Consider the following 55511-nt stretch of genomic DNA (forward strand, 5'->3'; position numbering starts at 1 on the left):
GGTGCTTGAAGGCAACGCGGCGGAACTCGAGGAGCGCGCCCGCCGGTTCGAGGAGCAGGGGGTGCCGTTCGACTGGGGGATCACGGTCTTTATCGTCATTTGGGCGGTCGTCTTCTTCGGCGGCATGGCCGGCGCGATCCTGCCGCCGATCTTCGGCCGGAAAATCGCACCCAACCGCTACCGCTGGCTGGGCATGAATTTCACCTATGGCTCGGGTGGGAGGCGCCGTGGCCGGTCCGCCGGCGGGTGGTCGTCGGGAGGCCGGTCTTCGGGGGGCGGGGGCTTTTCCGGCGGGGGCGGCTCGTCCGGGGGCGGCGGCGCGTCGGGGGGCTGGTGATGGCGAACGGCAATATTCTGACCGGGGAGGAACGGGCGCGGGTGGCAGAGGCGATCCGCCAGGCCGAGGGAAGGACCTCAGGCGAGATCTATTGCGTGCTCGCCCGCGCAAGCGACAGCTATTTCTTCCCCGCCGCCTTCTTTGTCAGCCTGTCGATCCTCCTCTTCAGCCTGCTCGCCAGCTTCTTTCTTCACCATTGGTGGATTTCCGTCAGGCCGGGCAGCCTCGTTATGACGCAGCTTGCTGCGATCGGCGCCGCGCTCCTGCTGCTCGAGGTCTTCCCGCGCCTGCGCATCCATTTCGTCCCGCGCCGCCTGCGCTACCGCCGCGCCCACGACAACGCGCTGCGGCAGTTCCTTTCCCGCAACATCCACGCCACCGGCGGGCGCACGGGCGCGCTGATCTTCGTCTCCCTCGCCGAGCGCTATGCGGAGGTCGTCGCCGATGCGGGTATCGGTGCGCGCGTGCCCCAGGAGCGCTGGAACGAAGCTGTGGCGATTCTCATTCGCCACGCCGCCGGCAGCAGGCTGGCGGACGGGCTAGTGGAGGCCGTGCAAATCGTAGGCACGGAGCTGTCCACCCACTTCCCGCCGGGAACCGTCAACCCGGACGAACTCGACAATCATGTGGCGGAAATCTGACTCTCCGCTGCCATCCAGGATTGCCTTGGAGCCGCTTGCCAGCCGCCGCCCGACGCAGCTATGGTTAATGCCATGAAGACGCTTTCGATCGACATCAGACGGGCGGATCCGCAGGACGCGGAAGCCATCGCTGCTGTCCACGACCGCGCCTGGCGCGGCGCCTATGTGGGCATCATCCCGCATCGCGCGCTGAACGCGATGATCGGCCGGCGGGGCCCGCGCTGGTGGGCGAACGCCATCCGCCGCTCTGCCACGGTCCTGGTGCTGGAGATCGGCGGCGAGATCGCCGGCTATGCCACGCTCGGCCGCAACCGGGCGCGCGAATTGAAGCAGGCGGGGGAGATCTACGAGCTCTATCTCGGCCCCGAATACCAGGGCATCGGCCTTGGCCGGCGCCTCTTCCAGGCGGCGCGCGAGATGCTCGCCGCGCATGGCATGAAGGGTCTCGTCGTCTGGGCGCTCGAGGAGAACACGAGTGCGGTCTCCTTCTATCAAGGCGCGGGCGGCCGCGATGCGGCCGAGGGCGTCGAGGTCTTCGACAGCAAGGCCCTGCGCAAGATCGCCTTCGTCTGGGATTGAGCGCCCCCGCGCCCGTGAGCCCATACGCCGCATTGCCTGGCTTCGCGTAAGCCGCTAGGCACGCGGCCCAATTCACATCGGAGCCATCATGCGCATCGAAGCCATTTCCATCGGCGACAATCCGCCGGAAGACGTGAACGTCATCATCGAAGTGCCCGTTGGCGGGCAGCCGATCAAATACGAGATGGACAAGGAAGCCGGCACCCTCATCGTCGACCGCTTCCTCTATACGCCGATGACATATCCGGGGAATTACGGCTTCGTCCCGCACACGCTCTCCGACGACGGCGACCCGATCGACGTGCTGATCTGCAACACGCGCCAGCTCATACCCGGCTGCGTAATCAATGTGCGGCCGATCGGCGTGCTCGTCATGGAGGACAACAAGGGCCAGGACGAGAAGGTCATCGCCGTCCCCTCGCCGCATCTGACCCGCCGCTATGAGAAGGTGTTCAACTACACCGACCTGCCGGAGATCACGCTGCAGCAGATCCAGCATTTCTTCGAGCACTACAAGGATCTGGAGCCCGGCAAATGGGTGAAGATCGGCGACTGGGGCGACGCCGCCGTCGCCCGCCGCCTCATCTCGGAAGCGATCGAGCGGGCCAAGGGGGCGGCGAAAACCTGACCTTATTCGCTGCGCGTGAAGTCCGGCAGGGGAATGCTGCTGGCGGCGGTCACCGGCTGGTCTGAGCCGCAGGCGAAACTGCGCGCCTTATCGTCGGCAATCCGCCGCGCCTGCGCGTTGGCGTCCCTGTTGCCTGTCGCCACCACATAGCCGACGGCGCAGCCCTGCCATTCCCCGATCCGGCCCACCTTGTGGACGACGAGCACCTCGATCTGCCTGTCCGGTTCCTCCGGATTGGCCGATACGAACCAGCGATGGATCGCGGCAAAGGGTTTTTCGCCGGTCCCGTCCCTCTCGACGCGCCATTCGATCTTCGGTCCGGCATTGTTGAAGGCGGAAAAGGATTCCCATGCGAGATCGCGGCCCTGCGGCGGAAAGCCATAGAACAGGGATTCACGCGCGTCGCTGCAATGGATGAAGACCGGAAAACCCTTGTAGCCGGAGCAGACCAGATTACTCCAATCGCCGTCCCCCTCGGCCGCGCTTGCGTAGACCGTGCAATCCCGCATGGGATTGAGCTCCGTATAGGCGCTGGCGATTTCCTGGGCCCCCGCAGGACCGGCGACGGTGAGAAAGGACGTAATGGCAAGCGGAAGACGCATGATCATGTCTCCTCGTTCAACGTCCTGCCGGAACCGGGCGATCCCGTGCCTCAGCCGAATCCGGCGATGACCGGCACGTGGTCAGACGGGCGGTCCCAGCCGCGCGCGTCGCGCAGCACTTCAATCCGACCCAGCGCCGAGGCCAGATCGGCAGACGACCAGATATGGTCGAGCCTTCGGCCGCGATTGGAAAGGACCCAGTCCCTGGCGCGGTAGCTCCACCAGGTGAAGAGCTTTTCCTCGGGCGGAATATGCTGCCGCATGACATCCACCCAGCCGCCGCCCTCGCGCACGGTTTCCAGACCTTCGGTTTCCACCGGCGTGTGGCTCACCACATTCAGCATCTGCTTGTGCGACCAGACATCCGTCTCCAGCGGCGCGACATTGAGATCGCCCACCAGGATGCTTCCCGTATTCGCCTCGCCGGCGGGGCGCACCTCGCGCATTTCCTGTAGGAAGTCGAGCTTGTGGCGGAATTTCGGATTGATCTCGGGATCGGGTTCGTCGCCGCCGGCCGGCACGTAGAAATTGTGCAGCAGCACCCGCCGTCCATCCACATCGACCAGGGTCGAGAGGTGACGGCAGTCGATGAGGCCGCAGAAGCTGCGCCGCTCCACCACTTCAAGCGGCCGGCGCGAGATGGTGGCCACCCCGTGATAGCCCTTTTGCCCGTGGATCTCGATATGGCCGTAACCAAGCTTGCGGAAGCCTGAATAGGGGAATTGGTCGTCCGGGCATTTGGTCTCCTGGAGGCACAGCACATCCGGCTGATGTTCCTCCAGGAAGCGCTGGACGATCGGCAGGCGCAGGCGGACGGAGTTGATGTTCCAGGTGGCAATTTTGAAGGGCATGTTTCGTTCCGACTTTTCGCAGCCGGAATAGACCGCCGGCAGCGCCCACACAAGCGCTTCCGGCGGCATGGCGCGCGATCAGTTCGCCTGGCGAGCCAGCGCGTTGACGCGGCGGTAGTCGATGTGGAAGACGCTCTGATCGAAGGTGACGCCTGTCTTCACGTTGAAGATCATCACCGTCGTGTCCCGACCCTGGGCGTCGCTGATCGTCCACTGCTTCAGGTCATAGGTCTTTGAATCGAACATCATGGTGATCGTCGAGTTGTTGCCCATCTGCCGGTCGAGGAGCCGCACCGTCGTGAGATCCGGTTCCACCTTGACGTCCTGCACATTTGCGGCGGAGAGGTCGATGCGTTCCCCGAGCAGGACCTGCAGCGGCGTCTGCGACAGCGAATAGATCTGCACCGTGTCCATCTTCTTGTTCTCGAGCACCACAGTCCTCCCGTCGGAGGTGACGCGGAATTGCGCCGGCGGCTCGTAGTCGAAGCGCAGCTTGCCCGGCCTTTCGATGTAGAATTTTCCGCCCGTCTGCTCGCCGCGCGGGCCAAACTGCACGAACTCGCCGGTCATGGTGCGCACGCTGGAAAAATGCTGCGCGATTCGCTGGGCTATGTCCGACTGGGCGGCGGCGGGTCCCGCAAGGCCGAATATCAGCACGGTGAGTGCGAGGATCGAGTACCGCGCCAGGCGCAGCACGCCATTCCGCTCGGCAATTCTGGTCATGGATCGTTGTTCTCCGAAACTGGCCCCATAGCCGGCATATAGAGCGGCAACGGGGCCGAAATTAGGCTTCGGCCAATCGGCCGCAGCGTTTTTGGCCCGACTGCTGGCTGGCCGGCTTTCCGAAGCACCTCTTGTTCGTGGAAAACGGGTGCTTGCAGATGGTTCGGTGTGTCCGCTGGCGGTTTTGATACAGTGGCCGCGACTTGAGCCGGTGTGCAATGCCAAGAATGAGAGCCAATTTCCGACGTCTCGCGCGCGGACTGCAGCACTCATTCATGCACGGGCATTGAGCGAAGACGGCGCTCGTGAGGTTCATCACTAGGCGGCCGCCGACGAAGTGGCCGGACGTCCAGACGGCTCGTTCACCCAGCTGCCATGGAACCTAACCATGTAGAGCAAGTTACACGGTTATTCTGCTGCTAACTCCTATTACGAAGTTAAGCGGTTACACAATTCGGGAAAGCAGCCCAGGAGGGAAGCATGCTCGACCTCGACAAGACCAAGCAGAAAACGGTCAAAGTGGATGGCGTTGATCTTTTCTATCGCGAAGCGGGGCAACGTGGTGCGCCGGGTTTGCTTCTTCTCCACGGCCAGCCTTGCTCCTCGTTTTATTTTCGCAACATCATCACCCCCTTGGCAGAGGTAGCTCATGTGGTCGCGCCGGACTCGCCCGGTTTCGGCTTTACTGAAGCTCCCGACGACTACGAGTACACTTTTGATGCCATGGCTCGAACGATCGATGCTCTGACACGCAGGTTGGGATGGACCAGTTCTTTCTCTACGTCCATGATTTCGGGTCGCCTGTCGCCTATGCCCTGGCGCTGAAATATCCTGAACGCGTGCTCGGACTTATCATTCAGAATGGCAACGCCCATGAAGAGGGCCTCGGGTCGGCCTGGGATCTGGTCAGATCATATTGGGCTGAGCCTACCCCCGAAAACCGTGCGAAACTGCCGGAATGGCTCAACTTCGAGGGAGTGAAGCATACCTACGTGGGTGGCATACCAGATCGCCTCGTGCCCTTTTTTGCACCTGAGGGCTGGCATCTAGACTGGGAGCGAATGAGCCAGCCTGGACGTGTCGAGATTCAGTTCCGCATCTTTTCAGACTATGCTTCCCACGTGGACCGCTTTCCCGAATTTGCGGCCTATCACCGCGATCATCAGCCGCCCGCACTACCTGCTCTGGGGGCGGCACGACCCGTACTACCAGATTGATGAAGTTTTCGCATATGCAAGAGATCTCGATCGGATCGACATGCACATTTACGACGGGGCACATCTTCTACTCAAGACGCATCATCAGGAATGCTCGACGCTGATGCGTAACTTCATCATCAATGTGCAATCAGATAAAACAGAGCTTTAACGGCTACTCTCGGGCTGGTGAGTTGGATAGCCAGCCTATCCGGTTCTATCATGTGTCGCCATTCGCTCGGCGGCCCGCCAGTAGGTCGAGCTAAGCTGTTGTTCCATTCGTAGCAACTGAGCCTCACGCGCTAGTCGCCCCACATTCTAGCTAACCTGGCGCGGGGGTGCCGCTGGGGATCGAGGTTCCGGCCGACCGACCGCAGATAAGCAGCGTCTATCGCACCAAAAAGGGCAATCGGCGGTTTATGGCGGAGAGGGGGGGATTCGAACCCCCGATACCCTTGCGAGTATGCCGCATTTCGAGTGCGGTGCATTCAACCACTCTGCCACCTCTCCAAGCCCTTCAAGGACACCCTCAAAATTCAATTTAGCGACTGTGGTTGAAATCGCCGTTTGCTACCGAATTCCACCGAGCGTCCTTGGCCGCGCGCCTCTTTAGCGCCAACTGCAGGGCATCGTCAACGCGAGAGGCCGCGTCATCCTGCATGCCCGAGCAGCACATGGGAATATGGGGCCAGGGCAAGGCCGGCGCGAGAGCATCCGGGGCGTTCGGACGCTACTTCGGATGGACGTCGTCGTCAGTAGATGCCTGGCCTCGGCAATGGCAGTCGTGAACGAGCGGTGCCCGTCAGGGACTTTCGTCCCTCTTGCATTCGCTCGCTAACCTCTTCTTAGTCTTTCTTAACGGGGCTCCCATCGAGGATTGTTTTGGTGCGCGGCTGCTGTTGAACGAGTGACAGTTGAGTTCAGGGGCCACAATGATTTCCGAGCAAAGTTCTACCGTCGCCGACACTCCCGTCCGCAATCCCTATACAGATCGCACGAGCCTTGAATTCCGCTTTCGCACCCGGCGCTTTGCCAAGGTGCGTGCGCTGATCGAGGACGCCCTCGCAGAAAAGGGAAGCGCGCGAATCCTCGATCTTGGCGGGACCGAAGTCTATTGGCTCATTGGCGAAGATTTCATTCGGCAGAATCGCCACCGCCTGACAATCACACTGGTCAATTTGGAGCGCGAGACCGTCCGGGACTCCGTCTTGTTCACCGCTCTTGTTGGCGACGCCGCCGATCCGGACCTCTTCGCCGGCGAGCAATTCGACCTGGTTCACTCCAATTCCGTCATCGAACACGTTGGCGGTTGGGATCGCATGCAGCAGTTCGCCGCCAATACCAAGCGGCTATCCAAGCGCTACTACGTGCAGACGCCCAACTACTGGTTCCCTTATGAGCCGCATTTCCGGTTCCCGGGATTCCAGTATTTGCCCGCGCGTCTTCGCACCTCGCTCGTCCAACGGTACTCCCTCGGCTTTTTCCCTCGTATTGACGATGCGGAGGAAGCCCGTCACATCGTGGAGCATCACACGCTCATCTCGACGCGCCAAATGCGGGCTTTGTTCGCCGATTCCAAGATCAGTCACGAAAAGATCTTCGGCATCAACAAGTCGATCATTGCTGTTCGCGGGGATCGGCTTGGCTGACCTTCAGGCTGCTTTCCGGGTCCCGGTTGCGAAGCAGTCAAGGACCCCCTTACGGGGTCGGGGCTGCACACTTCAGCGTCCTTCCCACTGGTTTTTGCCAACTCCCCCTGCCTGCTTCCTGCGCGCCTCCCGCACAAATCGGGAGCGCAGCATGTGCAATGCCGCCGCCGCCTCGATCAGTTCGAGCTGTGCTAGGCGCACGCCGCCAAGCGAAGCGACATTGCCGGTCTCGACGTCAATGACCTCCCACGTGCCGTCGGCACGCTGGCGAGCATCGTACTGCATGTGTGGGTCCCTTCTTCGGGGAACAGAACTTTCGTGTCTCGGCGATGTTCCTGGTCCGGAATTCTTGCCTGAGGCGGGAACATCCTATCATTTGTTAAGTTAGACGCTTCGTAGCTTCGGAGCCTTACGCTCCTGCAGCTGCTTCGGCGCCTTGTTCGGCCTTCGACAGGGCGGCACCCGCTTCGAGGCCACGGCGATCGCACCCCGTGGCCTCGTTGCGACGAACCGTCACCGGTAAATGGCAAGGATATGCGCTCGTCCACGGGCTCGCCTTGACCTTTGTCTCCTGCTCCGGTATGGGAACGCGAACCTGCGGCGTGGAGCCTCTCCGCGCCGCTTGTTTCATGGGGCTAAAGTCCCGATCCAACGACTGATAAAAAGACGGCGGGCCGCCCTCGGGGAGGTCCAGACCGGACCGGACACCGAAAGGCAAGAAAGATGTTCGCAGTCCTCAAGACAGGCGGCAAGCAGTACCGCGTCGCCGCCAATGACGTGCTTCAGATTGAAAGACTGGCCGGCGAGATCGGCGAGATCGTGCAGATCGGCAATGTGCTCGCCGTGGGCGAGGGCGAGAATGTCACCATCGGTGCGCCCTTTGTCGAAGGCGCCAGCGTGGCGGCGGAAGTGGTCGAGCAGGGCCGCGGCCCCAAGGTGATCGCCTTCAAGAAGCGCCGCCGGCAGAATTCGCGCCGCAAGCGCGGCCATCGCCAGCTTCTGACGACGGTACGCATCGCCGAAATCCTCCTGGACGGCGCCAAGCCCTCGAAGAAGGCAACGGCCAAGCCGGCCGCCAAGGCCGAGGACAAGAGCGAAGCCAAGGCCGAGCAAAAGCCGGCCAAGCCCAGGAAGGAAGCAGAGCCGAAAGCGCAGACGGGCGAGACCGAGGCCGCGCCCAAGAAGGAGACTGCTTCCGCTAAAAAGGAATCCGCTCCGAAGAAGGGCAAGGCGGCTACCCTCTTCACCGCGCCCGAGGGCGAGCCGGATGATCTTACCGTCATAAAGGGGATCGGTCCGGTGGCCGCCGAGCAGCTCAAGGAGCAGGGCCTCACCACTTTTGCCCAGCTTGCCGCTCTGACGGATGAGGATATCGCCCGGATCGACGCGGCGATGCCCTTCAGCACGGATCAGATCCGCGACTGGCGCGAGCAGGCCACCAAGCTGGCGCAATAAAGCCGGGACTCTGGCCCCAGGGAAGACATTTGCATTTGGACGCACGTGCGTTCATAAGGGAATCGAAGGCGCTCTTCGGGCGCAAAGGAGTTGAGTCATGGCACACAAGAAAGCTGGCGGTTCGTCGCGCAACGGTCGCGATTCTGAATCCAAGCGCCTTGGCGTGAAGAAGTTCGGCGGCGAGACCGTGCTCGCGGGCAATATCATCGTGCGTCAGCGCGGGACCAAGTGGCACCCCGGCACCAATGTCGGCATGGGGAAGGACCACACGCTTTTTGCGCTTCAAACGGGCGCGGTTGCCTTCGCGAAGAAAGCCAACGGCCGAACCTATGTGTCGGTAAACCCGATTACGGAAGCAGCGGAGTAGCCGGTTCCGCGTCAAGACACCGGCGACCCATCTGGGAGCCCGGTGTCCGGCAGAATCCGGAAAAGGTTCAGGGGAGATGGGTCGCCATCTCCCCTTAATTTTTGTCCGGAGGAAGCCATGGTTGCCGAATATGAAGAGGCCGAGGGTGAAAGTCTAAGCATCGAGTGTCCCGTTCTCGTGACCGAGCGCCTGGTCCTGCGCCCGCCCCATGAGGACGACATTCCCGAAATGGCGGAGCTTGCCAACAGCCGCCGCGTGGCGGAGATGCTCTCGCGCATGCCGCATCCCTATTCGGAGGCGGACGCGGCGGCCTTCGTGCGCGGCAGCCGGTCGAGGGACCGCTCCGGCTGCCACTACGCCGTCGCGCTCGCCGACAGCGGGGCCTTCATCGGCTGCGCCGGACTTGACACGCGCGAACATGGCCTGGAGCTCGGCTATTGGATCGGCGAGCCCTATTGGGGGCGGGGCTATGCCACCGAGGTGGCGCATGCGCTGGTCGATCTCGCCTTCCGCGCTACCGACATCGACAAGCTCAACGTCTCCTGCCGCGTCATCAATGATGGCTCGCGCCGCGTTATCCATAAATGCGGCTTCCAGTATGTCGGCCAGGGCATGATGGATTCGGTGGTGGCGGGCAAGGTGCCGGTGGAGCGCTACCAGCTCGACCGCAGGACCTGGGTCAGCCTCAGAAGCTGGGGAACTTGACGCCGGCCGGCGGCGCGGGCGGCGAAAAGGCTGCCCGCCCTCGCCAGCGCCCTCGCGCTTCGCCGCCCGATGCGCTAGAGGGGTCCGGCACAACGAGCAGCTGACGCTATGAAATTTCTCGATCAGGCCAAGGTTTACATCCGTTCCGGCGATGGCGGCGCCGGCGCGGTCTCGTTCAGGCGCGAGAAGTTCATCGAGTTCGGCGGCCCCGACGGGGGCGACGGCGGACGCGGCGGCGATGTCTGGGTGGAGGCGGTGGAAGGTCTCAACACCCTGATCGACTACCGCTACCAGCAGCATTTCAAGGCCAAGCCCGGCGTACACGGCATGGGCCGCAACCGCACGGGCGCCAAGGGCGCCGACGTGGTGCTGAAAGTCCCGGTGGGCACGCAGATCTATGAAGAAGACAATGAGACGCTGATCTGCGATCTCACCCGGGTCGGCCAGCGCTACCGCCTCGCCGAGGGCGGCAATGGCGGCTTCGGCAACCAGCATTTCAAATCCTCCACCAACCAGGCGCCGCGCCGGGCCAATCCCGGCCTCCCGGGTGAAGAGCGCTGGGTGTGGCTGCGCCTCAAGCTGATCGCCGATGCCGGCCTTGTTGGCCTGCCCAATGCAGGCAAGTCCACCTTTCTCGCCGCCGTCACCGCGGCGAAGCCCAAGATCGCCGATTATCCTTTCACCACCTTGCATCCCAATCTGGGCGTGGTGCGCGTCGACGCGCGCGAATTCGTTTTGGCGGACATCCCCGGCCTGATCGAAGGCGCCCATATGGGCGTGGGTATTGGCGACCGGTTTCTCGGCCATGTGGAGCGCACGCGCGTGCTCCTGCACCTCGTCTCGGCGCGCGAGGAGGATGTCGCCGCGACGTATAGGTCCGTGCGCGGCGAGCTGAAAGCCTATGGCCATGGACTTGCCGAAAAGCCGGAAGTGGTGGCGCTGAGCCAGGCCGACCTGCTGGACGAAGAGGCGCGGACGGAAAAGATCGCATCGCTGAAGAAGGCGGCGCGCCGTAAGCCGCTCCTCCTCTCCTCCGCCACAGGCGAAGGCGTGCAGGAGGTTCTGCGCGCGCTCCTGCGGGTCGTGGATGAGGCCCGCGAGGAGGAAAGCGCTGCGGAGGCGACTGATGACCGCTGGAAGAGGTAGGCGGCTTTCATGAACCGCATCTCCCTCACCTCCTATCGCCGCGTCACCGTCAAGATCGGCTCGGCCCTGCTCGTGGATCGGACCACGGGCCTGAAACGCGAGTGGCTCGCCGCGCTCGTCGACGACATTGCGCGGCTCGCCGCGTCAGGAACGGAAGTGCTGGTGGTCTCCTCCGGCGCCATCGCGCTCGGGCGCACCGTGCTCGGCCTTGGCAGGCGGACATTGCGGCTGGAGGAAAGCCAGGCTGCGGCGGCGGTCGGGCAGATCGCCCTTGCCGGCGCCTGGTCGGGCGAGCTCGGCCGCCATGGCCTGATCTCCGGCCAGGTGCTCGTCACGCTCGGCGATACCGAGGAGCGGCGGCGCTACCTCAATGCACGCGCCACGATCTCGACGCTGCTCAGGATGAAGGCCATTCCGGTCATCAATGAGAACGACACGGTCGCCACCAGCGAAATCCGCTATGGCGACAACGACCGGCTCGCCGCGCGCGTGGCCACGATGATGGGCGGCGACCTCCTTGTTCTTCTGTCCGATGTCGACGGGCTTTATACCGCGCCGCCGGAACGCGACCCTCAGGCCCGCTTCATTCCGGTCGTGGATGCGATCACGCCGGAGATCATGGCGCTCGGAGGCGAGGCGGCGTCGGAACTTTCGCGCGGCGGCATGCGCACCAAGCTGGACGCCGGCCGCATCGCCACCGCCGCCGGCACGGCGATGGTCATCGCCTCCGGAAAAGAGCTTAACCCCCTCTCCGCGATCGAGCGGGGGGCACGCGCGACCCTTTTCCGGCCGAGCCCCACGCCCGTGCGCGCCTACAAGACCTGGATCGCCGGCCAGCTTGAGCCGGCAGGCCGGATCACCATAGACGAGGGTGCGCTCCGGGCCTTGCTCGCCGGAAAAAGCCTCCTGCCGGCCGGCGTGAAAAAAGTACAGGGTGCCTTTTCGCGCGGCGACACTGTGGCCATCATCGGCCCCGATGGGCTGGAAGCCGGGCGCGGGCTGATTGCCTATGATGCCGCGGATGCCGTAAAGATCGCCGGACTGAAGACCGAGGCGATCGCTGCCGCGCTCGGCTACGAGGCGCGGGCGGCGATGGTGCACCGGGACGATCTGGTGCTTTCCCGGCATGCTGCGAGGCCGGACGAGCGCAAGGTGGAGGGTAGCGATGCTGCAGGCGCGTGAGCGGACTGGCGAGATTTCCGCCCTTATGGCGGAGCTTGGCCGGCGGGCTCGCGCCGCCGCACGGCCTCTTGCCGTTGCGAGCACGGACCAGAAGAATAAGGCGCTCGCCGCGATGGCCGACGCGCTCGAGGCGAGCGGAGCCAAAATCCTCGCGGCCAATGCCGTCGACATGGAGCGCGGCAGGGCGGCCGGCCTTTCCTCGGCACTGCTCGACCGGCTGAAACTGGAGCAGAATCGCATCGCGGCGATGGCGGAGGGCATTCGCGCCATCGCCGGACTGGAGGACCCCGTCGGGAAGGTGATCGCCGAATGGGATCGGCCGAACGGCCTTCATATCGAGCGGGTGCGCACGCCGCTCGGCGTTATCGGCGTCATCTACGAGAGCCGGCCCAATGTGACGGCGGATGCCGGCGCGCTCTGCCTGAAGGCGAGCAATGCGGTGATCCTGCGGGGCGGATCCGATTCAGCCAGTTCCTCGGCCGCCATCCACGCCTGCCTTGTCGAAGGCCTTCGCGTCGCGGGCCTCCCCGAAGATGCGATCCAGCGCGTGCCGGTGACGGACCGCGAGGCGGTGGGCGAGATGCTGCAGGGGCTTTCCGGCAATCTCGACGTAATCGTGCCGCGCGGCGGGCGCAGCCTCGTCGAGCGGGTGCAGAATGAGGCGCGCGTGCCCGTCTTCGCGCATCTGGAAGGCATCTGCCATCTCTATGTCGACAGATCCGCCAAGCTCGACATGGCCGTCCCGCTCACGGTGAACGCCAAGATGCGGCGCACCGGCATTTGTGGCGCCGCGGAAACGCTGCTCGTCGACCGTGCCGCGGCCGACACCCATCTCGTGCCGATCCTGGAGGCGCTGGCGGCGGCAGGCTGTGAGATCCTCGGCGACGAGGGCGTGCGTGTGCGCTTCCCGTCAGCAGGCCCTGCCACCGAAGAGGACTGGCGCACAGAGTATCTCGACGCCATCATCTCGGTGCGGCTGGTCGACGGCATTTCCGCAGCGATAGAACATATCGAGACCTATTCGTCGCACCACACCGAGGCGATCATCGCCGAGGACAGTGCGGCGGTGGGGCGGTTCTTCAACGAGATCGATTCCGCCATCCTCCTGCACAATGCTTCCACCCAGTTCGCCGATGGCGGCGAGTTCGGCATGGGCGCGGAGATCGGCATCGCCACGGGAAAGATGCATGCACGCGGTCCGGTCGGCGTGGAGCAGCTCACATCCTTCAAGTACCGCGTACGCGGCGCCGGACAGATCCGGCCCTGACGGATGGTCTCGTTCGAGGAGGACGTTCCGCCGCAATATTTCCGCATGCCCCATGTGGAAAAGGGCATGGCCGTCGGGCTTTTCGGCGGCTCCTTCAATCCGCCTCATGCGGGCCACGCGCTTGTCGCTGAAACGGCGCTGCGCCGCCTGAAACTCGATCAGATCTGGTGGATTGTCACCCCCGGCAATCCTCTGAAGGACCATCGCGGCCTTGCTCCACTGCCGCATCGTATCGCACTTTCCGAAGCGCTTGTCGGCGATCCGAGGATCAAGGTGACCGCCTTCGAGGCGAAGCATCGGATCCGTTTCACGGCCGATACCATCGGGCTCGTGCGGGCCCGTAACCCCGGCGTCCATTTCGTCTGGATCATGGGCGCCGACAGTCTGCGCAGCTTCCATCGCTGGGAACGCTGGCGGAAGATTGCGCAGAGCGTGCCTATCGCGGTGGTGGACCGACCCGGCGCCACCCTTTCCTTCCTCTCCTCCACCATGGCCAAGGCGTTCGACCACGCACGGATCGACGAATCGGACGCCGCCAAGCTTGCCCGGACGATGCCGCCAGCTTGGACCTTCATCCACGGCCCGCGTTCATCGCTTTCCTCCACCGCGTTGCGGGCGGCATCGAAAGCCGGGAAGGCTTTGGGCTGAGTTCCCGCGTCGCATGGCGAAACACCTCCACGACCGGCCTCCGCTTCTGGACAGGTGCGTGCCTTGCCCATCAAGAAATCATGAAAGCCCGGCGAGGCGTGGGAACACTGCTATCGCCGACGCGTTTTTATGATCGGAGGAACAAGCTGTCTTGAAACTTACAAGCTTGTCTGCCTATCTATAGTTGTCTGGCGGCGTACCGCCTGACATCGTTGTTCTTGTCGGAAAGGAAAGACACTGAGAACAGCACTTCAGAGGAAGGCAGCCATATTGCCTTCACCGGCCGGGACAGGTGATCTGAGCTTGTCTCGAGCCTTGGAAACAACGCTCCGGAGTCTTGAAGACTCGAAAGCGGAAAACATCGTTCCCATCGACATTCAGGGCAAGTCGCCGCTGGCGGACTACATGATCGTAGCCTCCGGCCGGTCGCACCGTCACGTTGCGGCTGTGGCGGACCACCTGATCCGCGCCTTGAAGGATGCCGGGTTCGGCAATGCGCGGGTGGAAGGCCTGTCGAGCGCCGACTGGGTGTTGATCGACGCGGGCGACATCATTGTCCACGTGTTTCGCCCGGAGGTCCGGGAGTTCTACAACATCGAGAAGATGTGGCAGACTCCTGACCTGGAGGACGAGACGCTGCACTAAGGCGGAATGCCGCCGGTGACGCCCGGAAGGGCCTGAGGCCTCGACGCGGTGCGCTCGCGCGCTGAAGAACTAGGGGGCGTTAGGCGCGGCTCTACGCTTGGGAGGCTGGTGGCCGGCGGTTGGTCGGCACCGGCCCTACGCCGCAGCACGGCCACCGAAACCGGACGAGGCGCCGATTCGCATTTCCATTCACGCTGTGGGCAGCTTGAAAGCCGGCCCGGAACGGGAGCTTGCCGAGCGCTACCTGAAGCGTCTCGCCAAGGCCGGACCTGCTGTCGGCCTGGAATTTTCTGGCGTCAGAGAAATCGCCGAAAGTCGTGCCAGAACGGATCTCGAGCGCAAGCGCGAGGAAGGCCGCAGGCTGCTTGATTTTCTCGGCGACGGCACCCTCTTGTTGCTTGACGAGAAGGGCAGGAATTTTTCCTCGCGGGAGATCGGCGGACGGCTCGCCGGCTTTCGCGACAGAGGCGTTCGGCACCTTGTCATAGCCATAGGCGGCGCGGACGGTCACGACGAGGAGTTGCGGTCGAGAGCCGATTTGTGGCTTTCCTTCGGCGCCCAGACCTGGCCACATCAGCTCGTCCGCGTCATGCTCGCCGAGCAGCTCTATCGCGCGACCACCATCCTTTCCGGTCACCCCTATCACCGGGAATGACCGCCGGCCGCCCGTTGTGGAGAACAATCGGTCGGCGAGTTGTCGATTGCGGTTGCGGGGCAGGCATGGTTGATGCTTCGTTAACGATCTATTTCTAGGTTGGGGTGCCTCGAGATCACGACGGAGAGGGGAACGTGCCATCGGTCAGCTATCCTGGAGGAGCCATGTTCGCGGCGGCTCTCGTGCTGACTGGGGTTTTCTCCACGCTCTCCTCTGCGCAGACCGTGGACAGTCTCGAACTGCGTCAGACGGAAAGTGTTGAGGAGTATCGCCGCCTCTCGCAAGAAATCGCGCTGTCGGAGAAACGCCAGGCCGAAATCGCGGCGGAGATCGCGGCCGTGAAAGACGACAGCGCCGCCCTGACCGCCTCCCTAATCCAGGCGGTGAAGACCGAGCGGAAGCTCGGCGAGGACATAGCCGAAATCCAAGGCCGGCTCAAAGACCTCGGCCGCCAGGAACAGGAAGTCCGGCTGTCGCTGGCCAGCCGCAGCGCCACGCTCGCGGAAGTGCTCGGCGCCTTGCAGCGGATGGGGCTCAATCCGCCGCCCGCCATTCTGGTGCGGCCGGAGGATGCCCTCTCCTCCGTGCGCAGCGCCATCCTTCTCGGTGCCGTCGTGCCTGAGCTGCGCGGCGAGACGGAGCTGCTCGCCGCCGACCTCGACGCGCTCACCCGGGTGAAGGTGTCGATAGCCGCCGAGCAGCAGCGGCTGCAGCTGAAGCGCACCGAGCAGGCGGAGGAGAAGCAGCGGCTTTCCCTTCTTCTGGCAGAGAAGCGGCGCATGCAGGGCGAAGCGGAACAACGCATGGAGGCGGAGCGCAAGCAGGCACAGGAGCTCGCGGAGCGCGCAACAAGCCTGCAGGAGCTGATCAGTTCGCTCGAAGGCGAGATCGAGGCGCTGCAGAAGGTGCTGGAGGCGCGGCAAAGCGCAGACGAGGGAAATCTGCTCTCCGATGTCCTGCCCTTCGCCCGGCGCGCTGGGCTTTTGCCGCTGCCGGTTTCCGGCGAATTCGCCAAGCATTTCGGCGAGGAGGACGGAACCGGGAGTACCCTTAAAGGCGACATTCTAAGGACACAATCGGGCGCAATCGTCACCGCGCCGGTGGACGGCACGGTGCTTTATGCGGGACCTTTCCGATCATACGGACAGCTATTGATACTGAACCCGGGCGATGGCTATCATATAGTGCTTGCCGGGATGGATCGGCTGAATGTTTCGCTGGGGCAATCGGTCCTGGCTGGCGAGCCGGTAGGCATGATGGGCGAGGCGCGGCTGGCGAGCATTGCTGCTTCAACTCTGGATGGCACCGTGCCGGAATTGTATGTGGAATTCAGGAAAGACGGGAAACCCATCGACCCGAAGCTCTGGTGGGCTCGGGAACTCTCTGGAAGGACGGGAAATGATACGTAAATTGTCGCTCTTGTTTGCCGGCGCGCTGATGGGTGCGTCTGCCGTAAGCCTCGTCTACGGGACGAACGGCACGGCAGCCAACGCGGCAGGATCGGAGACCTATCGCCAGCTTGCCATTTTCGGCGACATTTTCGAGCGCGTGCGCGCCCAATATGTGACGCCGCCGGACGAGAAGCAGCTGGTCGAGAACGCGATCAACGGCATGCTTACCGCGCTTGATCCCCACTCGTCCTACCTCAATGCAGACGCCGCGCAGGATATGCGCGTGCAGACCAAGGGCGAGTTCGGCGGGCTCGGCATCGAGGTCACGATGGAGAACGAGCTGGTCAAGGTGGTGGCGCCCATCGACGACACGCCCGCAGCGCGCGCAGGCATCCTTTCCGGCGACCTCATCGAGAAGATCGACGGGGAGGAAGTGCGCGGGCTGACGCTTGAGGACGCTGTCGACAAGATGCGCGGCCTCGTCAACACGCCGATCGAGCTCACCGTCCTGCGCGAGGGGCAGTCGAAGCCGCTCACCTTCACCATCGTCCGCGACATCATCAAGGTGCAGGCGGTCAAGTCCCGCGTCGAGGGCGACGTGGGCTATATCAAGATCTCCACCTTCAACGAGAACACGTCGGACGATCTGAAGAAGGCGATCGAGAGGATTGAGCAGGAGGTTCCGGCCGACAAGCTGAAGGGCTTTGTGCTCGATCTGCGTCTCAACCCCGGCGGCCTGCTCGACCAGGCGGTGGCCGTATCCGACGCCTTCCTGGAGCGCGGCGAGATCGTGTCCACGCGCGGTCGCGAGGCGACGGACATCGCCCGCTTCGGATCGGAGCCCGGCGACCTGACGCAAGGTAAGCCCGTGGTGGTGCTCATCAATGGCGGCTCCGCCAGCGCCTCGGAGATCGTCGCCGGCGCCCTGCAGGACCATCGCCGCGCCACCCTGGTCGGCACCCGCTCCTTCGGCAAGGGGTCGGTGCAGACGATCATCCCGCTCGGCGAGAACGGCGCCCTGCGGCTGACCACGGCGCTCTACTACACGCCGTCCGGCCAATCCATCCAGGGCAAGGGCATCACGCCCGACATCAAGGTCGAGCAGCCGCTCCCGGAGGAACTGCAGGAGGACGTAGCGACCCGTGGCGAGTCCGATCTTCGCGGGCATATCCGCGGCGAGGGCGAAACCGACGAAGGCTCGGGCTCCATCGCCTATGTGCCGCAGGATCCGGCGGAGGATGAGCAGCTGAAATACGCCCTCGACCTCGTGCGAGGCGTCAAGACCGACCCGGCCTTCCCGCCGAGCCCCGACAAGGCGGTCCTCAACCAGTAAGCAAAGCCGGCGCATCCCGAAGTCGGGGTGCGCCGCCGCTCGCGCGCGGGCAACGGGGTATCGCGGGGGCGCATGGAACCGGGTCGCACCGAAATCGATGAGCCGCTCGGCCTTGACGGGCCGCCGCAGCGCCCTTCCGGCTGGCGGCGCGCCGGCGCCGCCGTCCTGATCTTCTGCGCCGTAGCGGCAATAGGGGGTGTGGGCGCAATCGCCTGGGATGGCTGGCGTGTCTCGACCCCGCCCTCCGTAGCCGTGTCGGCCCTGCGGACAGCGCCTGCCAAACCGGCTGAGCTGGCCGAGGCCGAACCCGTCCTACCGACCGCCGAAAGCACCTCCGTCCGGCCGAGCCCCTCCATCATCCGCGTCGATCCGGCCGAACCGCCAGCCGGCGAAAACGTCATCGTCATCCGCGACCCGTCCAGCCACGGCCAGAATCCGCGCGTTGCGCACCTGCCGGACCGGGCTCTCATCGAACATTCCGAACTCGGCCCTCTTCCGGCGCGGGGCGCGGGCGGGCGGCGTCCTTTCGACGCCTATGCCCGGCCATGGTCCGGCGCGCGCGGCGCGCGCATCGCCATCGTGATCGGCGGGCTCGGCATATCGCAAACGGGCACCCAGGAGGCGATCGAGAAACTGCCGCCCGAGATTACCCTCGCTTTCGCTCCCCTCGGCAACAGCCTGTCGCGCTGGATGCAGACGGCCCGGCGCGACGGCCACGAGATCATCATGCAGGTGCCGCTCGAGCCGATCGGCTACCCCGCGAGCAATCCGGGTCGCTACACGCTCCTCACCGGCGCCGATCCCGACACCAACCTGGTCAATCTGCATCGTGTGCTTGCGCGCATCACCAACTATACCGGCGTCATGAACTATATGGGCGCGCGCTTCACGTCGGATCCCGAAGCCATGGACCTGCTCATGGGCGAGCTCGCGCAGCGCGGGCTTCTCTATGTGGACGACGGCTCCTCGGCCCGCAGCCTGGCGGAGCAGGTCGCGCTCGCGAAAGGCGTTCCCTTTGCCGCCAGCGATGAAATCATCGATCAGGAGCGTGAGCGCGGCGCGATTCTGGCCAAGCTCGACGAGCTGGAGCGCATCGCGCGGGCGCGGGGTTTTGCCGTGGGCAGCGGTTCGGCCCTGGAAGCAACGGTCGAGACCGTCTCTGCCTGGGCCGACGAGGTCAGGAAACGCGGCATCGAGCTCGTTCCGATCTCGGCGGTGGCATTCGATCCGGAGCGGAGTTGAGCCGATGGCAAGCGTGGTGAAGCCCGATGATCTGCCTTATCGTCCCTGTGTGGGCGTGATGGTGCTCAACTCCGCCGGGCAGGTCTGGGCCGGGCGGCGCATTCGGGAGACGGCCACGGAGTTGGACGGCGCCACCATGCTCTGGCAGATGCCGCAGGGCGGCATCGACGAAGGCGAGGACCCGCTCGAAGCGGCGCGCCGGGAGCTCTATGAGGAGACCGGCATCCGCAGCGTCTCCTTCCTAGCCGAGGCGCCCGGCTGGATCACCTATGACCTGCCGGAGCACCTCGTCGGCAAGGCGCTGAAGGGCCGCTATCGCGGGCAGAAGCAGAAATGGTTCGCCTTCCGCTTCGAGGGCGAGGAGAGCGAGATCGTCATCAACCCGCCGCCCGGAAACAACGAGGCGGAATTCGACGCCTGGGCTTGGAAGCCCATGGAGGAGCTTCCGAAGCTGATCGTGCCGTTCAAGCGCCGCGTTTACGAGGAAGTCGTCGCGGCCTTCAGCCATCTGGTGAGGTAGGCACCTCTAAATCCCGACGGGAGATAGAGATGCCAGACCGTCTACCGCCACTCCCTGATATCGACAAAGTGCCCGGCGATCGCGGCCGCCGCCGCCATGGCCGGCGAGACCAGATGCGTACGCCCCTTGAAACCCTGGCGGCCCTCGAAGTTGCGGTTCGAGGTGGAGGCGCAGCGCTCGCCCGGCTTTAGCCGGTCGTCGTTCATGGCAAGGCACATGGAGCAGCCGGGCTCGCGCCAATCGAACCCTGCCTCGATGAAGATCTTGTCCAGCCCCTCAGCCTCGGCCTGCGCCTTCACGAGGCCCGAGCCCGGCACGATCATGGCGTTGACGCGCTCATTCACCTTTCGGCCTTCCACGACCTTGGCGACGGCGCGCAGATCTTCGATGCGGCCATTGGTGCAGGAGCCGATGAAGACACGGTCAAGGGCGATATCGGTGATCTTCGTGCCTGGTGTCAGCCCCATATATTCCAGCGCGCGCTTCTTCGACATGCGCTTGTTCTCGTCCTCGATCTGGTCCGGATCGGGGACATAACCGGTGACCGAAACCACGTCCTCAGGGGACGACCCCCAGGTCACGATGGGCGGCAGCGTGGCCGCATCCAGCTTCACCACGCGGTCGAAATGTGCGCCCTCGTCCGTATGCAGCGTCTCCCAATAGGCGCGGGCCATGTCCCAGGCCTGTCCCTTGGGCGCGCGCGGGCGGTCCTTGATATAGGCATAGGTCGTCTCGTCCGGCGCGATCATGCCGGCCCGGGCGCCGCCCTCGATCGACATGTTGCAGATCGTCATGCGGCCTTCCATCGAGAGCGAACGGATCGCCTCGCCGGCGTATTCGATCACGTGGCCGGTACCGCCCGCCGTGCCGATCTCGCCGATGATGGCGAGGATGATGTCCTTGGCGGTGACGCCCTCCGGCAGCTTCCCGTCCACTTGGACGAGCATGTTCTTCGCCTTGCGCTGGATCAGCGTCTGGGTGGCCAGCACGTGCTCCACCTCAGATGTGCCGATGCCGTGCGCCAGCGCGCCGAAGGCGCCGTGTGTCGAGGTGTGGCTGTCGCCGCAGACGATCGTCATCCCCGGCAGGGTGAAGCCCTGCTCGGGCCCGACGATATGCACGATGCCCTGGCGGCGGTCGGCCTCGTTATAATATTCGATGCCGAAATCCACGGCGTTCCTCGCCAGCGCCTCGACCTGAATGCGGCTTTCCTCGTTCTTGATGCCGAATTTCCGGTCCGGCGACGTGGGCACGTTGTGGTCGACGACGGCGAGGGTCTTTTCCGGGTGGCGGACGGCGCGGCCGGCCATGCGCAGACCCTCGAAGGCCTGCGGGCTGGTCACCTCATGTACCAGATGCCGGTCGATATAGAGGAGACAGGTGCCGTCGTCCTGCCGGTCGACCACATGGTCGTCGAAAATCTTGTCATAGAGCGTGCGCGGTGCGGTCATGTCAGAAATCCTGGAAGCGGAGAAGGAATGCCCAAAGGGCGGCGTCTTGTCCGCTCAGGGAAGTCGGCAGAGCAGCGCGCCGGAAATGCGCGCGAAGAAGCGGCCGGGCAGGCGCTTTACGTCCTGCAGCACGAATGCCTTGGCAGCTTCTGTGGCCAGTTCTTGTTCCATGACTGGTTAATACCAGCCTTTTGCATTTTCGGCAATCGGAGCGACGTTCCGCCGCGTCATTCCTCGGGAGACTTCTTCATCGACAGCCTCACCTCCAGCTGCCGAAGCAAGGCGAGCACGATGGTGCCGAGAACGCAGGAGAGCAGCGCGATCAACCACAGGCCGAGACCGGCGGCAAGGCCCGTTGCCGCGGCAAGCCACATGCCCGCGCCCGTGGTAAGTCCGTGCACCTCGCCCCGCCTCAGGATGATGAAGCCGGCGGCGAGGAAGGCGACACCCGAGGTGATCGCCTCCACCAGGCGGATCGGGTCGGACTGCACGTGATCGTCCACGAAGACCCCCATCGTGACGATCTCGATCGAGACGAGGGCGAAGGTGGCGGACGCAAGGCACACCATCATATGCGTCCTGAGGCCCGCAGGCCGTTCCGCCAGCTCCCGTTCGAAGCCGAGAATGCCGCCAAGGAGGATAGCAGCCAGCAGCCGGGCGGCAATCACTTGCCAGGGCAGCGTTGTACGCAGGGTGAATTCGTCAAGCAGTACATCCATGGCGCCTGCAACGCAGCGCGGCGGCCTGGGTTCCCTAGCCGGCTTTGCTGTTGCGCAGCCTGCGCTCGAGCGCGCGAAGGGCCAGCGACAGGCTTATGGTGAGAAGCAGATACACATAGGCGACGATGGAGTAGGTTTCGAAAAAGCGGAAGGAGCCTGTCGAATAGATCTTTCCCATCTGAGTGATGTCGGCCACCCCGAGGACCGAAACGAGGGAGGAATCCTTCACCATGGCGATAAAATCATTGCCGAGCGGCGGCAGGATCGTTCTGAGCGCCTGCGGCATCACGATGAGGCGGAAGCGCTGAAAAGTCGACAGGCCGAGTGCTTTTGCCGCCTCGATCTGTCCCGCGTCCACCGACTGTATTCCGGCGCGGAAAACCTCCGCGAGGAAGGCGGAATAGCCCACCGTGAGCGCAATGATGGCGCGCCAAAGCAAGGAAACGTCGCGCACCTGCAGCGTTGAGATCAAGCCGGCGGCCTGCAGCGGCGCGGTCACCGTGTTCCACGCTGCCACCAGGGCCGGCACGCCGGCAAAGGCGATCCAGAACAGGAGCACCAGGATCGGCACGCCGCGGATGATCTCGACATAGAAGCGCGCCGTCTGGCGCAGGACCCGGTATGCGGAAAGAGCCATCAGCGCCAGGAGCAGGCCGAGCGCGGATGCGAGCGCGAACGCGGTGACGGTGACGAAGACGGTGACGAGAACGCCCCGCGCGATGGTCGACAGGATCTGGCTGTAGAGTTCGCTCGATGCCACATAGACGGCGACGGCGGCACCGAGCACCCCGGCAGCAACCAACCACCAGGGGAATTCCTTGTCCGGCACGGCTGGGGCGGGAGGAGGGATCATCCGCGAGGGCAGCCAGCGTTGTTAATGCTCGCGCGCCGATGCACGAGCATCCGTCGCTTGCGTCCGGCTACTGGCCCATCTTGTAGTCGAGGAACCATTTCTTGTTCAGCGCATCGAGCGTGCCGTCTGCCATGAGGGCGGCAATCCCGGCATTGATGGGCGCCACGAGATCCGAGCCCTTCCTGAAGATAAAACCGAAATCCTCCGTGCCGAGGGGTTCGCCGATCAGCTTCAAGGCGCCGTCCGAAGCGTCGGCGTAGCCTTTGCCTGCTGTGCCGTCGGTCAGCACCAGGTCCACGTCGCCCGCTCGCAGCGCCTGGACAGCCGCGCCAAACGTCTCGAAAGCCTTGATGCGCGGGTTAGCCTCGTCCCCATCGAGCACCTCATACACGGCCACATAGAACGGCGTGGTGCCCGGCTGCGCTCCGATGAGCCCCTCCTCGAACGCGGCAAAGCTCTTCGCGTCGGTGAAGCGGTCCTCATCGCCGCGCACCAGCATATACATCTCGGATCGCATATAGGGATCAGAGAAGTCCACTTTCTCCTTGCGGTCGTCGCGGATGGTGATGCCGGTCATGCCGATGTCGTACTGGCCGTCAGAGACCGCCTGTATCATGGCGTCCCAGCTGATGTTGTGGTACTCGACGTGGAAGTTGAGCCGCCTGGCGATCTCATTCATCGCATCTTATTCCCAGCCGATCTGCTTGCCCGTCCCAGGATCGACGAACTGCAGCGGCGGATAGGCGTTTTCCGTCACCACGGTTACCTTGCGGCCCCCAAGATCAGGCAAATCCTGCCCCCCCGCAGCCGTTGCAGCGAGGATGGCAAACGTGGCGGCAAGCAACGCTTTTCGAAACGACATCTAGCGCTCCCTTCACTTCGCTCTGCGACCGGCGGACCGCAGCACGAGGGATGACCCGGCAAAGGTGGATAGCCTTCCCAGCGCGAAAATCGCTTGAGCTGCGGGCAGCCGTCAACAAAAAAGGGAGCGCTGTCGAGCGCTCCCGGACTTGTAGGATGTTCGCGGCTGCGACGGCCTATTCGCCCTTCGGCTCCGCGGCCTCCTTCTCGGCGGCTTCGGCGGCTGCCTTCTCGGCGGCGAGCGCCTGGGCCGCGGCTACCTTTTCGGCCTCGATGCGCGCCTTTTCCTCGGCGGCGGCCTCGCGCTCGGCATCATTCAGCTTGCGGGCGCGGGCGCCCGTATTCTCGCCGATGCGGGCGGATTTGCCGCGGCGGTCACGCAGGTAATAAAGCTTGGCGCGGCGCACCTTGCCGCGGCGCACCACTTCGACCGCCTCGACCAGCGGCGAATAGACCGGGAACACGCGTTCCACGCCCTCTCCGTAGGAAATCTTGCGGACGGTGAAATTCTCGTGCAGGCCGGCACCCGAGCGGGCGATGCAAACGCCCTCGAAGGCCTGCACGCGGGTGCGGTTGCCTTCGGTCACGCGGACCTGGACGCGCAACGTGTCGCCGGGTGAAAATTCTGGAAGGGTCCGCTTGGCTGCAATCTTCTGGGCCTGCTCGGCCTCGAGCTGACGGATAAGGTCCATCTTTCTGTCCTCTTGTTCTTCTCGAAGCGTCAGAGCGCTCGTCTCACCGGCAGTTCCTTACCGCCTGAAGAGCGCGCTCAAGGAGCGCAGGAGCGAATGCACGTTCTTTGCTTGAAAGGCAGGCCATGGACCCTCCATGGCAGCCATGCGCGCACATACACCACATCGGAGAGCAAATCAACGCCGGGGACGGAAGTGCCGATGCTGCTTTCTCCGTGCGCGGCGCCCGGCACGCTCAGCAGGATCAGCGGTGGACCAAGGCGGGTACCATTAGCGCTGCCAGAAGCAGAGTCGCGTTTTCGACCCCGAGCAGCAGGTTCACTTCTTCCCCCTCGCTTCTTCGTACGCGCGCCAGAGGTCCGGCCGCCGCTCCTTCGTAAGCTTCTCCGCCTCCGCAAGTCGCCACTCGACGATCTTTTTGTGGTTGCCGGAAACGAGCACCTCCGGGATCTCGCGCCCCTCGAACACTTGCGGCCGGGTGTACTGCGGATGCTCCAGGAGTCCGCTTTCAAAACTCTCCTCGGCGCCGGAGCTTTCGTTCCCCATCACACCTGGCAAGAGCCGCACCACCGCATCGAGCAGGACGATCGCCGCCGGCTCGCCGCCCGAAAGGATGTAGTCGCCGACCGAGACCTCCTGCAGTGCCCGCGCCTCGATGACGCGCTGATCCACGCCTTCGAATCGACCGCAGACGATCACCGCGCCGGGTCCAGCGGCGAGTTCGCGGACCAGCCTCTGGGTGAGCGGCTTTCCGCGCGGGCTCATGAGCAGCCGGGGGCGCGGGTCGTCCTCGGGCGAAGCATGGTCGATGGCGCGCGCAAGCACGTCGGCGCGCATTACCATTCCCGCCCCGCCGCCCGCCGGCGTGTCGTCGACGCTGCGGTGCTTGTCGGCAGCGAAGTCGCGGATCTGCACCGTCTCCAGCGACCAGGTGCCGGCGACCCGCGCGCGCCCCGCGAGAGACACGTCGAGCGGGCCCGGAAACATTTCGGGATAGAGCGTCAGCACCGTTGCGCGGAAACTCAACGGTTGCCTCCGGCCGATTTCGGCCCGCGCGGGCGCGCGCCGCGGTCGAAGCCGTGCCGGCTCCTGCTTTGCTCCTCCGCTTCCGCCTCCTGATTATCGAGCCCGGCGGCGAGGCTGTCGATGCGCAAAATACCCTCGGCGAGATCGATTTCCGGCACGGCATCACGCGTGAAGGGAATCATCCGCGTAATACCGGAGCTGGGGCGGATCTCGAGGATGTCGCCGGCGCCGAAATTGTGCACCGCCACGACCCGCCCAAGGCTTTCGCCGGTCTCGTCGAAAGCGGCGAGCCCGACGAGATCGGCGTGATAGAATTCCTCTTCCTCCAGCTCCCGAGGCAGGGCCGAGCGGTCGACGAACAGGGCCACGCCATTGAGCGCCTCGGCCGCGCTGCGGTCGTTCACGCCTTCAAAACGGATGATGACCAGGTCTTTGGCGGGGCGGATATGCGCGACTGTGAGCGCGCGTCCGTCGGCGGTATGCAGCGGACCGTAGCCGCCAAGCGCCAGCGGATCGTCGGTAAACGCCTTTACCCGAACCTCGCCCTTGAGGCCGTGCGCGGCGCCGATCACGCCCAGCTGCACGGGGTTCTCCAGCCGCGTCGGATTGTTTGATCTAGCCATGCGCTGCCGTCCTGGCCCGTCGATCGGGCACGGCTTTTCTTACGAGTGGGCGAGCTTTGCGGCAACCATCTCGATGCGCTCGGCCAGCTGTCCCAGCGCCCCGATGAGCGCCGCGTCGTTCTTGTCCGCCTTCAGCAGGGCGTCGTCACGGGTCTTGCGCAGCGTGGCGATCTCACTCTCCATCCCGCGCACGCGCTTCTGCAGCTCCGCCAACTCGTCCATCACCATGATGCCGGCCATCACGGTCAGCCGCTGGTCGCCGATCTCGCCGAACGAATCCTTCAGATGCGCCACATAGCGGTCGAAGCGCTCGGCGAGGGCGATGAGATGCTCCTCCTGGCCCTCGTCGCATGCCATGCGGTAGGCCTTGCCGTCGATCGTGACCGTTACCTGCGCCATATCCGAATCCCAACAGCCTCTAACGGTCCAATACGGCGCGGATCGTCTCCATTGCCGTCACCAGTCTGCGCGACACCTCGCGATTGACCTCGGCCAACCGCTCGGCGCGGGCCTCCGATTTGTCGATCTCCTGCGCCAGGCGCGCGCGGTCGGCGGCCATGCGCTGCACCTCGGCCTCCGCTTCGAAGAAGTCACGCTCCTTCTCCAGCCGGGTTTCCGCCGCAAGCTCGAGGCTCTCGACGGCTTTTCCCAGGCGCACAAGCACTTCCCTCAGGGTGGTCTCCCCGCTCATTTGCCAGCTTCCCCGCCCGCCCCGGCTCGAATAGCACGCAATCAGAAGATTTTACCGGCGAAAGATTACGCGGCGGGTGAAACCGGCGTCAACACGGGCCGCATCTATTCCCCTGATTGCTGCGCTTGCCTCCATACAATTCATCCGATCAGCCGAACCTTCGGGCTTCGCGGCTGTTTATTGACTTGGGCAGAGCAACTGATATGTCTCCCCTGCCTTTCGGGCTCGAGCCCGCAAAAAGCCTCAAACGGCAGCCGACCAGCGAGCGCACATGATCTCACGCGAAAAACACGATCGGATGGCGAACGCGATTCGCTTTCTCTCGATGGATGCCGTCGAGAAGGCGAAGTCCGGCCATCCCGGCCTGCCTATGGGCGCCGCGGACATCGCGACGGTCCTCTTCACACGCTTCATGACGCATGACCCGAAGAACCCGCATTGGCCGGACCGCGACCGCTTCGTGCTTTCGGCCGGGCACGGCTCCATGCTGCTCTACTCGCTCCTCTACCTGCTCGGCTACGAGGATATCACCATCGAGGAGATCAAGAATTTCCGCCAGCTCGGCTCGCGCACGGCTGGCCATCCCGAATACGGTTTTGCCGCCGGCATCGAGACGACCACCGGCCCCCTCGGCCAGGGCTTTGCCAATGCGGTCGGCATGGCGCTCGCCGAGCGCCTGCTCAATGCCCGCTTCGGCGACGACCTCGTCGACCACTACACCTATGCCTTTGTCGGCGACGGCTGCCTGATGGAAGGCATCAGCCAGGAGGCGCTCACCCTGGCGGGGCATCTGAGGCTTTCCAAACTGATCGTCCTGTTCGACGACAACCAGATCTCCATCGACGGCCCGGTGTCGCTGGCCGACTCCACGGATCAGTGCGCCCGCTTCGCCGCCTCCGGCTGGAACACGCTACGCGCCGACGGCCATGATCCGGACGCCATTGCCTCGGCCATCGAGACCGCGCGCCAGTCCGACCGGCCGACGCTCATCGCCTTCCGCACCACCATCGGCCGCGGCGCCCCGACAAAGGCCGGCACCAACAAGGTGCATGGCTCGCCTCTCGGCGCCGATGAGATCGCCAAGACGCGCGAGGCGCTGGGCTGGGATGCCCCGCCCTTCGTCATACCCTCTGACATCCTCGATGACTGGCGGCTTGCCGGCCTGCGCTCGGCCAAGGAGCGCGTCGCGTGGGAGAAGCGGCTTGCTGCCGCCGATACCGAGACGCGGGCTCAGTTCGAGCGCCGCATGCGCGGCGACCTGCCGGAAGCGTTTCCGAGCGTCCTCGTCGAATACAAGCGCAAGCTGGCGCGCGAAAATCCCCCGGTGGCCACGCGAAACGCGTCCGAGATGGCGCTCGAGGTGATCAATGACTGCCTCTCTGAAACAGTGGGCGGCTCGGCGGACCTGACCGGCTCGAACAACACCAAGACCAGCCAGACCAAGCCGGTGACGCCGACGGATTTCTCAGGCCGCTACATCCACTACGGCATCCGCGAGCACGCTATGGCGGCAGCCATCAACGGCATCGCGCTGCATGGCGGGCTGATCCCCTATGGGGGCACCTTCCTCACTTTTTCGGATTATGCGCGGCCGGCCATGCGGCTCGCCTCGCTGATGCATATCCGCTCCATCTTCGTGATGACGCATGACTCGATCGGCCTCGGCGAGGACGGTCCGACGCATCAGCCGGTCGAGCATCTGGCCGCGCTGCGCGCTATCCCGAACCATCTGGTTCTGCGTCCTGCCGATGCGACGGAAACCGCGGAGTGCTGGCAGGTCGCCCTTGAATCGAGGACGACGCCCTCCACCCTTGCCCTGACGCGGCAGAAGCTGCAGCCCGTGCGCATCGAGTTCGAGGAGGAGAACCTCTGCGCCCGCGGCGCCTACGAGCTCCTGCCCGCCAGCGACGAAGCGCAGGTTACGATCTTCGCCAGCGGGTCCGAAGTCGAGATCGCCGTACACGCCAGGACGATGCTCGAGGAGCGCGGCCGCCCCACGCGCGTCGTATCGGTGCCCTGTTTCGAGCTTTTCGAGCGCCAGCCGCAGGACTATCAGGAGGCGATCCTCGGCCGTGCCCCTGTCCGCATCGCCATCGAGGCCGGCGTGCGCCAGGGCTGGGACCGCTTCATCGGTACCGACGGCATCTTCATCGGCATGCATGGCTTTGGCGCGAGCGGTCAGGCGCCCGCCCTTTACAAGCATTTCGGCATCACGGCGGAAGCGGCGGTGGAAGCGGCCGAGGCGCGGCTCCGCGCATAGAAAATTTGTGCCGGAGGCTGCAGCGCCAGCCTCCGCTGACTGGTTTTGTCATCGGACGCCGTTCATTTCGACGGCGTCGTTCTGTTCCGCCGCAAGGGGACAGATCAAGCTCGCCGGAGGTAGTTCATGACCGTCAAAGTAGCCATCAACGGATTTGGCCGCATCGGCCGCAACATCGTGCGTGCGATCTACGAATCCGGGCGCAAGGACATCGATGTCGTCGCCGTCAACGATCTAGGGCCCGTGGAAAGCAACGCGCATCTGCTGCGCTACGACAGCGTCCATGGCCGCTTCCCCGGCGAAGTGACCGTGGAAGGCGACAGCATTCGCATCGACTCCGAATCCTTCAAGGTGCTTGCCGAACGCGATCCGTCCAAGCTGCCCTGGAAGGACCTCGGCGTCGACATCGTGCTCGAATGCACGGGCATCTTCACCTCCAAGGAGAAGGCTTCCGCCCATCTTGCCGCCGGCGCGAAGCGCGTGCTGGTGTCCGCGCCCGCCGACGGGGCTGACCTCACCGTGGTCTATGGCGTCAACCACGACAAGATCACCAGGGAGCATATCGTCCTCTCCAATGCCTCCTGCACCACCAATTGCCTTGCCCCTATCGCCAAGGTGCTGAACGACGCGATCGGCATCGAGAAGGGTTTCATGACGACGGTGCATGCCTATACGGGCGATCAGCCGACGCTTGATACCATGCACAAGGATCTCTACCGGGCCCGCGCGGCAGCCATGTCGATGATCCCCACCTCCACGGGCGCCGCGAAGGCCGTCGGCCTGGTCCTGCCCGAGCTCAAGGGCAAGCTCGACGGGGTCTCGATCCGCGTCCCCACCCCCAACGTCTCGGTCATCGATTTCAAGTTCGTGGCAAAGCGTACCGTCACGCCCGACGAGGTGAACCAGGCGCTGGTTTCCGCTGCGACGGAAGGTCCGCTGAAGGGCATCCTCAACTATACGAAGGAGCCCCTGGTCTCGATCGACATGAACCACAACCCCGCCTCTTCCACCTTCGCGCTCGACCAGACCAAGGTGATCGAGGGAAACCTCGTCCGCGTTATGTCCTGGTACGACAACGAATGGGGCTTTTCGAACCGCATGGCCGACGTGACGGCGGTGATCGCCAAGACGCTGGGCTGAACCGGACGGCCGCTCGATCCCAGGCCCGGCAGCGATGCCGGGCCTTTTCTTTGTCGTGGCGCTTGCTTTAAGCGCTGAGCCTGCCGCACTTTGGCCGTCAACGACTCGTCCAGAGGAGCCATGGACCAGGCGATCTATGTCATAACCCTTGTCGGCACGGCGCTGGTCCTCCTCGCCGCCTTCTCCAGCCTCGTCGCGTTCCGCTTTGGCGCACCGCTGCTGCTCGTCTTCCTCGGCATCGGCCTTGCTGCGGGAACGAACGGGCTGGGGCTGGACTTCGACAATGCTCCCGTGGCCTTTTTCGTCGGCTCCCTCGCCCTCGCCGTCATTCTCTTCGATTCAGGCTTCGGCACCTCGGCCGCCAGCTTTCGCTCCGCCTCCGCCCCCGCCATCGTCCTTGCCACCGCTGGCGTCCTCGTAACTGCCGGACTTGTCGGCCTCGTCGCCTATTATGTCGCCGACCTTGGCTGGCTGGAGTCGCTGCTTTTGGGCGCGGCGGTGGCCTCAACGGACGCCGCGGCCGTCTTCTTCCTGCTGCGCGTCGGTAATATTTCCGTGCGCGACCGCGTGCGCTCGACCCTTGAGGTCGAATCGGGCTCCAACGATCCAATGGCGATCTTCCTCACCCTTGCGCTCGTGAACCTGATCGAGACAGGAGGAGCGCTGCAGCCCGGAGCGCTCGCGGGGGAGATCCTTCTCGGCTTCTTGCAGCAGATGGGGATCGGCCTCGTGGCGGGCTTTGCCGGAGGCTATCTCATCGTGCGGCTGGTGGAGCGGCTGCATCTGGAGCAGGGTCTGCTGCCGATCTTTGTCCTGGCGCTCTCCCTTCTCGTCTTTGCGGTGACGGGCGCGATCGGCGGCTCTGGCTTCCTCGCGGTCTATGTTGCCGGCATGGTGGCGGGCAACGCCCGGATGCGCTCCACGGGTATGCTGAAGCGTTTCCAGGACGGGGTGACGTGGCTCGCCCAGATCATCATGTTCCTGGTCCTCGGCCTCTTCGCCACGCCTTCGCAATTTGCCGACATCCTTTTCCCCGCCTTGTTCATCGGGCTGTTCCTTATCTTTATCGCGCGCCCGCTGGCCGTGTCGCTTTGTCTGGCGCCGTTCCGCTTCTCGCGGGCGGAAACAGCCTTCATCTCCTGGGTCGGCCTGCGCGGCGCCGTCTCCATCCTTCTGGCGCTCCTGCCGATCATGGAGGGGATCGAAGGCGGCAGGACGATCTTCAACATCGTCTTCATCGTCGTGCTTGTCTCGCTGGTGCTCCAGGGCTGGAGCATCGGACCGGTCGCCCGCAGGCTGGGCATGACCGTGCCGCCGCGCACCGGCCTGGTGGACAAGGTGGAACTGGAATTGCCCGGTTCCGCGCATCACGAACTTCTTGCTTTCCGCGTCGTCGCAGGCAGCCCGGTTGCGCGCGGCGAGCGCATCCCCCGCTGGGCCAGGCCGGCGCTGGTCATCCGCGACGGGCGATCCATGGCCTTCCAATATGCAGGGCGGCTGATGGCGGGCGATCGCGTCTATATCTTCGTCCCCGACCGTTATCCGCGGCTCCTCGACCGGCTGTTTGCCAGCCCCACGGAGGTCGATCCGGAAGACGCGGACTTTTTCGGTGCCTTTGCGGTGGACCCGGAAAGGCCCATGGCGGACATGGAGGCTGCCTATGGGCTGGGCCTCAGCCAGGAGGACCAGGATCTCACCATCGCCGATTTCGTCCGCATGCGGCTTGGCGGGCGCGCTGAATATGGCGACCGGCTGCCTCTCGGCAACGTTGAGCTGATCGTGCGCGATACGGATGAGGACGGCCGGATTACCTCCATCGGCCTCTCCGTCGACCCGCCGGCGCCGGGCCCGCCCGTGCCAGCCTATATCAGCGTCGGCGAGGCGCTCAGCCGGCTGGGCGTCTCTCTCAACCGGTGGCGTGAGAACCGGCGCGAGGAGGAGCCGCTGGGGGGCGCGGGCGAGGCGGCGAAGGACCAGAGTTGAGCCTTGCCTCGTGCGTGGCGGATTGTATGTTCGCGCCTGCTCATTGAGGAGAGAAGCAGATGGCCGGTTTCAAGACCCTGGACGACCTGACCGATGTGGCCGGAAAGCGCGTGCTCGTGCGCGTGGACCTCAACGTACCGGTGAAGGACGGGGAGGTTACCGATACGACCCGCATCGAGCGCATCGCGCCCACCATAGCCGAGCTCTCGGACAAGGGCGCCAAGGTCGTCCTGCTCGCCCATTTCGGCCGCCCGAAGGGCAAGCCGGATCCGGAGTTCTCCCTGCGACCCATCGCCCATGCGGTGGAAGCGGTGCTCGACCGGCGCGTCCATTTCGCCTCGGACTGCATCGGCGGGCAGGCGAGGAGCGCTATAGCCGAAATGATCGATGGAGATATCCTGCTGCTCGAGAACACCCGCTTCCATGCGGGCGAGGAGAAGAACGATCCGGATTTCGCCAAAGCGCTGGCCGAGAACGGCGACATTTATGTCAATGACGCCTTCTCCGCCGCCCATCGCGCGCATGCCTCGACCGAAGGGCTGGCGCACCTCCTGCCCGCCTATGCCGGGCGCACCATGCAGGCCGAGCTGGAGGCCCTTGAAAAAGGACTGGGCAATCCGCAGCGTCCGGTCGTGGCCATCGTCGGCGGTGCCAAGGTCTCGACCAAGATCGACCTCCTCCTCAATCTGGTGAAAAAGGTCGACGGGCTGGTGATCGGCGGCGGCATGGCGAACACGTTCCTCGCCGCGCGCGGCACGGCAGTAGGCAAATCGCTCCGCGAGCATGAGCTGGCCGACACGGCGAGGCAGATCATGATCGATGCGGCCTCCGCCGGCTGCGCGATCATCCTGCCCGTCGACGCAGTGGTGGCTCGGAAATTCGAGGCCGGCGCGCAAAGCGAGACGGTCGGAATCGATGCCGTCCCGCAGGATGCGATGATCCTCGATGTCGGACCGAAATCCGTCGAGAAGGTGAAGGAATGGCTCGACCGTGCCCGCACGCTGGTGTGGAATGGTCCGCTCGGCGCTTTCGAGATCGAGCCTTTCGATCGGGCCACCGTCGCCGCTGCAAGGCACGCCGCCCAGCGCACGCGCGAGGGGCTGCTTGTTTCCGTCGCGGGCGGAGGCGACACGGTTGCCGCACTCAATCAGGCGGGCGTGGCCGATGATTTCACTTATGTTTCGACCGCCGGCGGGGCCTTCCTGGAATGGATGGAAGGCAAGGAGCTTCCCGGCGTGGCGGCCCTGACGATTGAGCAATAAATCTTTTCTTTCAAACGATTAGGGAACTTTGGCCGGCATTCCGTTTTTACCGGCCTTCTGCTATTCGGCGTGTATGACAGACAGGAGGAATCAGGATGAGCGAACGGCTGGAAGACATCGCGGCCAGGATGGTCGCCGACGGCAAAGGCATACTGGCGGCGGACGAGAGCAGCGGCACGATCAAGAAGCGCTTCGACACGATCGGCCTTGAGTCGACGGCGGACAGCCGCCGCGATTACCGCGAGATGCTGTTCCGCGCCGAAGAGGGCATGCGCAACTACATCTCCGGCGTCATCCTCTACGACGAGACGTTGCGCCAGCAGGCCAAGGACGGCACGCCGCTCGCCGAGATCATCAACAACGCAGGCGCGGTGCCCGGCATCAAGGTGGATGCGGGCGCCAAGCCGCTGGCGGGTTTCCCCGGCGAGACCATCACCGAAGGCCTCGACGGCCTGCGCGAGCGGCTCGAGGAATATTACGGCCTCGGCGCGCGTTTCGCCAAATGGCGCGGCGTCATCGCCATTTCGGACGATCTTCCCAACTGGGGCGCGGTGAAGCAGAATGCCCAGGCGCTCGCCCGCTATGCCGCGCTCTGCCAGGAGGCCGGCATCGTGCCCATCGTCGAGCCCGAAGTGCTGATGGACGGAACGCCCGCCACCCATTCCATCGACCGCTGCTACGAAGTCACCGAATGGGTGCTGAAGACGACCTTCACCGAGCTCTACGACGCGCGCGTGAAGCTCGAGGGCATGGTGCTCAAGCCCAATATGGTCATCGACGGCAAGAACGCGCGCAAGGCTTCGCGCGAGGAGGTGGCTGAAAAGACCGTGCGCTGCCTGAAGGCCACGGTGCCTGCGGCCGTGCCCGGCATCGCCTTCCTTTCCGGCGGCCAGTCCGACGAGGAGGCCACGGCGCATCTTTCCATCATGAACGCCTCCTACCAGGTGCCGTGGAAGCTGACCTTCTCCTATGGCCGCGCCCTCCAGGCGGCGGCGCTGAAGGCATGGGGCGGAAAGAGCGAGAACGTCGCCGCCGGCCAGCGCGCCTTCGCGCACCGCGCGCGCATGAACGCGCTCGCCGCGCGCGGCGACTGGAAGCAGGAGATGGAGCAGGCTGCCTGAGGGCGCCTGCCCTGCCCCACAAGGTGATGGAGGCGCCGGGACTGCGGCCGGCGCATCCTCTTCCCCACGCAAAGTGGGGGGAGAGGTGTCGAGGCAAAGCCGAGACGGAGAGGGAGAAGGTGAAGCGCATGCGATCGCCTGCACCCGAGGGAGAGTCGATCCGCGGACATCGGTGGGGATCGTTGCGCTGGATCGCGTTGGTAGGCAGTTGCCCCGCAACTCACCCGCGCATGTGGCTGAGCCCCACCGTCACCGCCATCGCGGCGAGCGCCAGCACCGCGAGCTTCCACGCGTCGCGGCGGTGCCTGAGACCCGGCAAACCCAGCGGCCGTATGAGATGCAGGACCATGGCGGCCACGATAAGCAGCGATAGGACTTTGGTCATCGGCGCGCCGGCAGGTAAGGGACCAGCCGCTTTGACAGCATTTTGCCGGCCTGTCAAAGCCGCGCCTTCGCCGCAAGTTCAGTTTACGGGGACGACGGCGATTCGATAGAACGGAGCGGTGGACGACAGCCAGGGAGGAAGGCTGCATGACTTCGCGCTATCACGAGACCTATCGCCGCTGGAAGGAAGATCCCGAGGCATTCTGGGCGGAAGCAGCCGCGGAGATCGACTGGTTCAAGCCCTTCGACAGGGTTTTTGATCCCCGGCAGGGCGTCTATGGCCGCTGGTTCCCCGGTGGCCTCTGCAACACCTGCTACAATGCGCTCGATCGCCACATCGAGCGCGGGCGCGGCGGCCAGCTCGCCCTCATCCATGACAGCCCGCTCACCGGCCGCAAGCAAAGCTTCACCTATGCTGAGGTGAAGGCCGAGGTCGAGGCTCTTGCCGCGGTGCTGCAGAAGGAGGGCATCGGCAAGGGCGACCGCGTGATCATCTATATGCCCATGGTGCCGGAGGCCGTCTTCTCCATGCTCGCCTGCGCCCGCATCGGCGCGGTCCATTCTGTCGTCTTCGGCGGCTTCGCCGCGCCCGAGCTTGCCGCGCGCATCAACGATGCCCGGCCGAAGCTCGTCATCTCCGCTTCCTGTGGAATCGAGCCAGGCCGCATCCTCGCCTATAAGCCGCTGCTCGACCGGGCGATCGAGCTCGCCGAAACCAAGCCCACGCGCTGCATCATCCTGCAGCGCGAGCAGCAGGTCTGCGAGCTCATCCCCGGGCGCGATCTGGACTATGCGGAAGCGGTCTCCGCCGCGCGCGGCACAAAGATCCCCTGCGTGCCCGTTGCGGCGACGGATCCGCTTTATGTCCTCTACACCTCCGGCACGACCGGGCGTCCCAAGGGGATCGTGCGCGACAATGGCGGCCATATGGTCATGCTCAAATGGAGCATGCAGAACGAGTTCGGCGTCAAGCCGGGCGAGGTGTTCTGGGCGGCCTCCGATGTCGGCTGGGTGGTCGGCCACTCCTATATCGTCTACGGGCCGCTGCTGCACGGCTGCACGACCATCCTCTTCGAGGGCAAGCCGGTGGGCACGCCCGACGCCGGCGTCTATTGGCGCGTCATCGCCGAACACGGTGTCGTCGCCCTCTTCACCGCGCCGACTGCCTTCCGCGCAATCCGCACCGCCGATCCGGACGGCGCCTTCATCCGCAGGCACGACCTCTCGCGCTTCCGCACCTTGTTCCTGGCCGGCGAGCGCGCCGATCCGGAAACGGTCAAATGGGCCGAGAGGCACCTGGAAAAGCCGGTCATCGACCACTGGTGGCAGACGGAGACCGGCGCGCCCATCAGCCAGAATCCCGTCGGGCTGGGCATGCTGCCGGTGAAATACGGCTCGCCCGGCGTGGCGATGCCGGGCTTTGATGTTCAGGTGCTCGACGACTACGGAAAGCCCGCTCCTCCCGGCACGCTCGGCAATGTCGTGATCAAGCTGCCGCTGCCGCCCGGCTCACTACCCACGCTCTGGAATGCCGACGAGCGCTTCCGCGAGGCTTATCTGACCGCCTTCCCCGGCTACTACAAGACGGCCGATGCCGGCTATATCGACGAGGACGGCTACATCTTCATCATGTCGCGCACGGACGACATCATCAATGTCGCCGGCCACCGGCTTTCCACCGGCGCCATGGAGGAGGTGGTCGCCGAGCACCCCGACGTGGCCGAATGCGCCGTCATCGGCATCGCCGACGCTGTGAAGGGGCAGGTGCCCTGCGGCTTCGTAGTGCTGCGTGCGGGCAGCTCGCGCGACATTGCCGAGATCGAATCGGAGCTCATCGGCATGGTCCGTGAGCGCATCGGCCCCGTCGCCGCCTTCAAGCGCGTCGTCGCCGTGAAGCGCCTGCCGAAGACCCGGTCGGGAAAGATCCTGCGCGCCACCATGCAGAAGATCGCCGATGGCGAGGCGTGGACCCTGCCCGCCACCATCGATGACCCCGCCATCCTCGATGAGATCTCCGCCGCGCTTGGCCGGCGCTGACGGCACTTGACCTTGGCCGAGCGGAGGGCCAGTTTCCGCGCGAGCAACAGTCGGGGAAGAACCATGGCATTGGACGGCAAGACGGCGATCGTGACGGGCGCTGCGAGCGGCATCGGCTATGCCATCGCCGAGCGCTATCTGCACGAGGGCGTGCGCGTGGTGATCGCCGATATCGACGCCGAGAAGGGCATGAGGGCGATCAGGGACCTGGAGAAGCTCGGCGAGGCCCGCTTCGTGAAGGCGGATATCGGCAAGAGCCTCGACGTGCACAATCTCGTCGCCTCCACCATCGACGCGCTGGGCGACATCGACATCCTCGTCAACAATGCCGGCATCGTGCACGGGGCGGATTTCCTCGATCTGAAAGAGGAGGATTTCGACCGCGTTCTCAATGTGAACCTCAAGGGCGCCTTCCTCGTCGGCCAGGCCGTCGCCCGCTACATGGTGGAGAAGGTGCAAAATAGCGGGCCGGCGGGCGCAATCATCAACATGTCTTCGGTCAACGCGGTCTTCGCCATCGCCAACCAGGTGCCCTATTCGGTGTCCAAGGGCGGCGTGAACCAGCTCACCAAGGCCATGGCCCTCTCGCTGGCGCCCTATGGCATCCGTGTCAACGCGATCGGGCCGGGCTCGATCATGACCGACATGCTGGCAAGCGTGAACAATGATCCGGCCGCGCGCGACCGCATCCTCTCGCGCACGCCCCTCGGGCGAATTGGCGATCCGAGGGAGATCGCCTCCATCGCCGCCTTCCTCGCCTCCGACGATGCCAGCTACATCACCGGCCAGACCATCTATGCCGATGGCGGCCGCCTGCCCCTCAACTACACCGTGCCGGTGCGTTCGCAGGAATAAGGAAAAACCCGGCGCGCTCCTGACAAGACGCTGTCACCACGGCGGTGGGATAATCCTCCGGTCAATCTGGAGGACGAATCATGACAGCCATCCGCCATTCCCTGGCACGCACCCTCGGGCGGTGGGCAAGCAGCCTGCAGCAGCGCCGGCGCAGGAAGCTTGCGGAACGTATCATGAACGATCTGCCGCAGGAGCTGCAGCGCGATATTGGCTGGGCTCCGGCCGGCCCGCGCCGGCGCCGGCTCTGACACTGAAAGCCGTCCCGCTACGCCGCTCGCCCTACTGACGCAATGTTGTCAGGAGCGCTGTGGCATCTTCCGCCCCATCATCGAGAGGAGCGCGCATGTCGCCGTTTTTGCCTGCCCAGGCCGCAGTCTGGTTCGAGATCCCGGTCACCGACATGAACCGCGCGAGAACGTTTTACGGCGCGGTGCTGCAGAACGAGCTTGCCGATATGGAGGGGCCGAATCCGATGGCCCGCTTTGCCGCCCGCGATGAGGACTCCGTTGCCGGCCACATCTATCCCGGCAAGCCTGCACCCGAGGGCACCGGCATCACGATTCACCTCGCCGTCGCCGCGCCGCTCGAGGCGGCGATGGAGCGCGTGACCGCCAATGGCGGCAAGGTCGTCTCCCCCATCATCCCTATTCCCGCCGGCCGTTTCGTGTATTGTCTCGACCCCGACGGCAACAGCTTCGGGCTGTTCGCTTGAGGAGAAGCGTCCATGCGGCGTGCCGACCGTCTGTTCCAGATCGTTCAGCACTTGCGCGGCGGCCGTCTCGTCACCGCGCGCATGCTGTCGGAGCGGCTGGAGGTTTCAGAGCGCACGATCTACCGCGACATCGCCGACCTGCAGTCAACGGGTGTGCCGATCGACGGCGAGGCGGGTGTCGGCTATCTGATGCGCGAAGGCTTCGAGCTGCCGCCCCTCATGTTCACGCGTGACGAGATCGTCGCACTGGTGGCCGGCGCCCGCATGGTGCGCGCCTTCGGCGGTGCCGCGATGGCGCGGGCGGCCGAGGAGGCGCTGATCAAGATCGGCGCCGTCCTGCCGGAGCCGGAGCGCGAGCGCATCTCCCGCACCGAGATCCACACGCCGAGCTGGGGCATCAGCGATGCGGAGCGCCAGGCGATCGACGTCATGGAGCGGGCGGTCGAGCAGCGGCGCGTGCTCAGGCTCGACTATCGCGACGAGCTCGGCCGCGTCACGCAGCGCGAGGTGCGCCCGCTCGGCCTCTGGTTCTGGGGCAAGGTTTGGACCCTGGTGGGCTGGTGCGAGCTGCGCGATGATTTCCGCACCTTCCGCATCGACCGCATCGCCGTGATGGAGGATGCGGGACGCACCTTCAAGCCGGAGCGCGGCAAGCAGCTCGCCGACTTCTACCGCCGTATGGAATTGCGCGAAGGCGGCGGCAACGGGCACGCGTGACGGCGGTACGCTCCCGTAACCGGCCGAGAACCAATCTCCGCTTTGGCCGTTGATAGGCCATGCACGAAGTGATCGATCCGAAAACCCTGTTCCTGGAGGAAGACGAGCTTGTCCCGAACAACCCCGTCTTCCCGGTCCTGATCTACCTGCAGGTCCTCGACAGGCAAGCCGAGGCGAAGGACAGGATTTTTCAGGACCGTTTCGCCGCCAATGGCTGGGCCGGCATCTGGCGCAACGGCATCTTCACCTATCACCATTTTCACCCCGACGCGCATGAAGCCCTGGGCATCGCCCGCGGCCGGGTCGAGGTGCAGCTCGGCGGCCCGTCCGGCCAGCGCCTGAGCCTTCAGGAAGGCGACCTCCTCGTGCTCCCCGCCGGGACCGGGCACAGGAACCTGTCGGCGAGCGAGGACCTTTTGGTCATCGGCGCCTATCCGAAGGGGCAGGAGGAGTATACGACTTTGCGCGAGAAGATCGCGCGCGCGGCGGTGGCAAAGGTGCCAAGGCCGCAGACCGATCCATTCTACGGGAAGGACGGCCCCCTCCTGCGGGCCTGGTGAGCTGGCCCAGGCCTTGCGGAGCGGGGGCAGAGGTCGGCGAAGCCGACCGGAGCGGGGGTCGACTTATATACGGTCCCTCCCCCTTGTAAGGAGCGAGCAAAGCCGGGAAAAGAAGAGACCCGCCGGCGCGCCTCTCAGCGCTTTCCCCAAAGAAAAAGGGCCGCCCCATTGGGACGGCCCCGTGTATTCCATTCCTGACGCGGCCAGCGGCTTGAGCGTTCGCCGCACCGCGCGTCCTGCGCTTTAGCCGAGAGGCTGCTCCCGGGAAAGGCAATCCGCCGAGGCCACGCTGGAATTGAAATCACTCGACATTGGATCACCTCCTTTCAGTTGTTGCTGTTGGCGCCAATGTGGAGGGTGAAGGCGGGTGGTGCAAGGGTAAAAATTTCCCGGAGGGCAGAAATCTGTCCCAGAGCAAGCCGGCTTCCAGGCGCGCCCGCCGCCGTAAGGGAGACTGGAGAATGCCCCCTTCATTCGCCGAACTTGCGCCAGGCGTCCAGGGCGAGGCCGAGCCCGACACTGCCGAACATATCGCCCATCACCACGGACGCCGAGGGGAACATGCTCAGCACGCTTTCCTTGAGGAGAGGGATGGCCGAGGAGCCGCCGGTCAGGAACAGCGCTGTGATCTGCGCCGGCTCGATGCCTGCATCGGCAAGTGTGCTCATCACGGCCCTCCGCACGCGCTCGACGGTCGTCCCGATCGCCTCGTCCAGCTGAGCGCGGGTGACCGGCACCTGCAGTTCCTCCCGCCCCAGCGAAACCTCGATGGCGCTCTCCATCCTTTCGGTAAGGGCGATCTTTGCCTGTTCCACTTTGGCCGCCGCTGCGTGCCCTTGCCGGTTGCCGACGATCTCGATCATCCGCTCCACCAGCTCCGGGCGAGCGGCTTCGTAGCGGATCTGCCGCAGATCGCTCATGACCTTGTTGGTGTAGAGCAGATGAATGCGCTGCCAGGTGGCGAGATCGTTGTAGTATCCGACGGGCAGGTTCCGCCTGCCGTCCTTTGTCGGGGATCCGTAGCCCAGTTCCGGCATGAGATGGGCAATGCTGACGAGCCGGTCGAAATCCGTCCCGCCTATATGGACACCGTGGCTGGAGAGGATATCGTCCTTCCGGGTGGCTGATTTCGCCCGTTCCGGGGAGACGCGGACGATGGAGAAATCGGAGGTCCCGCCGCCGATATCGATGATCAGCGCCAGCTCTTCCTTCACGACCTGCTGCTCATAGTCGAGCGCAGCGGCAATCGGTTCGAACTGGAACTCCACGTTCCGGAAGCCGCGCCTGCGCACCGCCTTTTCAAGCTCGTCCTGCGCCCGCATATCCGCCGCCGGATCGTCATCGACGAAATGCACCGGACGGCCAAGCACGATATTGTCCACGGCCTCGCCGGCATGCGTGTCCAAGCGCTCCTTCAGATAATGCAGAAACGAGCCGATGATGTCGGAGAAGGCGATCGAATGGGCCTTGATGCGTGTTTTTTCTTCTATGAGCGAGGATCCCAGCACGCTCTTGAGTGCGCGCAGCAGCCGGCCCTCGACGTTCTCCGTATAGCAGGCGATCGCGCTGCGGCCGAAATAGGTACGGTCGTCCTCGAAATTGAAGAAGACGGCGCTGGGCATCGTGGCCTCTCCGCGCTCCAGCTCGACGAGCCGTGGCCGGCCGTTTTCGACACAACCGACCGTAGAATTGGACGTGCCAAAATCAATGCCGCCGCTCACCGCCCGCATGGTCTGTCCTTCGGAAGGGGTTGTCTGTGTCTCTTGGGGAGCGGCGCTAATACATAACTGCTGTGGCCGTGTCGATGCTAACTCGGTCCTTTCACGTTCAAAAGTGAGTCACGCTAAGACGCGCCTCGCGCTTTCGCTTAGCGCCTGTAGGCTCGCCTGCGCATGAACTGTCTACCGCCAGGCGCGCACTCCAAAGGCGGGGATAGGTTTGTCCCCCCGCAAAAAAAATTCGCCAGCAAAAACAATGGCCCACTCACTTTTTTTGCCCTTTCCGCCTGTTTTTTATCCACCCCTTTCCGGCCTCCCTTATCATCACCCCATCGCTCTTGCGGGAACCGGATGCGCACCGGGTGTTCGGGAGAGCGGCGGCAACCTCCCCCTCCAGGGTCGGTACCTGGAGGCATGATGAGGGCCCGCGACAGGCCGGCGGTGCCGGGGTGCTGGGTGACAGACAGCGCTTCGGAAAAACGGATGCTGGGTGAGAGACAGCATCGCGGAAACCGCGGAGAAGCCGCTAGGGCTTCTCCTTCGGCCCGGCAAAGACCACCCCCTCCATTGGGTGCAGCCGGGACGGAAGAGAGACCCGAGTGACCGGCCAATGTCGGGACAGCGGCCGGCGGGGCGCGTGAGACGCGCCACGTAAACTAACAGAGAGGCACGGATCACGCGCCCCGCTTCCCACCTTCTTCAATGGCCAGACGGCGAAAGCCGGCCGTGGCGGCGATGACGCGCGCCTTCTTTCTTCCCACACGTGCACAGCCGCGGAGCGGCCTCAAACCCATCCCGGCCGGGCGGAGAGAGAGCTACGACGCCGGCGACCTCCGCAGAAGGAGCCACGATGTTGAAGCTGCAAACAGCCTATGCCCGCTTGTTCTGCCGGTTCTCCACCAGATCCTCGACCACCGCCGGATCTGCGAGCGTGGACGTGTCGCCCAGGGCTTTGAAATCGTCCTCGGCGATTTTGCGCAGGATGCGGCGCATGATCTTGCCGGAGCGCGTCTTAGGCAGGCCGGGGGCGAACTGGAGCTTGTCCGGCGTGGCGATCGGCCCGATCTCCTTGCGCACATGCTCTACGAGCTCCTTCTTGAGCTCCTCGGATCCCTTTTCGCCGGCCATCAGCGTGACGTAGCAGTAGATGCCCTGCCCCTTGATGTCGTGCGGATATCCCACCACCGCGGCCTCGGCCACTTTCGGGTGCGAGACCAGGGCCGATTCGACCTCGGCCGTGCCGAGCCGGTGTCCCGACACGTTCAGCACGTCGTCGACGCGGCCGGTGATCCAGTAATAGCCGTCTTCGTCCCTGCGGCAGCCGTCCCCGGTGAAATACTTGCCCTTATAGGTGGAAAAATAGGTCTGAACGAAGCGCTCGTGGTCGCCATAGACGGTGCGCATCTGCCCAGGCCAGGATTCGGTGATGCAGAGATTGCCGGCGCCCGGTCCCTCGATCGGCTTGCCGTCGCCGTCGACCAGCTGCGGCTGCACGCCGAAGAAGGGCAGCGTGGCGGACCCCGCTTTGAGGTCGATGGCGCCCGGCAGCGGCGTGATCATGATGCCGCCCGTCTCGGTCTGCCACCAGGTGTCGACGATGGGGCAGCGCTTCTCGCCCACCACATTATAGTACCATTCCCAGGCCTCGGGATTGATGGGCTCGCCGACCGAGCCCATCACGCGCAGGGACTTGCGCGAGGTCCTCGTCACGAAATCGTTGCCCGCGCCCATCAGCGCGCGGATGGCCGTCGGGGCCGTGTAGAAGATGTTGACCTGATGCTTGTCGACCACCTCCCAGAGGCGGGAGGCATCGGGATAGTTGGGCACCCCCTCGAACATGAGCGTGGTTGCGCCGTTGGCGAGCGGCCCGTAGACGATGTAGCTGTGGCCGGTCACCCAGCCCACATCGGCCGTGCACCAGTAGATGTCGCCGTCATGGTAGTCGAAGACATACTGGTGCGTCATGGAGACATAGACGAGGTAGCCACCGGTCGTGTGCAGCACACCCTTGGGCTTGCCCGTGGAGCCCGAAGTGTAGAGGATGAAGAGCGGGTCCTCCGCCTTCATCGGCTCCGGCTTGCAGTCCGCCTTCGCGGTCCTGATCTCGTCGTGGTACCAGAGATCGCGGCCCTCCACCCAGTCGATCTTGCCGCCGGTGCGGCGCACCACCAGCACGTGGCGTACCTTGGCGCCCGCCTTCTCGGCGATGGCGATCGCCTTGTCGGTGTTCTCCTTGAGCGGGATCGTCTTGCCGCCGCGCAGGCCCTGGTCGGCGGTGATGACGAAGTCCGACCTGCCGTCCTCGATGCGGCCGGCGAGCGAATCGGGCGAGAAGCCGCCGAAGACCACCGAATGGACGGCGCCGATGCGCGCGCAGGCGAGCATCGCATAGGCCGCTTCCGGGATCATCGGCATGTAGATGGTGACGCGGTCGCCCTTCCTGACGCCGCGCGCCTTCAGTACATTGGCGAGCCGGCAGACGTGACCGTAAAGCTCACGATAGGTGATCTTCCGGTCCTCATAAGGGTTGTCGCCTTCCCAGATGATGGCCACCTGGTCGCCGCGCTTCTTCAGATGCCGGTCGATGCAGTTATGCGCGACATTGGTGACGCCGTCCTCGAACCACTTGATCGACACCTTGCCCTTGAAGGAGGCGTTCTTCACCTTCGTATAGGGCTTGAACCAGTCGATGCGCTTGCCGTGCTTGCCCCAGAATTTTTCCGGATCCTTGATGCTGTCCCTGTACCATTTCCTGTAGGTGTCGGCATCGAGCAGCGCGTTCTTCTTCCACGCGGTCTTGACGCGGTGGACATGCACTTCGGACATTATTCTCCTCCGGATGGATGTCGGCAGGCGCGATATTTCGGGCCCGTGGGCGGCCCTTTCGCGGTTGCGCGCATTATTACCATTCTGCCCGCAACGGCAATATCCGACCAATGGCGAGGCGTCCTCGCGCCTGCCACACAGCCAGACGCTGTTAGCACTCGTTTAGGTTTGCTGCTAAGATGTTGGTTTCAAAGGAACTTCCGCGCTGCAGAAGCATTTTTTTACTGGACGGTCAACTTGTCACGGGACAAATTGAACCGGCAACGGCTTGAAAGGACTGCAATGCAGAACACCCGCGAAACCGAAATGATGCTGAAGGGCTACGGCCTCACCACCGCACAGTTTCTGTATCATCTTCCAGACCACCCGCATCTTCTGCAAAGCTTCATCTGGCAGCACTACGACATAGCCCCGAAATTCCCCGAACTGCGCAAATTCGTCGAGTTCTGGCGCGACACGCTCGACGGTCCGCTGCATTCGGTGACCTATACGCACCGCCAGCTCATCTCGCCGAGCGAATGGCGCAATGTGACGGGCGAGCTCGTGCTGCAATAGGATTTTCACCGGCAGGCCGGCTGCTGCGGCGTCAGCGCGTCCGTTCGGCCACGAAGCGGGCGGCCTGGCGCAGCACCGCGGCCTTTTCGCCATAGGGCTCCAGCAGCTCCTCGGCCTGGGAGACCAGACCTTTCAGCTGCCGGCGCGCCCATGCCTCGCCATGCAAGGCGGCGAGGGTCGCCTTGCCTGCCGCCCTGTCCTTGCCCGTCGCCTTCCCCACCGTTTCCGGGGTGGCGGTCAGGTCGAGAAGATCGTCCGCCAGCTGGAAGGCAAGGCCGATCGCGGCCCCGAAGGAGGACAGGCGCTCGCGGTCCGGCGCGCTGGCTCCGCCGACAATGGCACCGGCCTCGCAGGCGAAGCGGATGAGAGCGCCGGTCTTCATGGCCTGTAGCTGGACGATGCCCGCCTCGTCCGGCGGCTCCTTTTCCGCGCGGAGGTCCAACGCCTGGCCGCCGACCATGCCGCCAAGACCGGCCGCGCGGGCCAGCCGCAGCACCAGCTCCGATCGCACCGGCGCAGGGAGCTCGGTCTCCCCGTCGGCGATGATGTCGAAGGCGTAGGTGAGCAGGGCATCGCCCGCCAGGATAGCCGTCGCCTCGTCGAAGGCGCGATGTACCGTCGGCTGGCCCCGGCGCAGGTCATCGTCGTCCATCGCCGGCAGATCGTCATGGATGAGCGAATAGCAGTGGACGCATTCGAGCGCCGCCGCCACGCGCATGGCGGCGGCTCCCGGCGCCTCGAACAGCGCCGCGCTCTCCAGGAGGAGAAACGGCCGCAGCCTCTTGCCGCCGTTGAGCACGCCGTGCCGCATGGCCGCAAGCAGATGCGCCGGGCGCAGGATTTCGCCTTCGCGAAACCGCTCGTCGAGGAGACGGCGCAGCATATCCTCCACCGCTCCCGCCGTCAGGGCGAGCAGCTCTTCGAAAGCAGGCATGGTCGCTTCTTCCATGGGCGGAGCGATGGCGGCATTCGCGCCCAAGGTCAAGGACGCGTCTCCGGGTCTTTGCGGTTGCCAGCTGGACTGCCTGCCGGTATGCCGAAGGAGAATTTAGGAGAAGGGTGTGGAGGCACCGGCGGTGGAATCGGAAGGGCGGCCCCGAAGGGCACGCACAGGGAAACGGTTCCGCCCGGCCGGACGCCTCCTGCGCGGGCTCATGCGCATCGCCGCGGTTGTCGTTCTCCTTCCGCTGGTTCTGACGCTTCTTTACATTCCCTCCTTCGTGCATCCCGTCTCCACCTTGATGCTGGGCGATCTGGCGACCCTGCGCGGGTATGAGCGCCGCTGGGTGCCCCTCGAGGCGATGGGGGACAATGTGGTGCATGCGGTGATGATGTCGGAGGACGGGCAGTTCTGCTCCCATCCAGGCATCGACTTCGGCGAGCTCAAGGCGGTCATCGATGAGGCGCTCTCCGGCGAGAGGACGCGCGGCGCATCCACCATCCCCATGCAGACGGTGAAGAACCTTTTCCTGTGGCCGGGCCGCTCCTTCATACGCAAGGCGCTGGAGGCGCCGCTCGCGGTGTATCTGGATATCGTGATGCCGAAGAGGCGCATCATGGAGATCTATCTCAACATCGCCGAATGGGGCCCCGGCATCTACGGCGCCGAGGCCGCCGCACGGCACTATTTCGGGCAATCGGCGCGCGACCTGTCGCGCCGGCAGGCCGCGCTGCTTGCGGTCACCTTGCCCAATCCCTATGAGCGCAATCCTGCCCGGCCCTCGGCGGGGCTCCGCCGCATCGCCTCGGTGATCGAGGCGCGCGCGCGGCGGGCCGGCGGCTATGTCGGCTGTCTCGGGTGAGCGCAGGGGTCACTCAATGGTGAAGCGCGGCGCCTCCATCGGGTTCTTCGGGATTTTCGGCCGCTCGGAGGATATGCGCCTCCTTGACGAGGCGCTGAGGCAGGCAGGGCTCAACCCCGGCGCAGTGCCTGAGGGCGCGAAGCTTGCCGCGGTGACATTGATGAACAGGGACGTGCCCGAGCCGCCTGCCGAAGCCTATCCGCCCGTGGGCGAATTGATGGCCCTCTGCGCTCTTGGGGCCGGCGGGTTCGGCGAGGTGAACGGAGAGGCGCGTCTTACGGCTGCGCTGGCGCGTATGGAGGCGGCGCTCGAGGCGGGCGGCGGGCAGGATGCCGAGCTCATCCTTTTGATGCTGCATGCCAAGCTGATGGACCCGGAGCTGGTCGACCGCTACGACATCCGCGCCGAAGGGGCGGATTGACGGCGCTGATCGGCGCGAAAAATCGCCGCGCCCCACTGGCCAAGCATGACTTTCCCGTGTATAGGCGGGCCCGAATTGCGAGATCAGAGGCGGTTGCGGGCTGTTTGCAAAACCGCGCGCCCTCGACCGACACCGGAGAGTAAGATGGCTGTTCCTAAAAGAAAAACCTCGCCGTCGAAGCGCGGCATGCGCCGCTCGGCTGACGCGCTGAAGGCACCCACCTATGTGGAAGACAAGAATTCCGGCGAGCTGCGCCGCCCGCACCACATCGACCTGAAGACGGGCATGTATCGCGGCCGCCAGGTGCTCGAGCCCAAGGAATCCTGAACTTCTAGTTCTCAGGCAACGCGATGAAAAGACCGGCCTTTGGGCCGGTCTTTTCTGTTTGGGCGGGCCTCATTTGGCAAGCTTCGCCGCGACGGCGGTGATGCGGGCGAGCAGGGCCTGCAGATCGGCAGCGATGCGGTTGCGCAGATTGATCGCCGTTTCCGGGAATTCCTCCAGGATGCGGCGGAACATCGAGCGGCTCAGCCGGATCACCGTAACATCCGTCTGCGCGACGGCGCTTGTGAGCCGCTCCGTATCCGCGATCAGCGCCAGTTCGCCGAGAATGGCGCCTGGGCCATGGACGGAGATAAGCTCGCGGCCCTCCTTCCCCTGGTGAAACAGAGCGACCTCGCCCGAGGCCACCACGAAGGCGCAGTCCGCCGGCGCCCCTTCCGAGTAAAGCTTCCGCCCCGCGCTGAGCGAGATGGTCTCGGCTCCGAAGGCCAGGAGGCGTAACTGCTCGCGCGTGAAGCCCTCGAAGAGTCTCACGCCGGACAAAACGCGTATGTCATCGTCCAGCGCCATGGCGGTCTCGTCCCCGGGGTCGACCCCGTTATTGTTATGCTCCCGCCCGGCCGCCTCAAGGAACGAGCTTGTACCCGCCGCTTTCTGTCACAAGAATTTCGGCTTTGGAAGGATCGCGCTCGATCTTTTGCCTGAGGCGATAGACATGCGTCTCCAGCGTGTGCGTGGTCACGCCGGAATTGTAGCCCCACACTTCCTCCAGCAGCACGTCGCGCGTCACCACCTTCTGCTCGGCCCGGTAGAGATATTTGATGATCGCCGCCTCCTTCTCCGTCAGGCGGATCTTGCTGCCGCGCGGGTCTGTCAGGAGTTTCTGGCTCGGGAGGAAGGTGTAGGGGCCGACGGTAAACTTCGCATCCTCACTCTGCTCGTGCTGGCGCAGCTGGGCGCGGATGCGCGCCAGAAGCACGGCGAAGCGGAACGGCTTGGTTACATAGTCGTTGGCGCCTGCTTCCAGGCCGAGGATGGTATCGGAATCGGTGTCCTGGGCTGTGAGCATGATGATGGGCGCGCGATACCCGCCCTTGCGCAACAGCTTCACAGCCTCGCGTCCGTCCATGTCGGGAAGGCCGACATCCATGATGGTGAGATCCACGGTCGAGCTGCGGGCGGCCTGGATGCCCTTGGTCGCCGTGGCCTCGTGAAGGAGGTCGAACTCGTCATAAAGCGCCAGCTGCTCGACCAAAGTGGCGCGCAGGTCGTCGTCGTCATCGACAATCAGGATGGTGCGCGGCGTCATGTCAATCTATCCGTCCAGCTTCAACATACACGGGCAGCCCGCTTGGCAGAATGTCCCACTTTGCGCAATAAGATGAAGATGAAACCCTCCCGCGATTCCCTTCCAGACAGTGCGAGTATAGCCCGGAAAAGGCGGCAAAGCATTCTTCCGGAAAAATTGGGCCGAAAAGGACACGCCATTTCTGTCCGGCGGCGCCCCAACAGCCCGTCGCAGGGCATACTGGCGGTTGGCTCCTGCACCTTCCGGTGCGCATTGGGGCGCTCGGGCATTTCGGCGTTCAAGCGCGAAGGCGACGGGGCCACGCCCCTCGCCTCAATGCGGCCGATCAGAATTCTCTTCAGGCGCGACCGGCGCCCCTCCGGCATCGGCCCAGCGCGCCTTCCCGCCGCCGTCATCCGGCAGGATTTCGGCTGGTGCGACGCACCCCAAAGCCCCAGCTACAACCGCCTCGTACGCCTGCCTTTCGCGGCAAGCCATGAGAAGATGCTGCGCGATGACCGGCTCTACGACGTCTGCGTGGTGCTGGATTGGAATTTCCTGCCGCGCAAGCGCGGCGGCGGCAGCGCCATCTTCCTGCATGTAGCCCGCCCCGGATTTGAGCCGACGGAAGGTTGCATAGCCGTGGCGCCGGGGACCATGGCGCGGCTCCTGCCTCTTCTGTCCCGCCAAACGCGCATCATCGTCAGGCGGTGATCACCGGGCCATGGCGTGGTATTCGTCATTGGGGCGCATATCCACGGCGGAAGCCACGCGGTTCGACATGTTGAAGAAGGCGCGACGGAGGCGATGTCCCAGATATCGCGGTCGGAAAATCCGGCTTTGCGCAGCGCCTCCCTGTCCGCCTCCTCGATCTTCGCAGGCGCCTCGGTCAGCTTGGCGGCGAAATCCAGCATGGCTTGGTGTCTCGGCGAGAGGGGGGCCGCGCGGTAGTTCATCACCATCATCTCGCCCAGGGCCGGGTCGCCCGAAAGCTGGCGCACAGCCGCGCCGTGGGCCGTGAGGCAATAATAGCAGTGGTTGATGCTGGAGACGGCGACGGCGATCATCTCGCGTTCAAGCTTCGTCAATCCGGAATCGCCCAGCATCAGGTCGTTGTACATTTCCGAGAAGGCGCGCAGCTTCCTTTCCTCGAACGCATAGGCGAGAAGCACGTTGGGAACGAGGCCGAGCTTTTCCCGGCACTTTGCGAAATAGGCCTCCGTTTCCGGGGTGAGGGGTTCGGCTGGAGGAATATCGAGGGCGGTGATACGGCTTGTCATGATTGTTACACCTTTCCGGGGGAAGAGCGGAGCCGCCTTCGGCGGAGATACACAATGACCAGAGCGCATTTGGTGGGAGGGGACCGATGAGCGTCAAGGCCAGTGCCACGTGGAGCCCGGGCCAGGCCGGAAGCGATATCGGCCAGTTGCGGGAACTCCTGGTCTCGCGGACCCCGGAGGAGGATCTCGCGACCTACGAGCCGGCGGCCCTCGACCGCGCGGCCGAACTGGCCCTTGCCGCGCTCAAGAAGCACCGGCGCGGCGAGAGCGTCATCGTCATAGAAGCCGATTCCGGCATCGAGCGCGCCGGCCGCCCCATCACGGCCGTTACGGTCGTCAACGACAACATGCCCTTCCTGTTCGATTCGGTGATGGGGGAGATCACCCAATCGGCGCCAGAGCCGAGCCTTGTCGTGCATCCGGTGTTTTCCGTCCGGCATCACTCCCACGGCGTCAGCGAGATCCTGGGTGCTGCCGGTCCGAAATCCTCCCGGGAGGGGGATAAGGTGAGCCTCATCCATGTGCATCTGCCGCGCCTTTCGGCGGAGCAATGCGAGGCGTTGAGGGAGCAGCTGACAAGAACCCTTGGCCAGGTGCGCGCCGCGGTGAGGGACTGGAAGCCCATGCTGGCGCGCCTTCAAGAAGAGATTTCCTCGCTCCGGGCCGCGCCGGTGCCGCTCGACCCGGACGAGATGCAAGAGGCGATCGCCTTCCTCGAATGGCTGCGCGACGACAACTTCATCTTCCTCGGTATGCGCGAGTTCACCTATGTGGGAGGCGAGGAGAGCGGCACGCTGGAGCGGTCTGAAAAGACTGGGCTGGGCATTCTTGCCGACCCCGATGTGCGCGTGCTCCGCCGCGGCGGAGAGCCGGCAACTACCACGCCGGAGATCCGCGCATTCCTGCACGGGCCGGACCCGCTGATCGTGACCAAGGCGAATGCAAAGTCTGTGGTCCACCGCCGCGCCTATCTCGATTACATCGGCGTCAAAACCTTCGACCAACAGGGACGGCTTACGGGCGAGCTGCGCATCGTGGGGCTCTTCGCCTCCACCGCCTATACCAGCTCTGTCCTGAAGATCCCCCATTTGCGCTCGAAGGCGCAGGCGGTGATCGCGCGCTCCGGCTTCTCGCCGACGGACCATTCGGGCAAGGCGCTGATCAATGTGCTCGAATCCTTCCCGCGCGACGAGCTTTTCCAGATCAGCATTCCGCGGCTGCGCAAGCATGCGGAGGCGATCCTTGCCCTGGGCGAGCGGCCGCGCGTCCGCGTCCTCTACCGTATCGACCAGTTCGACCGGTTCGTGTCGGTCCTCGTCTTCGTCCCTCGCGACCGCTACGATTCGCGCGTGCGCGAGCGGATCGGCGACTATCTCAGGACCGTCTTCGACGGCCGGCTTTCCGCCTTCTATCCTGCTTTCCCGGAAGGCTCGCTGGCTCGCGTCCATTTCATTATTGGGCGCTCGGGCGGCAAGACACCGCGCATCGCGGCGGAGGAACTGGAAGCTACCGTCCGCGGCATCGTCCGCACCTGGGACGACTCGCTGCGCGAAGCTGTGGAGGACGAAGGCGCCGCACCGAGCGCCGCTGCCATCGCAGCGCGCTTTCCAGAGGGCTATCGCAACAGCTTCGAACCCGGAACGGCCCTTGCCGACGCCGGCCGCCTTGCCGGCCTCTCGCCTGAAAGCCCCATCGCGATCGATTTTTATCGCCACCTGGAACAGCGGGAAGATCAGGCAGCGCTGAAGATCTACCACTTCGGCGCGCCAGTCGCCCTTAGCCGTCGCGTGCCTCTGCTGGAGAATATGGGCTTCCGCGTCATCAGCGAACGCACCTTCGAGATCGGCGCGCCGGGCGAAGAGCAGTTCTTCCTGCACGACATGGAGCTTGAAAACGCCTTCGGCGAACCGATCGGACTTTCCGACAATGGTTCGCTCTTCGAAGAAGTCTTCCTCGCAGTCTGGCGCGGAGAGGAGGACAATGACGGGCTGAACGCGCTTGCCCAGCGGGCGCGGCTGCGCGCGGCGGAGATCGGCGTCCTGCGGGCCTATAGCCGCTATCTGCACCAGGCCGGCATTCCGCAGAGCCAGGGCTTCATCGCCGAGACGCTCAACCGGTATCCGGGGATCGCAAGAAGCCTCTTCGGGCTGTTCACCGCCATGTTCGACCCCGAACGGGCGCCGCACGGCGAAGCGGAGGCGAAAAAGATCGAGGAGGAGATCCTCGCCGCGCTGGAAGCGGTTCCAAATCTCGACGATGACACCATCATCCGGCGCTTCCTCAACCTCATCCGATCGACCCTGCGCACGAATTTCTTCGCCGAGGCCGGCCGCCGCTCGCTGGCGTTCAAGCTCGATTCGCGCAGCGTGGAGGGGCTGCCGCAGCCACGCCCCTGGCGCGAGATTTTCGTCTACGGCCCGGAGGTGGAAGGCGTTCATCTCCGCTTCGGGCCTGTTGCGCGCGGCGGGCTGCGCTGGTCCGACCGGGCTCAGGACTACCGCACCGAGGTGCTCGGCCTGGTCAAGGCGCAGCAGGTGAAGAACAGCGTCATCGTGCCTGTCGGCGCAAAGGGAGGCTTCTATCCGCGCCGGCTGCCGTTCGGGGCCGACCGCCAGCAAATATTCGAGGCCGGGCGCCGAGCCTATATCAACTTCGTGTCCACCTTGCTCTCGCTCACCGACAATCTTCGGGGCGACGAGGTCGTTCCGCCGCCGGGCGTTCTGCGCCGCGACGGGGACGACCCCTATTTCGTCGTTGCCGCCGACAAGGGTACGGCCACCTTCTCCGACACAGCGAACGAGATCAGCCAGGCGCATGGTTTCTGGCTCGACGACGCCTTCGCCTCGGGCGGCTCGGCCGGCTATGACCACAAGAAGATGGGCATCACCGCGCGCGGAGCATGGGAGGCAGTGAAGCGCCATTTCCGGGAGATGAACCGGGACATCCAGAGCGAGCCCTTCACCGTGGTCGGCGTCGGCGACATGTCGGGCGACGTCTTCGGCAACGGCATGCTGCTTTCGCCCTGCATCAGGCTGGTAGCGGCCTTCGACCACCGCGACATCTTCATCGACCCCGATCCGGATCCGGCCGTCTCGCTTGCTGAGCGCAGGCGCCTCTTCGAGCTGCCGCGGTCCAGCTGGCAAGACTACGACAAGTCCAAGCTTTCCAAGGGGGGCATGATCGTCTCCCGATCGCAGAAGCAGATAACGCTCACGCGGGAAGCGGCGGCGGCCATCGGCATGGCCACCCTCACCGGGTCGCCGGCGGACATCATGCGCGCCATCCTGAAGGCGCAGGCCGATCTGCTCTGGTTCGGCGGTATCGGCACCTATGTGCGCGCCACCCAGGAATCCGACCAGGAGGCTGGCGACCGCGCCAATGACCCGATCCGGGTCACGGCGGCGGAGCTAAGGGCGAAGGTGATCGGCGAGGGCGCCAATCTGGGCATGACCCAGCGCGCGCGCATCGAGTTCAACCTGAAGGGCGGACGCTGCAACTCTGACGCCATCGACAATTCAGGCGGCGTCAACTCGTCCGACCTTGAGGTGAACATCAAGATCGCGCTGGCCGCCGCCATGCGCACCGGCTCGCTGACGCGGCCGGTGCGCAACGAGCTGCTTGCCTCGATGACGGACCAGGTGGCCGAACTGGTGCTCGACAACAACTATCTTCAGACGCTCGCAATCTCGCTGGTCGAAAAGGGCGGCGTGTCCGAACTTCCGCATCAGGCCCGCATGATGAGCCTGTTCGAAAGCGAGGGTCATCTCGACCGGGCCGTGGAGTTCCTGCCCGGTCCCGAAGCGATCGCCGAGCGCCAGAGCCGCGGGGAAGGTCTTACCCGGGCCGAGATCGGCGTGTTGCTCGCATACGCAAAGCTCGTGCTGTTTCGCGACCTGGTGCAAAGCCGGCTTGCAGACGAGCCCTATTTTGAGGCCGATCTCATCTCCTATTTCCCGGGGCGGATGCGGGAGAAATACGTGGCCGAGATCCGCGGCCACCGGCTGCGCCGCGAGATCATCGCCACGGAGCTTGCCAACGACGTCATCGACAGGGGCGGCCCGACCTTCGTGACCCGGCTGCAGGACATAACGGGCAGGCCCGCCCGTGAAATCGTCGAGGCTTATGCAGTTGTGCGCGACGGCTTCGACCTGCGCTCGACCTTTTCGGCCATCGATCAGCTGGACAACAGGATCGACGGCCAGGTGCAGCTTGCACTCTACGGCCGTGTCACGGCGCTCATACGTTCCGCCACAGCCTGGCAGCTCAAGAACGGGACGGGCCAGGGCGCGGTGGGCGAGCGTGTCGGTCATCTTGTTCGGGCCCGGGAGGAACTCCAGCCGGTGCTGAAGTCGCTCCTGCCGCATGGCCATGCCGAAGCCATGGCCGCCACGGCCGCGAAGTTCACCGCGGCGGGCGTGCCCGCCCCGCTCGCCGAGCGGCTTGCCTCGCTCGATGTCCTCACCCTGGTGCCCGACATCGCGCTCGCCGCCGATCTCGCCGAGACAGGCATTGCAAGGGCGGCCAGCGCCTTCTTCGCCGTGAGCGAAGCCTTCCGGCTCAGCCGTATCGAGGATGCGGCCGGCTTGCTTACCCCGTCCGACTATTATGACGGGCTGGCGCTCGCCCGTGCCATGGACACGATCGACGCCAGCCGGCGGGGCATTGCCGTCGCCGCCCTGTCGAGCTATCCCGAGGCGAGCGATCCTGCCACGCGGTGGATGGAGGCGGGCGGCGAGCGCGTGGCGCGCGTTCGCGAGAGGCTCCAGTCGCTGACCGAAAGCGGCGAACTCACCGTCTCCCGTCTCACGGTCGCCGCCGGGCTAATGGCAGATCTCAGCGCTTGAGCGGCCCTCAGGAAATGAGTGGCGGAGGGGTACGCGCTGCTGCTGGCCGTCGCGGCGTCTGGGCATGGATGCTCTTCGACTGGGCGCAGCAGCCCTTTCACACGCTGGTGATCACCTTCGTCTTTGCGCCCTATTTCGCCTCGACCGTCGCTCCCGACGCGGCGCGCGGGCAGGAGCTTTGGGGACTAGCGACAGGGATAGGCGGCCTCCTGATCGCGCTGTCCTCGCCGGTTCTGGGCGCGATCGCCGATGCATCCGGCGCGCGAAAGCCATGGATCCTCGCCTTCTCCATAGTGGGCGTGCTTGCCTGTGCGGCGCTCTGGTTCGCGGCGCCGGGCATGGACAATCTCGCACCGGTGCTGCTCGCCATCGCCCTGGCGGTGTTCGGCATGGAATTCGCTGCGGTCTTCAACAACGCCATGATGCCCGATCTCGTCCCACGCTCCGAGCTCGGCCGGCTCTCCGGCTCCGCCTGGGGGCTTGGCTATGTCGGCGGGCTCATCTCGCTGGTGCTCGTGCTGGGCTTCATGGCCGCATCGCCCGAGACCGGCCGGACCCTGATCGGCATGGAGCCGATCTTAGGCCTTGATCCTGGCGCTCATGAGGGCGACCGCGCTTCCGGCCCTCTCGCCGCGCTATGGTATATCGTGTTCGTGCTGCCGCTGTTCCTGTTCACACCGGACCGGCCGCGCCGGCGCGTTGCCGGCGCCGTGCGGCAGGGTCTGCGTCAGCTCGGATCGACGCTTCGCCGCCTGCCCTCCGAGCGCAGCTATTTCGGTTTCCTTC

At 64.7% G+C, this 55511-nt stretch carries 56 protein-coding genes, 1 tRNA gene and 2 pseudogenes (2 of these 59 only partly in view); 38 read left to right on the forward strand and 21 right to left on the reverse strand.

Annotated features, from left to right (window positions below):
• The 4 genes from RIN79_RS00555 to ppa form a co-directional block, all read left to right on the forward strand.
• Nucleotides 1-337 carry the final stretch of a YgcG family protein gene (locus tag RIN79_RS00555; RefSeq protein WP_309082645.1) on the forward strand. Its footprint begins 482 nt before the window's first position, so only the last 337 of its 819 coding nucleotides appear in the window; its start codon lies beyond the left edge, outside the window; it ends in the stop codon at nucleotides 335-337.
• A complete protein-coding gene (locus RIN79_RS00560; protein WP_309082647.1) occupies nucleotides 337-978 on the forward strand; it encodes a TPM domain-containing protein in 642 nt (213 codons plus the stop codon). The genes RIN79_RS00555 and RIN79_RS00560 overlap by 1 nt, the downstream gene beginning before the upstream one ends.
• 72 nt (nucleotides 979-1050) lie before the next feature.
• Nucleotides 1051-1557, forward strand: a complete 507-nt coding sequence (locus tag RIN79_RS00565) for a GNAT family N-acetyltransferase (RefSeq protein WP_309082648.1) — start codon at nucleotides 1051-1053, stop codon at nucleotides 1555-1557.
• 88 nt (nucleotides 1558-1645) lie between these two features.
• Nucleotides 1646-2185, forward strand: coding sequence for an inorganic diphosphatase (gene ppa, locus RIN79_RS00570; RefSeq protein ID WP_309082649.1), 540 nt, complete (start codon nucleotides 1646-1648; stop codon nucleotides 2183-2185).
• A 2-nt stretch (nucleotides 2186-2187) separates the two neighbouring features.
• On the opposite strand, the gene RIN79_RS00575 is transcribed toward ppa, so the two are convergent.
• From RIN79_RS00575 to RIN79_RS00585, 3 genes are all read right to left on the reverse strand, one after another.
• Nucleotides 2188-2787: a hypothetical protein gene (locus tag RIN79_RS00575; RefSeq protein ID WP_309082650.1), complete on the reverse strand. Its 600-nt coding sequence runs from the start codon at nucleotides 2785-2787 to the stop codon at nucleotides 2188-2190.
• 50 nt (nucleotides 2788-2837) lie between these two features.
• Nucleotides 2838-3638 carry an exodeoxyribonuclease III gene (locus tag RIN79_RS00580; RefSeq protein WP_309082652.1) on the reverse strand — a complete coding sequence of 267 codons (801 nt, stop codon included), beginning with the start codon at nucleotides 3636-3638 and terminating at the stop codon, nucleotides 2838-2840.
• A 78-nt stretch (nucleotides 3639-3716) separates the two neighbouring features.
• A complete protein-coding gene (locus tag RIN79_RS00585; RefSeq protein WP_309082653.1) occupies nucleotides 3717-4361 on the reverse strand; it encodes an outer membrane lipoprotein carrier protein LolA in 645 nt (214 codons plus the stop codon).
• Nucleotides 4362-4841: 480 nt separating this feature from the next.
• On the opposite strand from RIN79_RS00585, the gene RIN79_RS00590 reads away from it, so the two are divergent.
• Complete coding sequence (locus RIN79_RS00590) at nucleotides 4842-5186, forward strand: alpha/beta fold hydrolase (RefSeq protein ID WP_309082654.1); 345 nt, start codon at nucleotides 4842-4844, stop codon at nucleotides 5184-5186.
• Complete coding sequence (locus tag RIN79_RS00595; RefSeq protein ID WP_309082655.1) at nucleotides 5123-5578, forward strand: hypothetical protein; 456 nt, start codon at nucleotides 5123-5125, stop codon at nucleotides 5576-5578. Before RIN79_RS00590 ends, RIN79_RS00595 begins: the two co-directional genes overlap by 64 nt.
• Before the next feature lie 399 nt (nucleotides 5579-5977).
• Here the strand turns inward: RIN79_RS00595 and RIN79_RS00600 are convergent.
• Nucleotides 5978-6067 (reverse strand) — tRNA-Ser (locus tag RIN79_RS00600).
• 422 nt (nucleotides 6068-6489) lie between these two features.
• On the opposite strand from RIN79_RS00600, the gene RIN79_RS00605 reads away from it, so the two are divergent.
• On the forward strand, nucleotides 6490-7206 hold the full coding sequence (locus RIN79_RS00605) for an SAM-dependent methyltransferase (RefSeq protein WP_309082656.1): 717 nt from the start codon (nucleotides 6490-6492) through the stop codon (nucleotides 7204-7206).
• 72 nt (nucleotides 7207-7278) lie between these two features.
• Here the strand turns inward: RIN79_RS00605 and RIN79_RS00610 are convergent, their stop codons facing one another.
• Nucleotides 7279-7491: a hypothetical protein gene (locus RIN79_RS00610; RefSeq protein ID WP_309082657.1), complete on the reverse strand. Its 213-nt coding sequence runs from the start codon at nucleotides 7489-7491 to the stop codon at nucleotides 7279-7281.
• Nucleotides 7492-7929: 438 nt separating this feature from the next.
• On the opposite strand from RIN79_RS00610, the gene rplU reads away from it, so the two are divergent.
• The 13 genes from rplU to RIN79_RS00675 all read left to right on the forward strand — a co-directional run bounded on the left by rplU (nucleotide 7930) and on the right by RIN79_RS00675 (nucleotide 19762).
• A complete protein-coding gene (gene rplU / locus RIN79_RS00615) occupies nucleotides 7930-8661 on the forward strand; it encodes a 50S ribosomal protein L21 (protein WP_309082658.1) in 732 nt (243 codons plus the stop codon).
• 97 nt (nucleotides 8662-8758) lie between these two features.
• Complete coding sequence (gene rpmA, locus RIN79_RS00620; RefSeq protein WP_309082659.1) at nucleotides 8759-9028, forward strand: 50S ribosomal protein L27; 270 nt, start codon at nucleotides 8759-8761, stop codon at nucleotides 9026-9028.
• A gap of 117 nt (nucleotides 9029-9145) precedes the next feature.
• Entirely contained in the window at nucleotides 9146-9733 is a 588-nt protein-coding gene (locus tag RIN79_RS00625; RefSeq protein WP_309082660.1) for a GNAT family N-acetyltransferase, read from the forward strand.
• A gap of 108 nt (nucleotides 9734-9841) precedes the next feature.
• On the forward strand, nucleotides 9842-10879 hold the full coding sequence (gene obgE, locus RIN79_RS00630) for a GTPase ObgE (RefSeq protein ID WP_309082661.1): 1038 nt from the start codon (nucleotides 9842-9844) through the stop codon (nucleotides 10877-10879).
• Nucleotides 10880-10888: 9 nt separating this feature from the next.
• The gene (proB, locus tag RIN79_RS00635) at nucleotides 10889-12061 is read left to right on the forward strand and encodes a glutamate 5-kinase (protein WP_309082662.1); all 1173 of its coding nucleotides are present in this window, start codon (nucleotides 10889-10891) and stop codon (nucleotides 12059-12061) included.
• Entirely contained in the window at nucleotides 12045-13328 is a 1284-nt protein-coding gene (locus tag RIN79_RS00640; RefSeq protein ID WP_309082663.1) for a glutamate-5-semialdehyde dehydrogenase, read from the forward strand. Before proB ends, RIN79_RS00640 begins: the two co-directional genes overlap by 17 nt.
• 3 nt (nucleotides 13329-13331) lie before the next feature.
• The gene (locus tag RIN79_RS00645; protein WP_309082664.1) at nucleotides 13332-13976 is read left to right on the forward strand and encodes a nicotinate-nucleotide adenylyltransferase; all 645 of its coding nucleotides are present in this window, start codon (nucleotides 13332-13334) and stop codon (nucleotides 13974-13976) included.
• A 270-nt stretch (nucleotides 13977-14246) separates the two neighbouring features.
• Nucleotides 14247-14621 carry a ribosome silencing factor gene (gene rsfS, locus RIN79_RS00650; RefSeq protein WP_309082665.1) on the forward strand — a complete coding sequence of 125 codons (375 nt, stop codon included), beginning with the start codon at nucleotides 14247-14249 and terminating at the stop codon, nucleotides 14619-14621.
• A 175-nt stretch (nucleotides 14622-14796) separates the two neighbouring features.
• Nucleotides 14797-15276: a 23S rRNA (pseudouridine(1915)-N(3))-methyltransferase RlmH gene (rlmH, locus tag RIN79_RS00655; RefSeq protein WP_309082827.1), complete on the forward strand. Its 480-nt coding sequence runs from the start codon at nucleotides 14797-14799 to the stop codon at nucleotides 15274-15276.
• 164 nt (nucleotides 15277-15440) lie between these two features.
• A complete protein-coding gene (locus RIN79_RS00660; protein ID WP_309082666.1) occupies nucleotides 15441-16685 on the forward strand; it encodes a murein hydrolase activator EnvC in 1245 nt (414 codons plus the stop codon).
• Nucleotides 16675-18000: a S41 family peptidase gene (locus RIN79_RS00665; protein WP_309082667.1), complete on the forward strand. Its 1326-nt coding sequence runs from the start codon at nucleotides 16675-16677 to the stop codon at nucleotides 17998-18000. The genes RIN79_RS00660 and RIN79_RS00665 overlap by 11 nt, the downstream gene beginning before the upstream one ends.
• A gap of 72 nt (nucleotides 18001-18072) precedes the next feature.
• On the forward strand, nucleotides 18073-19242 hold the full coding sequence (locus tag RIN79_RS00670; protein ID WP_309082668.1) for a divergent polysaccharide deacetylase family protein: 1170 nt from the start codon (nucleotides 18073-18075) through the stop codon (nucleotides 19240-19242).
• 4 nt (nucleotides 19243-19246) lie between these two features.
• Nucleotides 19247-19762 carry an RNA pyrophosphohydrolase gene (locus RIN79_RS00675; RefSeq protein ID WP_309082669.1) on the forward strand — a complete coding sequence of 172 codons (516 nt, stop codon included), beginning with the start codon at nucleotides 19247-19249 and terminating at the stop codon, nucleotides 19760-19762.
• A gap of 41 nt (nucleotides 19763-19803) precedes the next feature.
• Here RIN79_RS00675 and leuC read toward each other — a convergent pair whose 3' ends face one another.
• The 9 genes and pseudogenes from leuC to RIN79_RS00720 form a co-directional block, all read right to left on the reverse strand.
• Nucleotides 19804-21213 (reverse strand): 3-isopropylmalate dehydratase large subunit, encoded by a 1410-nt coding sequence (gene leuC / locus RIN79_RS00680; protein ID WP_309082670.1) that lies wholly within the window; start codon nucleotides 21211-21213, stop codon nucleotides 19804-19806.
• A gap of 227 nt (nucleotides 21214-21440) precedes the next feature.
• On the reverse strand, nucleotides 21441-21932 hold the full coding sequence (locus RIN79_RS00685) for an MgtC/SapB family protein (RefSeq protein WP_309082671.1): 492 nt from the start codon (nucleotides 21930-21932) through the stop codon (nucleotides 21441-21443).
• Nucleotides 21933-21966: 34 nt separating this feature from the next.
• Nucleotides 21967-22785 (reverse strand): amino acid ABC transporter permease, encoded by an 819-nt coding sequence (locus RIN79_RS00690; RefSeq protein ID WP_309082672.1) that lies wholly within the window; start codon nucleotides 22783-22785, stop codon nucleotides 21967-21969.
• A 67-nt stretch (nucleotides 22786-22852) separates the two neighbouring features.
• Nucleotides 22853-23647, reverse strand: a pseudogene (locus tag RIN79_RS00695) (transporter substrate-binding domain-containing protein).
• 175 nt (nucleotides 23648-23822) lie between these two features.
• A complete protein-coding gene (rplS, locus tag RIN79_RS00700) occupies nucleotides 23823-24338 on the reverse strand; it encodes a 50S ribosomal protein L19 (RefSeq protein ID WP_309082673.1) in 516 nt (171 codons plus the stop codon).
• 318 nt (nucleotides 24339-24656) lie between these two features.
• A complete protein-coding gene (trmD, locus tag RIN79_RS00705) occupies nucleotides 24657-25364 on the reverse strand; it encodes a tRNA (guanosine(37)-N1)-methyltransferase TrmD (RefSeq protein ID WP_309082674.1) in 708 nt (235 codons plus the stop codon).
• Nucleotides 25361-25987: a ribosome maturation factor RimM gene (rimM, locus tag RIN79_RS00710; RefSeq protein ID WP_309082675.1), complete on the reverse strand. Its 627-nt coding sequence runs from the start codon at nucleotides 25985-25987 to the stop codon at nucleotides 25361-25363. Before rimM ends, trmD begins: the two co-directional genes overlap by 4 nt.
• Before the next feature lie 39 nt (nucleotides 25988-26026).
• Complete coding sequence (locus tag RIN79_RS00715; RefSeq protein WP_309082676.1) at nucleotides 26027-26386, reverse strand: cell division protein ZapA; 360 nt, start codon at nucleotides 26384-26386, stop codon at nucleotides 26027-26029.
• Between the two features lie 19 nt (nucleotides 26387-26405).
• Nucleotides 26406-26678 carry a DUF4164 domain-containing protein gene (locus RIN79_RS00720; RefSeq protein WP_309082677.1) on the reverse strand — a complete coding sequence of 91 codons (273 nt, stop codon included), beginning with the start codon at nucleotides 26676-26678 and terminating at the stop codon, nucleotides 26406-26408.
• Between the two features lie 271 nt (nucleotides 26679-26949).
• Between RIN79_RS00720 and tkt the strand changes: the two genes are divergently transcribed.
• The 5 genes from tkt to RIN79_RS00745 all read left to right on the forward strand — a co-directional run bounded on the left by tkt (nucleotide 26950) and on the right by RIN79_RS00745 (nucleotide 34444).
• Nucleotides 26950-28938 (forward strand): transketolase, encoded by a 1989-nt coding sequence (tkt, locus tag RIN79_RS00725; protein ID WP_309082678.1) that lies wholly within the window; start codon nucleotides 26950-26952, stop codon nucleotides 28936-28938.
• 126 nt (nucleotides 28939-29064) lie between these two features.
• Nucleotides 29065-30078 carry a type I glyceraldehyde-3-phosphate dehydrogenase gene (gene gap / locus RIN79_RS00730; protein WP_309082679.1) on the forward strand — a complete coding sequence of 338 codons (1014 nt, stop codon included), beginning with the start codon at nucleotides 29065-29067 and terminating at the stop codon, nucleotides 30076-30078.
• Between the two features lie 120 nt (nucleotides 30079-30198).
• Nucleotides 30199-32061, forward strand: coding sequence for a potassium/proton antiporter (locus RIN79_RS00735; RefSeq protein WP_309082680.1), 1863 nt, complete (start codon nucleotides 30199-30201; stop codon nucleotides 32059-32061).
• 59 nt (nucleotides 32062-32120) lie between these two features.
• A complete protein-coding gene (locus tag RIN79_RS00740; RefSeq protein ID WP_309082681.1) occupies nucleotides 32121-33323 on the forward strand; it encodes a phosphoglycerate kinase in 1203 nt (400 codons plus the stop codon).
• A 95-nt stretch (nucleotides 33324-33418) separates the two neighbouring features.
• A complete protein-coding gene (locus RIN79_RS00745; protein ID WP_309082682.1) occupies nucleotides 33419-34444 on the forward strand; it encodes a class I fructose-bisphosphate aldolase in 1026 nt (341 codons plus the stop codon).
• Between the two features lie 220 nt (nucleotides 34445-34664).
• Here RIN79_RS00745 and RIN79_RS00750 read toward each other — a convergent pair whose 3' ends face one another.
• Nucleotides 34665-34829: a hypothetical protein gene (locus RIN79_RS00750; protein ID WP_309082683.1), complete on the reverse strand. Its 165-nt coding sequence runs from the start codon at nucleotides 34827-34829 to the stop codon at nucleotides 34665-34667.
• 146 nt (nucleotides 34830-34975) lie between these two features.
• Here RIN79_RS00750 and RIN79_RS00755 point away from each other — a divergent pair, with 146 nt between their 5' ends.
• The 6 genes from RIN79_RS00755 (at nucleotide 34976) to RIN79_RS00780 (ending at nucleotide 39709) form a co-directional block, all read left to right on the forward strand.
• Entirely contained in the window at nucleotides 34976-36865 is a 1890-nt protein-coding gene (locus RIN79_RS00755) for a propionyl-CoA synthetase (protein ID WP_309082684.1), read from the forward strand.
• A gap of 63 nt (nucleotides 36866-36928) precedes the next feature.
• Nucleotides 36929-37720 carry an SDR family oxidoreductase gene (locus tag RIN79_RS00760; protein ID WP_309082686.1) on the forward strand — a complete coding sequence of 264 codons (792 nt, stop codon included), beginning with the start codon at nucleotides 36929-36931 and terminating at the stop codon, nucleotides 37718-37720.
• 80 nt (nucleotides 37721-37800) lie between these two features.
• Nucleotides 37801-37968, forward strand: coding sequence for a hypothetical protein (locus tag RIN79_RS00765; protein WP_309082687.1), 168 nt, complete (start codon nucleotides 37801-37803; stop codon nucleotides 37966-37968).
• Nucleotides 37969-38063: 95 nt separating this feature from the next.
• Nucleotides 38064-38432, forward strand: coding sequence for a VOC family protein (locus RIN79_RS00770; RefSeq protein ID WP_309082688.1), 369 nt, complete (start codon nucleotides 38064-38066; stop codon nucleotides 38430-38432).
• 12 nt (nucleotides 38433-38444) lie between these two features.
• Nucleotides 38445-39149, forward strand: a complete 705-nt coding sequence (locus RIN79_RS00775; protein ID WP_309082689.1) for a YafY family protein — start codon at nucleotides 38445-38447, stop codon at nucleotides 39147-39149.
• Nucleotides 39150-39208: 59 nt separating this feature from the next.
• Nucleotides 39209-39709 carry a cupin domain-containing protein gene (locus RIN79_RS00780; protein WP_309082690.1) on the forward strand — a complete coding sequence of 167 codons (501 nt, stop codon included), beginning with the start codon at nucleotides 39209-39211 and terminating at the stop codon, nucleotides 39707-39709.
• 470 nt (nucleotides 39710-40179) lie between these two features.
• Here RIN79_RS00780 and RIN79_RS00785 read toward each other — a convergent pair whose 3' ends face one another.
• Together RIN79_RS00785 and acs are read right to left on the reverse strand one after the other, a co-directional pair.
• Entirely contained in the window at nucleotides 40180-41439 is a 1260-nt protein-coding gene (locus RIN79_RS00785) for an Hsp70 family protein (RefSeq protein WP_309082691.1), read from the reverse strand.
• 858 nt (nucleotides 41440-42297) lie between these two features.
• A complete protein-coding gene (acs, locus tag RIN79_RS00790; protein WP_309082692.1) occupies nucleotides 42298-44253 on the reverse strand; it encodes an acetate--CoA ligase in 1956 nt (651 codons plus the stop codon).
• Between the two features lie 282 nt (nucleotides 44254-44535).
• Here acs and RIN79_RS00795 point away from each other — a divergent pair, with 282 nt between their 5' ends.
• Nucleotides 44536-44808: an usg protein gene (locus RIN79_RS00795; protein WP_309082693.1), complete on the forward strand. Its 273-nt coding sequence runs from the start codon at nucleotides 44536-44538 to the stop codon at nucleotides 44806-44808.
• Nucleotides 44809-44839: 31 nt separating this feature from the next.
• Here the strand turns inward: RIN79_RS00795 and RIN79_RS00800 are convergent, their stop codons facing one another.
• Nucleotides 44840-45757 (reverse strand): farnesyl diphosphate synthase, encoded by a 918-nt coding sequence (locus tag RIN79_RS00800; protein ID WP_309082828.1) that lies wholly within the window; start codon nucleotides 45755-45757, stop codon nucleotides 44840-44842.
• 112 nt (nucleotides 45758-45869) lie between these two features.
• Here RIN79_RS00800 and mtgA point away from each other — a divergent pair, with 112 nt between their 5' ends.
• The 3 genes from mtgA to rpmF all read left to right on the forward strand — a co-directional run bounded on the left by mtgA (nucleotide 45870) and on the right by rpmF (nucleotide 47358).
• Nucleotides 45870-46610, forward strand: a complete 741-nt coding sequence (gene mtgA / locus RIN79_RS00805; protein WP_375165848.1) for a monofunctional biosynthetic peptidoglycan transglycosylase — start codon at nucleotides 45870-45872, stop codon at nucleotides 46608-46610.
• Nucleotides 46611-46626: 16 nt separating this feature from the next.
• A complete protein-coding gene (locus RIN79_RS00810; RefSeq protein ID WP_309082694.1) occupies nucleotides 46627-47031 on the forward strand; it encodes a hypothetical protein in 405 nt (134 codons plus the stop codon).
• A 144-nt stretch (nucleotides 47032-47175) separates the two neighbouring features.
• Nucleotides 47176-47358 carry a 50S ribosomal protein L32 gene (rpmF, locus tag RIN79_RS00815; protein ID WP_024848972.1) on the forward strand — a complete coding sequence of 61 codons (183 nt, stop codon included), beginning with the start codon at nucleotides 47176-47178 and terminating at the stop codon, nucleotides 47356-47358.
• A 69-nt stretch (nucleotides 47359-47427) separates the two neighbouring features.
• On the opposite strand, the gene RIN79_RS00820 is transcribed toward rpmF, so the two are convergent.
• Both RIN79_RS00820 and RIN79_RS00825 read right to left on the reverse strand, forming a co-directional pair.
• The gene (locus tag RIN79_RS00820; RefSeq protein WP_309082695.1) at nucleotides 47428-47883 is read right to left on the reverse strand and encodes a cyclic nucleotide-binding domain-containing protein; all 456 of its coding nucleotides are present in this window, start codon (nucleotides 47881-47883) and stop codon (nucleotides 47428-47430) included.
• Between the two features lie 55 nt (nucleotides 47884-47938).
• Entirely contained in the window at nucleotides 47939-48622 is a 684-nt protein-coding gene (locus tag RIN79_RS00825; protein WP_309082696.1) for a response regulator transcription factor, read from the reverse strand.
• Between the two features lie 78 nt (nucleotides 48623-48700).
• Between RIN79_RS00825 and RIN79_RS00830 the strand changes: the two genes are divergently transcribed.
• Nucleotides 48701-49315, forward strand: a complete 615-nt coding sequence (locus tag RIN79_RS00830) for a L,D-transpeptidase (RefSeq protein WP_375165852.1) — start codon at nucleotides 48701-48703, stop codon at nucleotides 49313-49315.
• Here the strand turns inward: RIN79_RS00830 and RIN79_RS00835 are convergent.
• A pseudogene (locus tag RIN79_RS00835) lies at nucleotides 49316-49881 on the reverse strand (peroxidase-related enzyme).
• A gap of 86 nt (nucleotides 49882-49967) precedes the next feature.
• Here RIN79_RS00835 and RIN79_RS00840 point away from each other — a divergent pair.
• Entirely contained in the window at nucleotides 49968-54725 is a 4758-nt protein-coding gene (locus RIN79_RS00840; protein WP_309082698.1) for an NAD-glutamate dehydrogenase, read from the forward strand.
• 14 nt (nucleotides 54726-54739) lie between these two features.
• Nucleotides 54740-55511, forward strand: the 5' portion of a protein-coding gene (locus RIN79_RS00845; protein ID WP_375165849.1) for an MFS transporter. The gene runs 611 nt beyond the window's last position; the window shows 772 of its 1383 coding nt (coding positions 1-772); it begins with the start codon at nucleotides 54740-54742; its stop codon lies beyond the right edge, outside the window.

It is taken from the genome of Chelativorans sp. (assembly GCF_031180965.1).
Taxonomy (GTDB): Bacteria; Pseudomonadota; Alphaproteobacteria; order Rhizobiales; family Rhizobiaceae; genus Chelativorans.

Bases quoted from the DNA above. Each gene is read 5' to 3' on its own strand.
- rpmF (WP_024848972.1), top strand. From the start codon at position 47,176: ATGGCTGTTCCTAAAAGAAAAACCTCGCCGTCGAAGCGCGGCATGCGC.
- RIN79_RS00605 (WP_309082656.1), top strand. From the start codon at position 6,490: ATGATTTCCGAGCAAAGTTCTACCGTCGCCGACACTCCCGTCCGCAAT.
- RIN79_RS00660 (WP_309082666.1), top strand. From the start codon at position 15,441: ATGTTCGCGGCGGCTCTCGTGCTGACTGGGGTTTTCTCCACGCTCTCC.
- RIN79_RS00795 (WP_309082693.1), top strand. From the start codon at position 44,536: ATGCAGAACACCCGCGAAACCGAAATGATGCTGAAGGGCTACGGCCTC.
- RIN79_RS00690 (WP_309082672.1), bottom strand. From the start codon at position 22,785: ATGATCCCTCCTCCCGCCCCAGCCGTGCCGGACAAGGAATTCCCCTGG.
- RIN79_RS00770 (WP_309082688.1), top strand. From the start codon at position 38,064: ATGTCGCCGTTTTTGCCTGCCCAGGCCGCAGTCTGGTTCGAGATCCCG.
- RIN79_RS00665 (WP_309082667.1), top strand. From the start codon at position 16,675: ATGATACGTAAATTGTCGCTCTTGTTTGCCGGCGCGCTGATGGGTGCG.
- RIN79_RS00670 (WP_309082668.1), top strand. From the start codon at position 18,073: ATGGAACCGGGTCGCACCGAAATCGATGAGCCGCTCGGCCTTGACGGG.
- rplU (WP_309082658.1), top strand. From the start codon at position 7,930: ATGTTCGCAGTCCTCAAGACAGGCGGCAAGCAGTACCGCGTCGCCGCC.
- RIN79_RS00780 (WP_309082690.1), top strand. From the start codon at position 39,209: ATGCACGAAGTGATCGATCCGAAAACCCTGTTCCTGGAGGAAGACGAG.
- RIN79_RS00755 (WP_309082684.1), top strand. From the start codon at position 34,976: ATGACTTCGCGCTATCACGAGACCTATCGCCGCTGGAAGGAAGATCCC.
- RIN79_RS00560 (WP_309082647.1), top strand. From the start codon at position 337: ATGGCGAACGGCAATATTCTGACCGGGGAGGAACGGGCGCGGGTGGCA.
- RIN79_RS00840 (WP_309082698.1), top strand. From the start codon at position 49,968: ATGAGCGTCAAGGCCAGTGCCACGTGGAGCCCGGGCCAGGCCGGAAGC.
- rpmA (WP_309082659.1), top strand. From the start codon at position 8,759: ATGGCACACAAGAAAGCTGGCGGTTCGTCGCGCAACGGTCGCGATTCT.
- RIN79_RS00745 (WP_309082682.1), top strand. From the start codon at position 33,419: ATGAGCGAACGGCTGGAAGACATCGCGGCCAGGATGGTCGCCGACGGC.
- tkt (WP_309082678.1), top strand. From the start codon at position 26,950: ATGATCTCACGCGAAAAACACGATCGGATGGCGAACGCGATTCGCTTT.
- RIN79_RS00715 (WP_309082676.1), bottom strand. From the start codon at position 26,386: ATGGCGCAGGTAACGGTCACGATCGACGGCAAGGCCTACCGCATGGCA.
- RIN79_RS00580 (WP_309082652.1), bottom strand. From the start codon at position 3,638: ATGCCCTTCAAAATTGCCACCTGGAACATCAACTCCGTCCGCCTGCGC.
- RIN79_RS00625 (WP_309082660.1), top strand. From the start codon at position 9,146: ATGGTTGCCGAATATGAAGAGGCCGAGGGTGAAAGTCTAAGCATCGAG.
- RIN79_RS00810 (WP_309082694.1), top strand. From the start codon at position 46,627: ATGGTGAAGCGCGGCGCCTCCATCGGGTTCTTCGGGATTTTCGGCCGC.
- RIN79_RS00565 (WP_309082648.1), top strand. From the start codon at position 1,051: ATGAAGACGCTTTCGATCGACATCAGACGGGCGGATCCGCAGGACGCG.
- RIN79_RS00750 (WP_309082683.1), bottom strand. From the start codon at position 34,829: ATGACCAAAGTCCTATCGCTGCTTATCGTGGCCGCCATGGTCCTGCAT.
- RIN79_RS00735 (WP_309082680.1), top strand. From the start codon at position 30,199: ATGGACCAGGCGATCTATGTCATAACCCTTGTCGGCACGGCGCTGGTC.
- rimM (WP_309082675.1), bottom strand. From the start codon at position 25,987: ATGGCTAGATCAAACAATCCGACGCGGCTGGAGAACCCCGTGCAGCTG.
- rplS (WP_309082673.1), bottom strand. From the start codon at position 24,338: ATGGACCTTATCCGTCAGCTCGAGGCCGAGCAGGCCCAGAAGATTGCA.
- RIN79_RS00830 (WP_375165852.1), top strand. From the start codon at position 48,701: ATGAAACCCTCCCGCGATTCCCTTCCAGACAGTGCGAGTATAGCCCGG.
- RIN79_RS00740 (WP_309082681.1), top strand. From the start codon at position 32,121: ATGGCCGGTTTCAAGACCCTGGACGACCTGACCGATGTGGCCGGAAAG.
- RIN79_RS00685 (WP_309082671.1), bottom strand. From the start codon at position 21,932: ATGGATGTACTGCTTGACGAATTCACCCTGCGTACAACGCTGCCCTGG.
- RIN79_RS00640 (WP_309082663.1), top strand. From the start codon at position 12,045: ATGCTGCAGGCGCGTGAGCGGACTGGCGAGATTTCCGCCCTTATGGCG.
- RIN79_RS00800 (WP_309082828.1), bottom strand. From the start codon at position 45,757: ATGGAAGAAGCGACCATGCCTGCTTTCGAAGAGCTGCTCGCCCTGACG.
- RIN79_RS00825 (WP_309082696.1), bottom strand. From the start codon at position 48,622: ATGACGCCGCGCACCATCCTGATTGTCGATGACGACGACGACCTGCGC.
- RIN79_RS00720 (WP_309082677.1), bottom strand. From the start codon at position 26,678: ATGAGCGGGGAGACCACCCTGAGGGAAGTGCTTGTGCGCCTGGGAAAA.
- RIN79_RS00585 (WP_309082653.1), bottom strand. From the start codon at position 4,361: ATGACCAGAATTGCCGAGCGGAATGGCGTGCTGCGCCTGGCGCGGTAC.
- RIN79_RS00610 (WP_309082657.1), bottom strand. From the start codon at position 7,491: ATGCAGTACGATGCTCGCCAGCGTGCCGACGGCACGTGGGAGGTCATT.
- RIN79_RS00645 (WP_309082664.1), top strand. From the start codon at position 13,332: ATGGTCTCGTTCGAGGAGGACGTTCCGCCGCAATATTTCCGCATGCCC.
- gap (WP_309082679.1), top strand. From the start codon at position 29,065: ATGACCGTCAAAGTAGCCATCAACGGATTTGGCCGCATCGGCCGCAAC.
- acs (WP_309082692.1), bottom strand. From the start codon at position 44,253: ATGTCCGAAGTGCATGTCCACCGCGTCAAGACCGCGTGGAAGAAGAAC.
- RIN79_RS00775 (WP_309082689.1), top strand. From the start codon at position 38,445: ATGCGGCGTGCCGACCGTCTGTTCCAGATCGTTCAGCACTTGCGCGGC.
- proB (WP_309082662.1), top strand. From the start codon at position 10,889: ATGAACCGCATCTCCCTCACCTCCTATCGCCGCGTCACCGTCAAGATC.
- RIN79_RS00590 (WP_309082654.1), top strand. From the start codon at position 4,842: ATGCTCGACCTCGACAAGACCAAGCAGAAAACGGTCAAAGTGGATGGC.
- RIN79_RS00765 (WP_309082687.1), top strand. From the start codon at position 37,801: ATGACAGCCATCCGCCATTCCCTGGCACGCACCCTCGGGCGGTGGGCA.
- RIN79_RS00595 (WP_309082655.1), top strand. From the start codon at position 5,123: ATGGACCAGTTCTTTCTCTACGTCCATGATTTCGGGTCGCCTGTCGCC.
- leuC (WP_309082670.1), bottom strand. From the start codon at position 21,213: ATGACCGCACCGCGCACGCTCTATGACAAGATTTTCGACGACCATGTG.
- ppa (WP_309082649.1), top strand. From the start codon at position 1,646: ATGCGCATCGAAGCCATTTCCATCGGCGACAATCCGCCGGAAGACGTG.
- RIN79_RS00820 (WP_309082695.1), bottom strand. From the start codon at position 47,883: ATGGCGCTGGACGATGACATACGCGTTTTGTCCGGCGTGAGACTCTTC.
- obgE (WP_309082661.1), top strand. From the start codon at position 9,842: ATGAAATTTCTCGATCAGGCCAAGGTTTACATCCGTTCCGGCGATGGC.
- RIN79_RS00785 (WP_309082691.1), bottom strand. From the start codon at position 41,439: ATGCGGGCGGTGAGCGGCGGCATTGATTTTGGCACGTCCAATTCTACG.
- RIN79_RS00675 (WP_309082669.1), top strand. From the start codon at position 19,247: ATGGCAAGCGTGGTGAAGCCCGATGATCTGCCTTATCGTCCCTGTGTG.
- RIN79_RS00760 (WP_309082686.1), top strand. From the start codon at position 36,929: ATGGCATTGGACGGCAAGACGGCGATCGTGACGGGCGCTGCGAGCGGC.
- RIN79_RS00575 (WP_309082650.1), bottom strand. From the start codon at position 2,787: ATGCGTCTTCCGCTTGCCATTACGTCCTTTCTCACCGTCGCCGGTCCT.